Annotated in this window: 54 protein-coding genes, 5 tRNA genes and 1 pseudogene (1 of these 60 running past the window's edge); 22 read left to right on the top strand and 38 right to left on the bottom strand. The window is 67.1% G+C overall.

Annotated elements, in window-relative coordinates:
- Positions 1-215, top strand: the final stretch of a protein-coding gene (locus tag L0D17_RS06440) for a 2-phosphosulfolactate phosphatase (RefSeq protein WP_243094489.1). 502 nt of this gene lie to the left of the window's left edge; only the last 215 of its 717 coding nucleotides appear in the window; its start codon lies beyond the left edge, outside the window; the stop codon is at positions 213-215.
- On the opposite strand, the gene L0D17_RS06435 is transcribed toward L0D17_RS06440, so the two are convergent.
- Genes L0D17_RS06435 through L0D17_RS06425 form a run of 3 tightly spaced genes read right to left on the bottom strand, consistent with a single transcriptional unit; the run spans position 209 to position 3,035 of the window.
- A complete protein-coding gene (locus L0D17_RS06435; protein ID WP_039458837.1) occupies positions 209-1,528 on the bottom strand; it encodes a dipeptidase in 1,320 nt (439 codons plus the stop codon). The genes L0D17_RS06440 and L0D17_RS06435 overlap by 7 nt on opposite strands.
- A complete protein-coding gene (gene hspR, locus L0D17_RS06430; RefSeq protein ID WP_243094488.1) occupies positions 1,525-2,235 on the bottom strand; it encodes a heat shock protein transcriptional repressor HspR, fused homodimer type in 711 nt (236 codons plus the stop codon). The genes L0D17_RS06435 and hspR overlap by 4 nt, the downstream gene beginning before the upstream one ends.
- Positions 2,236-2,276: 41 nt before the next feature.
- Positions 2,277-3,035, bottom strand: coding sequence for an IclR family transcriptional regulator (locus tag L0D17_RS06425; protein ID WP_243094487.1), 759 nt, complete (start codon positions 3,033-3,035; stop codon positions 2,277-2,279).
- Positions 3,036-3,134: 99 nt separating this feature from the next.
- Here L0D17_RS06425 and aceB point away from each other — a divergent pair, with 99 nt between their 5' ends.
- The 7 genes from aceB (at position 3,135) to L0D17_RS06390 (ending at position 11,271) form a co-directional block, all read left to right on the top strand.
- The gene (aceB, locus tag L0D17_RS06420) at positions 3,135-4,697 is read left to right on the top strand and encodes a malate synthase A (protein WP_243094486.1); all 1,563 of its coding nucleotides are present in this window, start codon (positions 3,135-3,137) and stop codon (positions 4,695-4,697) included.
- A 78-nt stretch (positions 4,698-4,775) separates the two neighbouring features.
- Positions 4,776-6,155 carry an FAD-linked oxidase C-terminal domain-containing protein gene (locus L0D17_RS06415; protein WP_243094485.1) on the top strand — a complete coding sequence of 460 codons (1,380 nt, stop codon included), beginning with the start codon at positions 4,776-4,778 and terminating at the stop codon, positions 6,153-6,155.
- Entirely contained in the window at positions 6,145-7,197 is a 1,053-nt protein-coding gene (locus L0D17_RS06410) for an FAD-binding protein (protein WP_243094484.1), read from the top strand. Before L0D17_RS06415 ends, L0D17_RS06410 begins: the two co-directional genes overlap by 11 nt.
- A gap of 4 nt (positions 7,198-7,201) precedes the next feature.
- Entirely contained in the window at positions 7,202-8,485 is a 1,284-nt protein-coding gene (glcF, locus tag L0D17_RS06405; RefSeq protein ID WP_243094483.1) for a glycolate oxidase subunit GlcF, read from the top strand.
- A gap of 14 nt (positions 8,486-8,499) precedes the next feature.
- The gene (locus L0D17_RS06400) at positions 8,500-9,720 is read left to right on the top strand and encodes a glycerate kinase type-2 family protein (protein ID WP_243094482.1); all 1,221 of its coding nucleotides are present in this window, start codon (positions 8,500-8,502) and stop codon (positions 9,718-9,720) included.
- Between the two features lie 5 nt (positions 9,721-9,725).
- Complete coding sequence (hemW, locus tag L0D17_RS06395) at positions 9,726-10,844, top strand: radical SAM family heme chaperone HemW (protein WP_243094481.1); 1,119 nt, start codon at positions 9,726-9,728, stop codon at positions 10,842-10,844.
- 28 nt (positions 10,845-10,872) lie between these two features.
- Positions 10,873-11,271, top strand: coding sequence for a PaaI family thioesterase (locus L0D17_RS06390; protein ID WP_243094480.1), 399 nt, complete (start codon positions 10,873-10,875; stop codon positions 11,269-11,271).
- On the opposite strand, the gene L0D17_RS06385 is transcribed toward L0D17_RS06390, so the two are convergent.
- The 3 genes from L0D17_RS06385 to L0D17_RS06375 form a co-directional block, all read right to left on the bottom strand.
- Positions 11,268-11,657, bottom strand: a complete 390-nt coding sequence (locus L0D17_RS06385; RefSeq protein WP_243094479.1) for an NADH-quinone oxidoreductase subunit 15 — start codon at positions 11,655-11,657, stop codon at positions 11,268-11,270. The genes L0D17_RS06390 and L0D17_RS06385 overlap by 4 nt on opposite strands.
- 72 nt (positions 11,658-11,729) lie before the next feature.
- A tRNA-Val gene (locus L0D17_RS06380) sits at positions 11,730-11,806 on the bottom strand.
- 7 nt (positions 11,807-11,813) lie between these two features.
- Positions 11,814-11,888 (bottom strand) — tRNA-Cys (locus L0D17_RS06375).
- An 83-nt stretch (positions 11,889-11,971) separates the two neighbouring features.
- Between L0D17_RS06375 and L0D17_RS06370 the strand changes: the two genes are divergently transcribed.
- Positions 11,972-13,402: an ATP cone domain-containing protein gene (locus L0D17_RS06370; protein ID WP_243094478.1), complete on the top strand. Its 1,431-nt coding sequence runs from the start codon at positions 11,972-11,974 to the stop codon at positions 13,400-13,402.
- Positions 13,395-13,733, top strand: a complete 339-nt coding sequence (locus tag L0D17_RS06365) for a hypothetical protein (protein WP_039458810.1) — start codon at positions 13,395-13,397, stop codon at positions 13,731-13,733. Before L0D17_RS06370 ends, L0D17_RS06365 begins: the two co-directional genes overlap by 8 nt.
- Here the strand turns inward: L0D17_RS06365 and L0D17_RS06360 are convergent.
- From L0D17_RS06360 to L0D17_RS06345, 4 genes are read right to left on the bottom strand one after another with little or no spacing between them, the layout of a single operon-like run.
- Positions 13,706-14,002, bottom strand: coding sequence for a hypothetical protein (locus L0D17_RS06360; protein WP_039458809.1), 297 nt, complete (start codon positions 14,000-14,002; stop codon positions 13,706-13,708). The two genes, L0D17_RS06365 and L0D17_RS06360, sit on opposite strands and share 28 nt — an antisense overlap.
- Positions 13,999-14,313 (bottom strand): hypothetical protein, encoded by a 315-nt coding sequence (locus tag L0D17_RS06355; RefSeq protein ID WP_039458808.1) that lies wholly within the window; start codon positions 14,311-14,313, stop codon positions 13,999-14,001. Before L0D17_RS06355 ends, L0D17_RS06360 begins: the two co-directional genes overlap by 4 nt.
- 9 nt (positions 14,314-14,322) lie before the next feature.
- Positions 14,323-15,378 carry a threonine synthase gene (thrC, locus tag L0D17_RS06350; RefSeq protein WP_039458806.1) on the bottom strand — a complete coding sequence of 352 codons (1,056 nt, stop codon included), beginning with the start codon at positions 15,376-15,378 and terminating at the stop codon, positions 14,323-14,325.
- 24 nt (positions 15,379-15,402) lie between these two features.
- A complete protein-coding gene (locus L0D17_RS06345; protein WP_243094477.1) occupies positions 15,403-16,407 on the bottom strand; it encodes a homoserine dehydrogenase in 1,005 nt (334 codons plus the stop codon).
- Between the two features lie 23 nt (positions 16,408-16,430).
- Here L0D17_RS06345 and queG point away from each other — a divergent pair, with 23 nt between their 5' ends.
- A complete protein-coding gene (gene queG / locus L0D17_RS06340) occupies positions 16,431-17,663 on the top strand; it encodes a tRNA epoxyqueuosine(34) reductase QueG (RefSeq protein WP_341474678.1) in 1,233 nt (410 codons plus the stop codon).
- Positions 17,664-17,669: 6 nt separating this feature from the next.
- On the opposite strand, the pseudogene L0D17_RS06335 reads toward queG, so the two are convergent.
- Positions 17,670-18,188: pseudogene (locus L0D17_RS06335) on the bottom strand (metallophosphoesterase family protein); the annotation flags it as partial.
- 60 nt (positions 18,189-18,248) lie between these two features.
- Between L0D17_RS06335 and lnt the strand changes: the two are divergent.
- Together lnt and L0D17_RS06325 are read left to right on the top strand one after the other, a co-directional pair.
- Positions 18,249-19,577, top strand: coding sequence for an apolipoprotein N-acyltransferase (gene lnt / locus L0D17_RS06330; RefSeq protein ID WP_243094475.1), 1,329 nt, complete (start codon positions 18,249-18,251; stop codon positions 19,575-19,577).
- A tRNA-Leu gene (locus L0D17_RS06325) sits at positions 19,556-19,643 on the top strand. Before lnt ends, L0D17_RS06325 begins: the two co-directional genes overlap by 22 nt.
- Positions 19,644-19,663: 20 nt before the next feature.
- On the opposite strand, the gene L0D17_RS06320 is transcribed toward L0D17_RS06325, so the two are convergent.
- The 13 genes from L0D17_RS06320 to L0D17_RS06260 form a co-directional block, all read right to left on the bottom strand.
- The gene (locus L0D17_RS06320; protein ID WP_039458792.1) at positions 19,664-20,413 is read right to left on the bottom strand and encodes a YkoF family thiamine/hydroxymethylpyrimidine-binding protein; all 750 of its coding nucleotides are present in this window, start codon (positions 20,411-20,413) and stop codon (positions 19,664-19,666) included.
- Positions 20,404-21,045 (bottom strand): class I SAM-dependent methyltransferase, encoded by a 642-nt coding sequence (locus tag L0D17_RS13540; protein ID WP_341474677.1) that lies wholly within the window; start codon positions 21,043-21,045, stop codon positions 20,404-20,406. The genes L0D17_RS06320 and L0D17_RS13540 overlap by 10 nt, the downstream gene beginning before the upstream one ends.
- 4 nt (positions 21,046-21,049) lie before the next feature.
- Positions 21,050-22,636, bottom strand: coding sequence for an alpha-amylase family glycosyl hydrolase (locus L0D17_RS06310; protein WP_243094474.1), 1,587 nt, complete (start codon positions 22,634-22,636; stop codon positions 21,050-21,052).
- 49 nt (positions 22,637-22,685) lie between these two features.
- Positions 22,686-22,889, bottom strand: coding sequence for a DUF1653 domain-containing protein (locus tag L0D17_RS06305; protein ID WP_243094473.1), 204 nt, complete (start codon positions 22,887-22,889; stop codon positions 22,686-22,688).
- Positions 22,879-23,844, bottom strand: a complete 966-nt coding sequence (ttuA, locus tag L0D17_RS06300; RefSeq protein ID WP_243094472.1) for a tRNA-5-methyluridine(54) 2-sulfurtransferase — start codon at positions 23,842-23,844, stop codon at positions 22,879-22,881. The genes L0D17_RS06305 and ttuA overlap by 11 nt, the downstream gene beginning before the upstream one ends.
- Before the next feature lies 1 nt (position 23,845).
- Positions 23,846-24,043: a sulfur carrier protein TtuB gene (ttuB, locus tag L0D17_RS06295; protein ID WP_039458783.1), complete on the bottom strand. Its 198-nt coding sequence runs from the start codon at positions 24,041-24,043 to the stop codon at positions 23,846-23,848.
- 4 nt (positions 24,044-24,047) lie between these two features.
- Positions 24,048-25,175: an acetoin utilization protein AcuC gene (locus tag L0D17_RS06290; RefSeq protein ID WP_243094471.1), complete on the bottom strand. Its 1,128-nt coding sequence runs from the start codon at positions 25,173-25,175 to the stop codon at positions 24,048-24,050.
- Positions 25,169-25,795 carry a CBS and ACT domain-containing protein gene (locus L0D17_RS06285; RefSeq protein ID WP_243094470.1) on the bottom strand — a complete coding sequence of 209 codons (627 nt, stop codon included), beginning with the start codon at positions 25,793-25,795 and terminating at the stop codon, positions 25,169-25,171. Before L0D17_RS06285 ends, L0D17_RS06290 begins: the two co-directional genes overlap by 7 nt.
- A gap of 50 nt (positions 25,796-25,845) precedes the next feature.
- A complete protein-coding gene (locus L0D17_RS06280) occupies positions 25,846-26,829 on the bottom strand; it encodes an ABC transporter ATP-binding protein (protein ID WP_243094469.1) in 984 nt (327 codons plus the stop codon).
- Positions 26,826-27,845 (bottom strand): ABC transporter ATP-binding protein, encoded by a 1,020-nt coding sequence (locus L0D17_RS06275; RefSeq protein WP_243094468.1) that lies wholly within the window; start codon positions 27,843-27,845, stop codon positions 26,826-26,828. Before L0D17_RS06275 ends, L0D17_RS06280 begins: the two co-directional genes overlap by 4 nt.
- A 72-nt stretch (positions 27,846-27,917) precedes the next feature.
- Positions 27,918-29,273: an ABC transporter permease gene (locus tag L0D17_RS06270; protein WP_039458773.1), complete on the bottom strand. Its 1,356-nt coding sequence runs from the start codon at positions 29,271-29,273 to the stop codon at positions 27,918-27,920.
- Positions 29,274-29,282: 9 nt separating this feature from the next.
- On the bottom strand, positions 29,283-30,266 hold the full coding sequence (locus L0D17_RS06265) for an ABC transporter permease (RefSeq protein WP_243094467.1): 984 nt from the start codon (positions 30,264-30,266) through the stop codon (positions 29,283-29,285).
- A gap of 56 nt (positions 30,267-30,322) precedes the next feature.
- A complete protein-coding gene (locus L0D17_RS06260) occupies positions 30,323-32,074 on the bottom strand; it encodes an ABC transporter substrate-binding protein (RefSeq protein ID WP_243094466.1) in 1,752 nt (583 codons plus the stop codon).
- 116 nt (positions 32,075-32,190) lie between these two features.
- Between L0D17_RS06260 and L0D17_RS06255 the strand changes: the two genes are divergently transcribed.
- The 4 genes from L0D17_RS06255 to L0D17_RS06240 are packed head-to-tail and all read left to right on the top strand — an operon-like array spanning position 32,191 to position 35,913.
- Positions 32,191-33,222: a zinc-binding dehydrogenase gene (locus L0D17_RS06255; RefSeq protein ID WP_243094465.1), complete on the top strand. Its 1,032-nt coding sequence runs from the start codon at positions 32,191-32,193 to the stop codon at positions 33,220-33,222.
- 50 nt (positions 33,223-33,272) lie between these two features.
- Positions 33,273-34,280, top strand: a complete 1,008-nt coding sequence (locus tag L0D17_RS06250; protein ID WP_243094464.1) for an NAD(P)/FAD-dependent oxidoreductase — start codon at positions 33,273-33,275, stop codon at positions 34,278-34,280.
- Between the two features lie 57 nt (positions 34,281-34,337).
- The gene (locus tag L0D17_RS06245; protein ID WP_039458760.1) at positions 34,338-34,886 is read left to right on the top strand and encodes a LabA-like NYN domain-containing protein; all 549 of its coding nucleotides are present in this window, start codon (positions 34,338-34,340) and stop codon (positions 34,884-34,886) included.
- Between the two features lie 7 nt (positions 34,887-34,893).
- Positions 34,894-35,913 (top strand): hypothetical protein, encoded by a 1,020-nt coding sequence (locus L0D17_RS06240; RefSeq protein WP_243094463.1) that lies wholly within the window; start codon positions 34,894-34,896, stop codon positions 35,911-35,913.
- Here L0D17_RS06240 and L0D17_RS06235 read toward each other — a convergent pair.
- Positions 35,910-36,434, bottom strand: a complete 525-nt coding sequence (locus L0D17_RS06235; protein ID WP_243094462.1) for a ribonuclease FAU-1 family protein — start codon at positions 36,432-36,434, stop codon at positions 35,910-35,912. The genes L0D17_RS06240 and L0D17_RS06235 overlap by 4 nt on opposite strands.
- Positions 36,431-36,622: a YgaP family membrane protein gene (locus L0D17_RS06230; protein WP_243094495.1), complete on the bottom strand. Its 192-nt coding sequence runs from the start codon at positions 36,620-36,622 to the stop codon at positions 36,431-36,433. Before L0D17_RS06230 ends, L0D17_RS06235 begins: the two co-directional genes overlap by 4 nt.
- Positions 36,623-36,710: 88 nt before the next feature.
- On the opposite strand from L0D17_RS06230, the gene L0D17_RS06225 reads away from it, so the two are divergent.
- Positions 36,711-36,787: transfer RNA gene (locus L0D17_RS06225), tRNA-Ile, on the top strand.
- 67 nt (positions 36,788-36,854) lie between these two features.
- Positions 36,855-37,184, top strand: a complete 330-nt coding sequence (locus L0D17_RS06220; RefSeq protein WP_039458742.1) for a tRNA-binding protein — start codon at positions 36,855-36,857, stop codon at positions 37,182-37,184.
- On the opposite strand, the gene L0D17_RS06215 is transcribed toward L0D17_RS06220, so the two are convergent.
- The gene (locus L0D17_RS06215; protein WP_243094461.1) at positions 37,181-38,212 is read right to left on the bottom strand and encodes an SIS domain-containing protein; all 1,032 of its coding nucleotides are present in this window, start codon (positions 38,210-38,212) and stop codon (positions 37,181-37,183) included. The genes L0D17_RS06220 and L0D17_RS06215 overlap by 4 nt on opposite strands.
- 61 nt (positions 38,213-38,273) lie before the next feature.
- On the opposite strand from L0D17_RS06215, the gene uvrA reads away from it, so the two are divergent.
- Positions 38,274-41,132 (top strand): excinuclease ABC subunit UvrA, encoded by a 2,859-nt coding sequence (uvrA, locus tag L0D17_RS06210; protein WP_243094460.1) that lies wholly within the window; start codon positions 38,274-38,276, stop codon positions 41,130-41,132.
- On the opposite strand, the gene L0D17_RS06205 is transcribed toward uvrA, so the two are convergent.
- The 4 genes from L0D17_RS06205 to L0D17_RS06190 are packed head-to-tail and all read right to left on the bottom strand — an operon-like array spanning position 41,129 to position 44,868.
- A complete protein-coding gene (locus tag L0D17_RS06205; RefSeq protein ID WP_243094459.1) occupies positions 41,129-41,737 on the bottom strand; it encodes a TetR/AcrR family transcriptional regulator in 609 nt (202 codons plus the stop codon). The two genes, uvrA and L0D17_RS06205, sit on opposite strands and share 4 nt — an antisense overlap.
- A 25-nt stretch (positions 41,738-41,762) precedes the next feature.
- The gene (locus tag L0D17_RS06200; protein ID WP_039455946.1) at positions 41,763-42,257 is read right to left on the bottom strand and encodes a DJ-1/PfpI family protein; all 495 of its coding nucleotides are present in this window, start codon (positions 42,255-42,257) and stop codon (positions 41,763-41,765) included.
- Between the two features lie 9 nt (positions 42,258-42,266).
- On the bottom strand, positions 42,267-43,976 hold the full coding sequence (locus L0D17_RS06195; RefSeq protein WP_243094458.1) for an FAD-dependent oxidoreductase: 1,710 nt from the start codon (positions 43,974-43,976) through the stop codon (positions 42,267-42,269).
- Between the two features lie 37 nt (positions 43,977-44,013).
- A complete protein-coding gene (locus L0D17_RS06190; RefSeq protein WP_039455943.1) occupies positions 44,014-44,868 on the bottom strand; it encodes an NAD(P)H-dependent flavin oxidoreductase in 855 nt (284 codons plus the stop codon).
- A gap of 36 nt (positions 44,869-44,904) precedes the next feature.
- On the opposite strand from L0D17_RS06190, the gene L0D17_RS06185 reads away from it, so the two are divergent.
- Positions 44,905-46,071, top strand: coding sequence for an MFS transporter (locus L0D17_RS06185; protein ID WP_243094457.1), 1,167 nt, complete (start codon positions 44,905-44,907; stop codon positions 46,069-46,071).
- A gap of 81 nt (positions 46,072-46,152) precedes the next feature.
- On the opposite strand, the gene L0D17_RS06180 is transcribed toward L0D17_RS06185, so the two are convergent.
- From L0D17_RS06180 to L0D17_RS06160, 5 genes are read right to left on the bottom strand one after another with little or no spacing between them, the layout of a single operon-like run.
- Entirely contained in the window at positions 46,153-47,463 is a 1,311-nt protein-coding gene (locus L0D17_RS06180) for a glycosyltransferase family 2 protein (protein ID WP_243094456.1), read from the bottom strand.
- Positions 47,460-48,599: a HEAT repeat domain-containing protein gene (locus L0D17_RS13535; RefSeq protein WP_126165184.1), complete on the bottom strand. Its 1,140-nt coding sequence runs from the start codon at positions 48,597-48,599 to the stop codon at positions 47,460-47,462. The genes L0D17_RS06180 and L0D17_RS13535 overlap by 4 nt, the downstream gene beginning before the upstream one ends.
- Positions 48,583-48,942 carry a response regulator transcription factor gene (locus L0D17_RS06170; protein ID WP_126165183.1) on the bottom strand — a complete coding sequence of 120 codons (360 nt, stop codon included), beginning with the start codon at positions 48,940-48,942 and terminating at the stop codon, positions 48,583-48,585. Before L0D17_RS06170 ends, L0D17_RS13535 begins: the two co-directional genes overlap by 17 nt.
- Before the next feature lie 50 nt (positions 48,943-48,992).
- Positions 48,993-51,164: an ATP-binding protein gene (locus L0D17_RS06165; RefSeq protein ID WP_243094455.1), complete on the bottom strand. Its 2,172-nt coding sequence runs from the start codon at positions 51,162-51,164 to the stop codon at positions 48,993-48,995.
- A 43-nt stretch (positions 51,165-51,207) separates the two neighbouring features.
- The gene (locus tag L0D17_RS06160) at positions 51,208-51,525 is read right to left on the bottom strand and encodes a cupin domain-containing protein (RefSeq protein ID WP_126165181.1); all 318 of its coding nucleotides are present in this window, start codon (positions 51,523-51,525) and stop codon (positions 51,208-51,210) included.
- A gap of 56 nt (positions 51,526-51,581) precedes the next feature.
- On the opposite strand from L0D17_RS06160, the gene L0D17_RS06155 reads away from it, so the two are divergent.
- A tRNA-Pro gene (locus L0D17_RS06155) sits at positions 51,582-51,658 on the top strand.
- A gap of 41 nt (positions 51,659-51,699) precedes the next feature.
- Here the strand turns inward: L0D17_RS06155 and fba are convergent.
- Both fba and rpe read right to left on the bottom strand, forming a co-directional pair.
- A complete protein-coding gene (gene fba, locus L0D17_RS06150) occupies positions 51,700-52,623 on the bottom strand; it encodes a class II fructose-1,6-bisphosphate aldolase (RefSeq protein ID WP_243094454.1) in 924 nt (307 codons plus the stop codon).
- Positions 52,604-53,272: a ribulose-phosphate 3-epimerase gene (rpe, locus tag L0D17_RS06145; RefSeq protein WP_243094453.1), complete on the bottom strand. Its 669-nt coding sequence runs from the start codon at positions 53,270-53,272 to the stop codon at positions 52,604-52,606. The genes fba and rpe overlap by 20 nt, the downstream gene beginning before the upstream one ends.
- Between the last annotated feature and the right edge of the window lie 151 nt (positions 53,273-53,423).

Raw genomic sequence — 53,423 nt, 5'->3', positions numbered from 1 at the left:
TGGAGCCCGAGGACGGGGCCCGCATCGCCCTGGCCGTGAAGCGGGCCTACCAGGACCCCTTGGAGGCCCTAAGCCTCTCCGCCGCCGCCTTGGCCCTGAAGGGGGTGGGCCTGGAGGGGGACGTCCCCTTTTGCGCCCAGGTGGCCAAAAGCGCCGCCGTGCCCCTCCTTTCCGGGAGGGTGGGGGAAGCCCTCATCTTCAAGCGGGCCTACTGAAGGCCCTCCTCGGCCAAAAGTTCGTGGAAGCGCCTTATGGCGGCGATGCCCTTTTCCAGGTTGATGAGGTCAAACTTCTCGTTGGGGGCGTGCAGGTTGTCGTCGTTAAGCCCCAGGCCCAAGAGGACGATGGGGGCGCCCAGGGCCTCCTGAAGCTCCGCCACCACGGGGATCGTCCCCCCTTCCCGGGCGTAGACGGGGGGCCTGCCCCAGACCTCCGCCAAGGCCCGGGCCATGAGGCGCATGGGGGGGCTAAAGGGATCGGTGAGGACGGGCTTCCCCCCGTGGAGGCGGCGCACCTCCAGGCGGTACCCGGGGGGAAGGATCTCCTCGAGGTAGGCCTCGGTCCGATCCGCCACCTCCTCGGGGTCTTGGTCCGGCACCAGGCGCATGGAAAGCTTCATCCCCGCCTCCTTGGGGATCACCGTCTTGGAGCCTTCCCCTTGGTAGCCGCCCCACACGCCGTTGGGGTCCAGGGTGGGCCTGGCCCAAAGCCGCTCCAAAGGGGTGTAGCCCTCCTCCCCCGGGAGGACCTCCACCCCGAGCTCCCCCTTCAGGGCCTCCTCGTCCAAGGAGGGCCAAAGGCGCTTTTCCTCCTCGGACACGGGCCGCACCTTCTCGTAGAAGCCCGGGATCTGCACCTTCCCCGTCCCTTCGTCCTTGAGGCGGGCGAGGAGCCAACCCAGGGCCTGGATGGGGTTGGGCGCCACCCCGCCGAAGGCCCCGGAGTGCAGGTCCCGCCGGGCCCCCTTTAGGCGCACCTCCAGGTAGCAAAGCCCCCTCAGGCCATAGGTGAGGGTGGGGGTTTCGGGGGCGAACATGGCCCCGTCGGAAACCAGCACCACGTCCGCCCGGAGCTTTTCCCGGTTCTGCCGCACGAAGGGGAGGAGGTGGGGGCTTCCGATCTCCTCCTCCCCCTCCACCAGGAACTTGACGTTGGTCCGGGCGGTGAGGCCCTCCAGGGCGGCCACGTGGGCCCAAAGCTGCCCCTTGTCGTCGGATGCGCCCCGGGCGTAGATCCGGCCATCCCGCACCACCGGGGAAAAGGGCGGGGTTTCCCAAAGCTCCAGGGGGTCCTCCGGCTGGACATCGTAGTGGCCGTAGACCAAGACGGTGGGGGCCTCCTCGTCCACCACCCGCTCGGCGTAGAGGATGGGATGGAGGGGGGTTTCGTGGAGCTCGGCGGCAAAGCCTAGGGCCTGAAGGCGCTCCTTAAGCCAAAAGGCAGCCCGCCGCACCTCCTCCTTGCGGGCGGGGTCGGTGGATACCGAAGGGATGGAAAGGAACTCCAGTAGGGGGTCAAGGGTCTTCACGCCCCCATGCTACCCTCTTCCGCCAAGGCCTTGCCCTCCTCCAGGAGGAGAAGCCGAAGCCGCGCCACCTCGGCTTCAAAGCGGGCTTGGAGGGCCTCCAGCTCGGCCCTGAGCCGCATGATCTCCTCCACCCCCGCCAAATTCACCCCAAGCTCCTGCGTCAAGCGGCGGATCTCCCTTAGCTTCTCAATGTCCCGCTCCGAGTAAAGCCGCGTCTTACCCCCAGACCGCCTCGGCTTGATGAGCCCCTTCCGCTCATAAAGCCTCAGGGTCTGCGGGTGCATCTCCACCAACTCCGCCGCCACGCTGATCACGTACACGGGGCGGTCCTTGGGGGAGGGCTTCGCCGTTTCCCCGGGGGCGGGGAGGGCCTTGCGCTCCAGCTCCCGGAAGCGGTCCCCGATCTCCCCTTTGAGCCTTTCCACCTCGGCTTCAAAGCGGGCTTGGAGGGCCTCCAGCTCGGCCCTGAGCCGCATGATCTCCTCCACCCCCGCCAAATTCACCCCAAGCTCCTGCGTCAAGCGGCGGATCTCCCTTAGCTTCTCAATGTCCCGCTCCGAGTAAAGCCGCGTCTTACCCCCAGACCGCCTCGGCTTGATGAGCCCCTTCCGCTCATAAAGCCTCAGGGTCTGCGGGTGCATCTCCACCAACTCCGCCGCCACGCTGATCACGTACACCGGGCGGTCCTTGTCCGTGACCCTGTCCATGGCCTTAAGCTCCCCCCGCTAAACCACTCTAACCCTTTTCATTATACGCCCCCTGAAAACCCCAGGCGCAAGGAGGCGCCCTGGGCCGCCGCCCTCACCCGGGGGGCGAGGCGGCGGGCGGCCTCCAGGGAAAGCCGGCTGGCCGGGGCGGAAAGGGAAATGGCCGCCACCACCTCCCCCGTAGGGCCGAAGACGGGGGCGGCCACGCACCGCACCCCCAGTTCCTTTTCCTCGTTGTCCAGGGCATAGCCCTGGGCCCGCACCTCCTTGAGCTCCAAGAGGAGCTCCTCGAGGCGGGTTTTGGTGTGGGGGGTGAAGGGGGTGAGGCGTAGGCCCTCCGGCACCCCCCTGTAGGCCAAAAACACCTTCCCTACCCCGGTGGCGTGGAGGGGAGCCCGGCTCCCCGGGGCGGTGAAAAGGCGCACGAGCTGCCTTCCCTCCACCTGGTCCAGGTAGAGGGCCTCCCCATCCATGGGCACCGCCAGGTTGACGCTCTCCCCCGTTTCCGCCGCCAAGGCCTCCATCTCGGGGCGCGCCGCCGAGAGGAGGTCGGGCCTGGGGTAGGCCTGGCCCACGGCGAAGGCCTTGGGCCCCACCCGGTACACGCCCCCCTCCTCCACGGCGAAGCCTCGGCGCACCAGGGTCTGGAGAAGGCGGTAAAGGGTGCTTTTGGATAGCCCCGTGGCCTCGGCCAGGGCGGAAAGCCCCGCCTCCCTGGCCTCCGCCAAGGCCTCCAGTACAAGAAGCCCCTTCTCTAGGGTTTTGACCTCGCTCGCGCCCTTTTCCCTCGGTCTCGGCATGGCGCCTTAGGGTAGCACGGCCTCGCCAGTTTTTCAAGATACGAAAAAGCATTCCGTCTATTGACAAACCCGCCCCCGCCCCCGTAAGCTCAGGCCACCATGAAGGGCGTGGAGATCACCAAGGACCATCCCCTCCTGGGGGAAGTGCTCACGGAAGAGGCCTTGCGGTTCGTGGTGGCCCTGCACCGGGAGTTCAACCCGGTGCGCAAGGCGCTCCTTTCCCGCCGGCACGAGCTTTGGGAACGGTACAAGGCCGGGGAGAAGCCCGACTTCCTTCAGGAAACCGCCTTCGTCCGGGGCGGGGACTGGCGGGTGGCCGAGGCCCCCCCGGACCTTCTGGACCGCCGGGTGGAGATCACCGGCCCCGTGGACCGCAAGATGATCATCAACGCCCTGAACTCCGGGGCCAAGGTCTTCATGGCGGACTTTGAGGACGCCCTGTCCCCCACCTGGGACAACGTGATCCAAGGGCAGAAAAACCTTTACGACGCCGTGCGCCGCCAGATTGACTTCGTCTCCCCCGAGGGCAAGGAGTACCGGCTTAAGGAGAAGACCGCCACCTTGGTGGTGCGCCCCCGGGGCTGGCACCTGGTGGAAAAGCACGTGCGGGTGGACGGGGAGCCCATCTCGGCGAGCCTCTTTGACTTCGGGCTCTACTTCTTCCACAACGCCCACGAGCTCCTAAGGCGGGGAAGCGGGCCCTACTTCTACCTGCCCAAGATGGAAAGCCACCTCGAGGCCCGCCTCTGGAACGAGGTCTTCAACTTCGCCCAGGACTACCTGAAGATCCCCCGGGGCACCATCCGGGCCACGGTGCTCATAGAGACCATCCTGGCGGCCTTTGAGATGGAGGAGATCCTTTACGAGCTCAAGGAGCACGCCGCCGGGCTGAACGCCGGGCGCTGGGACTACATCTTCAGCTGCATCAAGAAGTTCGCCACCACCGCCCCCATCTTCCCCGACCGGGCCCAGGTGACCATGACCGTGCCCTTCATGAAGGCCTACACCGAGCTTTTGGTGAAGTCCTGCCACATCCACGAGGCCCACGCCATCGGCGGCATGGCCGCCTTCATCCCAAGCCGCAAGGACCCCGAGGTGAACGAGCGGGCCTTCCAGCAGGTGCGGGCGGACAAGGAGCGGGAGGCCTCCCAGGGCTTTGACGGCACCTGGGTGGCCCACCCCGACCTGGTGCCCGTGGCCCAAGAGGTCTTTGACCGCCACCTGGGGGACAAACCCCACCAGAAGCACGTGAAGCGCCTGGACGTCCAGGTGCGGGCGGAGGACCTCCTCAACTTTGAGGTCCCCGGGGGGAGGGTGACGGAGGCGGGGCTTAGGAACAACATCTCCGTGGCCCTGCAGTACCTGAACCAGTGGCTCCTCGGCAACGGGGCCGCCGCCATCTTCAACCTCATGGAGGACGCCGCCACCGCCGAGATTAGCCGGGCGCAGCTTTGGCAGTGGGTCCACCGGGAGGCCAAGCTGGAAGACGGCCGCGCCGTGACCCCCGAGCTCTACCAGAAGGTGAAGGAGGAGGAGCTCGCCAAGCTCGGGGGGCGGGAAAAGGAGCGCTACAAGGAGGCGGAAGAAATCCTGGACAAGCTGGTCCTCTCCGAGGAGTTCATAGAGTTCCTCACCCTGGTGGCCTACGAGTACCTTGACTAACGGCCAAAGGGCCAAGGGGAGGGCGGGCGGGACTTCCCCCCGCCTTCTGCCCTAAAGTGGGAGGAAAGGAGGGAAGCCGTGGGCTTTTTGGAAGAACTCAAGGCCCTTTTGCCCGGCAGGGTCCTCACCCATGAGGCGGCCCTCGCCCCCTACGAGTCCGACGCCCTCACCGCCTACCGCAAGCGCCCCTTGGCGGTGGTCCTGCCCGAGGGCAAGGAGGAGGTGGTGGCGGTGGTGCGGCTTTGCCACCGCCACGGCGTCCCCTTCGTGGCCCGGGGAAGCGGCACGAGCCTCAGCGGGGGCTCCTTGCCCGTGGAGGGGGGGATCGTCCTCGCCCTAAACCGCATGAACCGCATCCTGCGCCTGGACCCCAAGGCCCGGATCGCCGTGGTGGAGCCCGGGGTGGTGAACCTGGAGGTTTCCCGCCAGGCGGCCCCCTTCGGCCTCTACTACGCCCCAGACCCCAGCAGCCAACCCGTCTCCACCATCGGCGGCAACGTGGCCTTCAACTCCGGGGGGGCCCACTGCCTGAAGTACGGGATGACGGCGAACCACGTCCTGGGCCTCGAGGTGGTGACCCCGGAGGGGGAGGTGGTGCGCCTCGGGGGGGAAAGCCTAGAGGGGGTGGGACCCGACCTCCACGGCTTCTTCGTGGGCACGGAGGGGCTTTTGGGGGTGGCGGTGGAGATCACCTTAAGGCTCCTTCCCAAGCCCGAGGCCTACCACACCCTCCTCGCCGCTTACAGGAGCCTAGAGGAGGCGGGGAACGCCGTGAGCCTGGTGATCCGGCGGGGGCTTCTGCCCGGGGCCATGGAGATCATGGACCGCCTGGCCATAGAGGCGGCGGAAAAGGCGGTGAGGGCGGGCTACCCGGAGGCGGAGGCCCTCCTCATCGTGGAGCTGGAAGGCCCCAAGGAGGAGGTGGCGGAGGAGGCCCAGGTCTTGGAGGAGGTGATCCGGGAAAGCGGGGCCTACGCCGTGCGGGTGGCGGGGAGCGAGGCGGAGCGCCAGGCCATCTGGAAGGGGCGCAAGGCGGCCTTCAGCGCCGTGGGCCGGCTTTCCCCCGACTACCTGGTCCAGGACGGGGTGGTGCCGCGAAGCCGACTGGGGGAGGCCCTGAGGGAGATCCAAAGGCTCTCCCAGGCCCACGGGCTCAGGGTGGCCAACGTCTTCCACGCCGGGGACGGGAACCTACATCCCTTGGTCCTCTACGACGGCAAGAAGCCCGGGGAGCTGGAAAGGGCGGAGGCCCTGGCTGGGGAGATCCTCAGGCTCTGCGTGCGCCTTGGGGGCTCCCTCACGGGGGAGCACGGCATCGGGGTGGAGAAGAAGACCTACATGCCGGAGATGTTCGCCCCGGAGGACCTCCTGGCCATGGAACGGGTGAAGCGGGCCCTGGACCCCAAGGGCCTCGCCAACCGGGGCAAGGTCCTCCCGGAGGTGGTCCATGGAGGTTAGGACAAGCACCCTGAAGGAGGTGGTGGAGGCGGTGCGGGCCTACCCCCGCTTGAGGCCCAAAGGCGGGGGGACCAAGCCCGCCCTCTCCGCCCCCCGGGAGGGGGAGGTGAGCCTAAACCTCTCGGGGCTTTCCGGCATCCTGGAGTACACCCCGGAGGAGTTCGTCTTCACCGCCTGGGCCGGGACCCCCATCGCCGAGGTGGAGGAGGCCCTAAGGGCCCACGGGCAGTACCTTCCCTTCCACCCGCCCCTGAAGGGGAAGGGGGCCACCCTGGGGGGCACGGTGGCGGCGGGGCTTTCCGGGCCCTTGCGCCACCGCTATGGGGGCCTTAGGGACTTCCTCCTGGGGGTGCGCTTCGTGGACGGGGAGGGAAGGGTGGTGCGGGGTGGGGGCAAGGTGGTGAAAAACGCCGCCGGCTTCCCCTTCCACCGCCTCATGGTGGGCTCCTTGGGGGCTTTTGGCGTCATGGTGGAGCTCTCCTTCAAGGTCTTCCCCTACCCTAGGGCCACGAGGACCCTCCGGGCGAAGATGCCAAGCCTAAACGAGGCCCTTTCCGCCTTGGAAAGGCTACGCCTCCTCCCCCTGGACCTTCTGGCCCTGGACCTCGTCCCCCCCGCCACCCTGGAGCTCCGCCTGGGGGGGTTTCCCAAAAGCCTAAAGGCCCGTCTGGAAGGCCTAAAAGCCCTCCTGGCCCAGGAGGGGGCCCAAACGGAGGTCCTGGAGGAGGACGGGGTCCACTGGGAGGAGGTGCGGGACCTCCGCTTTTTGGAGGGAAGCCCCATCTGGGTGAAGGTGCCGGCCAAGCCCCAGGAGGTGGCGCGGCTGGAGGGGCTTCCCCTGGGGCCCCGGCGCTACCTGGACGGCGGGGAGGTCCTCTACGCCGGCACGGGCCCCGAAGGGCTAGAGGCCCTGAGGCGGGCGGGCTTTCCCCACCTGGTCCTCAAAGGGGCGGAAGACCCCCTTTATCCACCGCCCCCTGAAGCCTTCTTCGCCAAGCTGAAACGGGCCCTGGACCCACGGGGCCGCTTTCCCTTAGGGTGAGAGCATGCAGCACCGCATTCCCGTGGAAGCCTTGGGCCAGGAAGGGGAGGTGATGGCCCACGCCATTGAGGCCTGCGTCCACTGCGGCTTCTGCCTCCCCACCTGCCCCACCTACGTGGTCCTCCAGGAGGAGATGGACTCCCCCCGGGGGCGGATCTTCCTCATGAAGGAGGTCCTGGAAGGGGCCCTGCCCCTGGAGGAGGCCCTTCCCTACCTGGACCGGTGCCTGGCCTGCCAGGCCTGCGTCACCGCCTGCCCGAGCGGGGTGCCCTACGGCGAGCTCATCGCCACCTTCCGCCTCCACACGGAGGAGAAGCGCCACCGCTACCCCCTGGAAAGGGTCTACCGCCTGGCCCTCCTCCGCACCCTTCCCCACCCAGAGCGCTTCCGGCCCCTGGCGGAGCTCGCCACCCGGCTCAAGCCCCTCCTAAAGCCCCTTCCCCTCCCCAAGCCCCTCAAGGCGCCCTTGGACCTCCTCCCCGAGCGCCTTCCCACGGAAGCCCCCTACCTAGAGATCTACCCCGCCAAGGGGGAAAGGAAGGCCCGGGTGGGGCTCCTTTTGGGGTGCGCCCAAAGGGTGCTCAGGCCCTCCATCAACCAGGCCACCATAAAGGTTCTCCAGGAAAACGGGGTTGAGGTGGTGGTGGCCCGGGAGCAGGCCTGCTGTGGGGCCTTAAACCTCCACGCTGGGGACAAGGAGGGGGCAAGGGCCCTGGCTCGAAATAACCTAAAGGTCTTCCAAGATGTGGACTACGTGGTCAGCAACGCCGCCGGCTGCGGCTCGGGGATGAAGGAGTACCCCCTCCTCTTCCTGGGGGAGCCCGAGGAGGAGGCGGCCCGGGCCTTGGCGGCCAAGGTAAAGGACCTCACCGTCCTCCTGGACGAGCTCGGCTTCACCCCGCCCCCACCCCCCAGAACCCCCCTCAGGGTGGCCTACCACGACGCCTGCCACCTGGCCCACGCCCAAGGGGTGCGGGAGGCCCCCAGGAGGCTCTTAAGGGCGGCGGGCCTCGAGGTCGTGGAGCCCAAGGAGTGGGAGCTCTGTTGCGGGTCCGCCGGCACCTACAACCTCTTCCAGCCGGAGATCGCCGAGGCCCTGGGCCGGCGCAAGGCGGAAAACCTTAAGGCCACCGAGCCCCACCTGGTGGTCACGGGCAACATCGGCTGCCTCACCCAGATCAGCGCCTACCTCCAGGGCACCCCCGCGCTCCACACGGCGGAGCTCCTCGCCCTCCTCTACGAGGGGAAGGACCCCTTAAGCGGGGAGAAGCCGGGGACCAGGCTTTGACAAGCGGGCGTGGGATGGAAGCCCTCCTGAAGGAAGCCTTCCACCAGGCCCTGAAGGCCACGGACCCCTACCGCCTCACCCTAAGGGCCCTTCCCCCCTTCCGGCCCGACCTGGTCCTCGCCGTGGGCAAAGCGGCGGCCCCCATGCTCCGGGCGGCCCTGGACCGGTATGGGGAGGTCCCCTACCACCTCACCCTGCCCCAGGGGCAAGACCCCTTGGGCCTGAAGGCGGTCTTCGCCCGCCACCCCGTGCCCGATGGGGAAAGCGTCCGGGCGGCGGAAGAGGTCCTGAGCCTCCTGAAGGCCCTATCCCCCAAGGCCAAGGTCCTCGCCCTCCTCTCGGGGGGCGGGAGCGCCCTTTGGTGCGCCCCTTTAGGGATAAGCCTCCCGGAAAAGCAGGCCCTCACCCAGGCCCTCCTGCGAAGCGGGGCGAGCATCCAGGAGATCAACGCCGTGCGCAAGCACCTCTCCCGCATCAAGGGGGGCCGGGCCCTCCTCGCCACAAAGGCCAAGGTCCACGCCCTCCTCCTCTCCGACGTCCCGGGGGACGACCCCAGCGTCATCGCCTCCGGGCCCTTCCACCCCGATCCCACCACCTACGCCGAGGCCCTGGCCGTCCTGGACCGCTACGGTCTCGCCTTCCCCGAAGCCCGGGAAGTGCTGGAGGCGGGGGCCAAGGGAAGGCTTAAGGAAACCCTCAAGCCCCAAGACCCCGCGCTAAGGCGCCTCACCTGGCGCCTGGTGGGGGCGAACCTCCACCTCCTCCGAGCGGCCCAGGCCTTCCTGCGGCGGGAGGGGCACCGGGCTGTGGTCCTCTCCGACCGCTTCGGGGGGGAGGCCCGGGCCCTGGCCCGCTTCCACGCCGAGCTTGCGGAAACCATCCGGAGCCACGGGGTACCCTTTCGCAAACCCCTCTTCCTCCTTTCGGGGGGCGAGGCCCAGGTGCGGGTGACGGGAAAGGGCAAGGGGGGGCGGAACCTGGAGTTCCTCCTCGCCCTCTACGCCCACCTGGAGCGCCCCCTCTACGCCCTGGCCGCGGACTCGGACGGCCTGGACGGGAATAGCGGGGCGGCGGGGGCCCTCCTCACCCCTGAGGTCTGGGAAAAGGGCCTGGACCCCAGGCCCTTCCTGGAGGAGAACGATGGCCTGGGCTTTTTCCATCAAGTGGGCACCCTCTTGGTCACCGGCCCCACGGGCACGAACCTGAACGATTTCCGCCTTCTCCTGGTAGACTGAAGGGGTTGACGAGCCTCTACGTCCACGTCCCCTTCTGCCCCACCCTCTGCCCCTACTGCGACTTCCACGTGGTGCGCCGGGGGCCCGGGTGGGTGGAGGCCTACCTGAAGCGCCTAAGGGAGGAAGCCGCCCTCCTCCACGCCCGCTACCCCCATCCCCTTAAGACCCTCTACCTGGGCGGGGGCACCCCGAGCTACCTGCGGGACCGGGAGCTGGTGGCCCTCTTCCAGGCCCTCCCCTGGTCCCTGGCGGAAGGGGCGGAGGTGACCCTCGAGGCTAACCCCGGCACCTTGAACCCCGCCCGCCTTCGGCTCCTAAAGGAGCTTGGGGTGAACCGCCTCTCCTTAGGGGTGCAGAGCTTCCAGGAAGCGGTCCTCCGCTTCCTCGGCCGGGCCCACGGCCGCAAGGGTGCCCTGAGGGCGGTGGAGATGGCCCTGGAAGCGGGCTTTCGCGTCTCCCTAGACCTCATCCTGGGCCTGCCCATGCAGGAGGTGGGAAAAGACTTAAAGGAGACAGCCTCCTTAGGCGTGGGGCACGTGTCCGCCTACACCTTGCAGGTGGAGGAGGGAACCCCCTTCGCCCTTCTCGGCCTAAAGGAGGACCCCGAGCGGGAGGCCTGGGCCATGGAGCGGGCCGAGGCCATCCTTGGGGAAGCGGGCCTAGAGCGCTACGAGGTCTCCAACTTCGCCCGCAAGGGGGAAGAGGCCCAGCACAACCTGGTCTACTGGCGGGCCGGCTTTTGGCTCGCCCTGGGGCCTGCCGCCACGGGGCAGTACCCGGGGGAGGGCCCGGCTTACGCCCTGCGGCGCACCAACCCCCCCCTCCCCCGCTGGCTCGCCGGGGAAGCCCCCAAGGAGGAGGCCATCTCCCCCCTGGAGCACGCCAAGGAAAGCCTCATGCTGGGCCTAAGGCTGAAGGAGGGGGTGGACCTGGCCGAGGTGGAGGCGCGAAGCGGCCTTTCCCTCTTCCCCCTCCTCAGGGGAAAAGCCCAGGAGCTGGCCGAAGCGGGGCTCCTCCAGCTGGAGGGCACGCGGCTCCGCCCCACCCCAAAGACCTTTTCCCTCCTCCATCCGGTCATCCTCGCCCTCTGGGAAGCCCTTGAAGGCCACGCAGGGGCGGGCTAAACTTTGACCAAGTCTAAGGAGGTGGCCCATGGACCTAAAGGCCTTGGCGGAACAGGTGGCCCAAGCCCAGCCCTTCACCCAGCACCTGGGGGCGGAGGTGGTGCGGGTGGAGGTGGGGATGGTGGAGTTCGCCCTGAAGGTGCGGCCCGAGTTCTACCAGCACCTCGGGGTGGTCCACGGCGGGGTCATCAGCGCCCTCTTGGATAACGCCCTCACCTTCGCCGGCGGGCTTGCCCTGGGCCCCCAGGTCCTCACCGTGGAGTTCAAGGTGAACTTCCTCCGCCCCGCCAAGGGGGGAAGGCTTCGGGCCGTGGGCCGGGTGGTCCATGCCGGCAAGCGCCTCGCCGTGGTGCAAGGGGAGGCCTACAGCGAGGAGCCTGAGCCACGGCTCATCGCCCTGGCCCAGGGGACCATCAGCCAGGTTTAGGCCAGGGCCAGGGCTTCCCGGGCCCGGTCCGCCAGGGCGAAGAAGCGCTCCTTGGTGAGGGGGATCTTCCCCGTCACCAGGCCCTTGCCGGGCTCGTAATGGGCGTGGAGGTGGATGTGGGCCCGAGGCAGGCGGAGGCCGATGCGCTTGAGCTTGGCGTGGCGGGGGGAAACATCGGCCAGGAGAAAAGGCTCGCCTAAGGCGTCGGAGAGGGAAGCGGTCATGATGGTGGTGGGGAGGTCATAGGGCCTTTCCATGCGGTAGATGAAGTCGGGGAAGTCCGCCTCTTTCTCAAAACGCACGCCCTTTTCCTCGGCGTACGCCCGCATCCAGGAAAGGAGTTCCACCCAGGCCTGGTATAGCTCGCGTTCGTGAGCGGCGCTCATGGCCCGAGTATACCCCGAAGCCCCCCGCAAGCGCCCAAGGGAAAACCCCCGGGTTGCCCCAGGGGTTTGGCCTGGTGGGCGCGAGTGGACTTGAACCACCGACCCCTACCGTGTCAAGGTAGTGCTCTGGCCACCTGAGCTACGCGCCCGCGCTTTTGGAGGCGCCGGCCGGATTCGAACCGGCGAATGGAGGTTTTGCAGACCTCTGCCTTACCACTTGGCTACGGCGCCAAGCCGTAAGGTAGCTTAGCACGAGGCCAGGAGGAGTGTCAAGAAAGCCCATAACCAAGGGAAAGGTGTTATGATGCCAGGCAATGAGCGAGGTCTTCGTGCGCCTCAAGCGGGGGCGGTGGCCCTTCTCCAAGGGGCTATTGGTGGAGGCGCTCCTGCCCTTGGGAGTGCCCCTCGAGGCCGCCCAGGCCCTGGCCCACACGGTGGAGGAGCGGCTCAAGGCGGAAGGCTATAAAGAGGTGACCCCCCGCCGCCTCCGCCAGGTGTTTTTGGAGGAAGTGGCCAAGGTCCTGGGCCAGGAGGCGGCGGAGACCCTGGCCCACAAGACCCTCCCCTTTGAGGAGATCCTGGTCCTGGCGGGCCATCGGCGCCGCCCCTTCTCTAAGGGGCTTCTGGCGCGAAGCCTGGAGGAGGCGGGGCTTTCCCTCAAGGAAGCCCACGAGCTTGCCAAAAGGGTGGAAGAACGCCTGCGGGATGAGGGCATTAAGCAGATTTCCGCCCGCCGCCTGGAGGAGGTGGTGGCGCAGGAGGTGGGCCGGATCAAGGGCCAGGCGGCCAAACGGCGCTACCTGGAGCGGCGGGCCTTCGCCGGGGAGCTTTTTGTAGAGGAAGAAGGCGGTGAACCCCGCATGCCCTTTTCCAAGGGCATCCTGGCCCAGTCCCTCATGGGCATCGGCCTTTCCCCCGAGCAGGCCTACCGCCTGGCCCGGGAGATTGAAGGAACGCTTAGGCGGGCGGGCATCCAGGTCATCCGGCGCCCGGAGCTCCGGGAACGGGTCTACCAAGCCTTGCTCAAGGAAGCGGGGGAGGAGGTGGCCCGGCGTTACCTCCTCCTAAGGCACCTGCGCCGGAGCGCCCGCCCGGTGCACATCCTTATTGGGGGGGTGACGGGGGTGGGCAAAAGCGTCCTGGCCTCGGCCTTGGCCTACCGCCTGGGCATCACCCACATCGTCCCCTCGGACGCCGTGCGGGAGGTCTTCCGCGCCTCCTTGTCCAAAGACCTCCTCCCCACCCTGCACCTTTCCACCTTTGAGGCCTGGAAGGCCCTCATGCCCGAGCTTTCCCAGGAAAGCCACGAGGCCAGGGTCCTGAGGGGCTTCCTGGACCAGGTGGCCCGGGTGGCGGTGGGCCTTAGGGCCATCCAGGAAAGGAGCGCCTTGGAGGGCACCTCCATCGTCTTGGAAGGGGTGCACGTGGTGCCACGCTACCTGGAACATCCCTACCAGGACCGGGTCCTCACCGTGCCCATGCTGGTCTACTTGCAGGACGAGAAGCTCCACCAAGACCGCTTCCACCTGCGGGACAAGGAAACGGGCCACGCTCGGCCCAAGGGCAAGTACTTGGCCCACTTCGCCGAGATCCGCCTCATCCAAGACCACCTCCTCCGCTGGGCCCAGGAGGAGGGCGTCCCCACCATCCCCGGGGAGGACCTGGACGAGGCGGTGGAAAAGGCCTTTGAGGTGCTGGTGGCCTACCTCGAGGCCCGGGGCCAAGCGGAGGTGGGCCGTGCTTGAGGCTTTGGCCTTCGCCGTGCTCCTGGCCCTGGCCTTCCGCCTGGAAAGGCGCCTGCCCCTTTGGGTTTTGGGAATCTGGCTAAACCTGCTCTTCTTCGTCTACCAAAACGAGCTGGGCTCGGGCTGGCTTGCCTACCTCCGGGGCCTTGGGGCGGGGCTCTTCCTGGCGGCGGGCTACGGGAGGCCGGACCTGGCCTGGGCCCTCACCCCCTGGCCCCTCCTCCTCTACCTGCGGCTGGATGTGCGGGAGTTCCTCCTCTACCTCCCCACCTTGGGGGAGGGGATGCTCCTGGGAAGCCTCCTTTACCTAGCGGGCTTCCGCAAGCGGTAAAGGAGGTAAGGAAGCCCCACCCCCAAAAGCCCCCCCAGGAGGAAAGGCCAAGGGTGGCCAAAGAGGAGCTGGAGGAGGAAAAGCACCCCGTAAAGCCCCAGGAAGAAGGGCACGGGGAAGGGCTTTTCCCCGTACGCCACCCCCATGGTGCCCACGAAGAGGCCCACGGCCAGGGCCATCCCCTCCTGGTTCGGGCGCAGGAGGAGAAAGTAGACGTAAAGGGCCACGCCCAAAAGGGCCAAGGACTGGGAGAGGCGGGTGGGGTTCATTCCCGGACGAGGCGGCGGACCAAAAGCTGGGAGAGGGCCAGGGCCACCCCACCCCAGGCCACCTGCGGCTCCCGCCCCAAAAAGCCCATCACCGCCGAGAACACCCCCGCCGCCAGGAAGTAGGGCACGTACTTGGGGTTCACGGTGAGGCCCAGGATGAAGGCCACCAAAAACCCCGCCACCCCCGGGGGCAGGCTCGCCCCCAGGGCCAGGAAGAGGAGCATGAGGGCGATGGTGATGGCCCCCGCCAGGTAGTAGGCCCCGGGGAAGGGCTCCGGCACCTTTTTGCGCGCGCGCTTGGCCTCCGGCATACCCGAAGCCTACCAAAGGCCCGCGGCTTTCGCCACCGCCTCGAGGCGGGCGGGCACCGGGGGGTCAAGCCGGGCCACCCGCTCCGCGGTGGCGGGGTCCTTGAGGCCGTGGCCGGTGAGGGTGAGGACCACGGTGCTTCCCGGCTCTAGGCGGCCTTCCCGAAGGAGCTTCCACACCCCGGCCATGGCCGCGGCGCTGGCCGGCTCGCAGAATAGGCCCTCCTCCTCCGCCAGGTAGCGGTAGGCGGCCAGGATCTCCTCGTCCGTCACCGCCTCTATGACCCCTCCCGACTCCTCCTTGGCCCGCACCGCCCCCTGCCAGCTCGCCGGGTTGCCGATGCGGATGGCGGTGGCCAGGGTCTCGGGCTTCTCCACCGGCCGCCCCAGGACCAAGGGGGCCGCCCCCGCCGCCTGGAAGCCCAGCATCTTGGGAAGCTTTTTGGCCTTGCCCAGGGCGCGGTATTCCTTATACCCCTGCCAGTGGGCGGTGATGTTCCCAGCGTTGCCCACGGGAAGGGCGTGGTAGTGGGGGGCATCCCCAAGCTCGTCCACCACCTCAAAGGCCAGGGTCTTCTGGCCCTCCAGCCGGAAGGGGTTCACGGAGTTCACCAGGGCCACGGGGTAGCGCTCCGTGAGCTCCCGGGTGAGGCGGAGGGCCGCGTCAAAGTTGCCCTCCACCTGGACGATGCGGGCCCCGTGGACCAGGCTCTGGGCCACCTTGCCCAAGGCCACGTACCCCGCGGGCAGGACCACGATGGCCTTAATCCCCGCCCGGGCGGCGTAGGCGGCGGCCGAGGCGGCGGTGTTCCCGGTGCTGGCGCAGGCGATGGCCTCCGCCCCCGCCTCCACCGCCTTGGCCACCGCCAGGGTCATGCCCCGGTCCTTGAAGCTTCCCGTGGGGTTTAGGCCCTCGTACTTGGCGAAAAGCTGGATGCCCCGCTCCCGGGCCTCCTTGGGGCCCTTGAGGGGAACTAGGGGGGTGGAGCCCTCCAGGAGGCTGATCACCGGCGTCTTCTCCGAGACGGGCAGGTGGGCCCGGTAGCGCTCAATGAGGGGAAGGCGCATGGGGATATGCTCCCAGGGAGGAGGCTACCGGGTCAAGACCTCGGGAAAGGGGCTCCCCTCCGCCAAGGGCGGCTTGGCCCGGGGGGCGGGCAGGTGCCCCGGGGCCCCGGAAAGGAGGCGGAGGAGGTCGGCGAAGAGCCCGCTGGCCGTGGCCCCGCCCCCCGCCCCGGGGCCGGTGATGAAGACCTCCCCCAGGGGCCGGGTCTTCACCCAAAGGGCGTTCCCCCGGGCTTGGGCTAAGGGGTGGTCCAGGGGAAGGAGGCTTGGGGCCACCCTTGCCCGCCACCTTCCCCCTTCCCCGTAGAGGCTTGCCAGGAGGCGCACCCGCTTGCCCTGGGCCGCCGCCTCCTGGAGGAGCCCAGGGGTGAGGCGGGCGATGCCCCGGGCCTCCACCGCCCCAAAGGGGAAGGCGGGGTCCACCAGGAGGCGGGCCAGGAGGGTGAGCTTGTGGGCGGCGTCTATTCCCTCCACGTCCAAGGTGGGGTCGGCCTCGGCGTAGCCCAGGCGCTGGGCCTCGGCCAGGGCCTCGGCGTAGGTGCGCCCCTTTTCCATCTCCTGGAGGATGTAAAGGGTGGTGCCGTTCAGGATGCCGTGGAGCTCCAGGACCTCGCTTCCCCTAAGGGTTTCCACAAAGGAGAGGGCGGGGGTGCCCGCCATGACGCTGGCCTCGTGGTAGATGAGGCCCTCCTCGGCGAAGGGGCGGAGGGCCTCCCAGGCCTCCGCCAGGAGGGCCTTGTTGGCGGTGATGAGGGGAACGCCCGCCTCCAGGGCGGGGAGGAGGAGCTTTAGGGGCGCCTCCACCCCCCCGAGGGCCTCCACCACCACGTCGGCTTCCAAAAGGTCAAAGGGCTCCACCCGGAGGAGTTCTTCCGGGATGGCCCTCGGCTTCTTGGGGTGCCGCACCAAGACCCCCAGGAAGCGGGGAGCGAAGCCCAAGGCGGCCAGCTCCTCCCGCCGCTCCTGGACCAAGGCGTAAAAGGCGCTTCCCACGGTGCCGCCCCCAAGGAGGGCGAGGTTGAGCCGTTCCATGGAAGGGATTATAGGCTAAGGGGGTGGAGGCCAAGGCCCTTCTGGAGGAGGCGGCCCGGGCGCGGGGCCTGGGGGTGGCCTGGGCTCCCCTTTCGCCTTCGGAAGCGGCCAAGGCCCGCTTCCAGGCCTGGCTGGAAGGGGGCCGGCACGGGGGGATGGCCTACTTGGAACGGCGGGTGGAGGAGCGCTTTGACCCCCGGCGCCGCTTTCCCGAGGCCCGAAGCGCCCTCCTCCTCTTCGCCCCCTACGCCTACCCTGACCCCGGGAAGCCCCCAGGGGGCCTCCGGGTGGGCCGGGTGGCCCGCTATGCCTGGACGCGGGACTACCACCTCGCTTTGGGGGAGGAGCTTGGGCGCCTCGAGGCGGTGGCGGAGGACCTTGGGGTGTGGGCCAAGGGGTACGTGGACCACGGGCCCCTTTCCGAGCGCACCTTAGCCGCCTGCTCGGGGGCGGGCTGGATCGGCAGAAGCGGCTACTTCCTCTCCCAGGCCTTTGGGGTCCACGCCTTCTTGGCCGTCCTCCTCACCTCCTTGGAGGTGGAGCCCCCGCCCCTCCACCCCAACCGCTGCGGCCGCTGCGCCCGCTGCCTTCCCGCCTGCCCCACGGGGGCCCTCCTAGGGGACGGCACCCTGGACGCCCGGCTTTGCGTGAGCTACCTGACCATTGAGCACAAGGGCTTCATTCCCCCCTCCCTCTGGCCCGGGATCGGGGACTGGCTCTTCGGCTGCGACCTCTGCGGGGAGGCCTGCCCCTGGGAGCGGTTCGGAAGGGCGTGGCCCGGCTTCCGCCCGGAGCCCGAGCTGGCCCACCCGGACCTTTGGGACTTCTTCCGCCTCTCCCACCGGGCCTTCCAAAGGAAGTACGCCGGAACCGCCTTCCTGCGGGCGGGAAGGCCCCGCCTGGCCCGCAACGCCCTCATCGTCCTCTCCAACCTGGGCCTGGGGGAAGACCTCATGGCGGAGGCGGCGCTGGACCCAAGCCCCCTGGTGCGCCGCACCGCCCTCCACGCCCTCTTCCGGGCGGGAAGGCCCATAGAGGGCTTCTTCAAGGACCCCGACCCCGAGGTGCGGCGGGAGGCCCAAGCCCTACTGGAAGCGCCCGGTGCGGTAGACCTTTTCCAGGGCGGGGGGCAGGCCCCAGGCCCGGAGGTCAAAGAGGACGGGGCCCAGGTCGTAGGGGACCTTGAGGAAGCGGGCCTCGAGGGTGTCCGTGTCCAGGAGGAGGGCGTCGGCCCCGGATTCCCCAGAGAGGCTTAGCCCCACGCTCCCGGGGTCCGCCACGAGCCCCGCCCCCACCCGCCGGGCGAGGGGCAGGTGGCACCCGCCCAAAAGGAGGACCTTGGCGCTAAAGCGCTCCAGGAGGGCTAAGAACTCCCGGGCCGGGCCCAGGAGGTCCAGGTGCTCCTCCGGGCAGCCCGGCTTGCCGTGGAAGGCCACGAGGCGGGTCGCCCCATAGGTCCTCCGGTGGGAAAGCCGCAGGGAGCGGAGGTAGGCGAGCTCCCTTTCCCCCAGCTGGCTTCGCGTCCAGGCCAAGGTAGCTTTTCCCAGGCCCTCGGGAACGGCGCCATCCACGGGATAAGCCACCCTTAGGTCCCAGGCCCCGGCGATGGCGGGAAACCCCTCCTGCATAAGGCGGCGCACCACCTGCCTTGGATGGGGCCCGTAGCCCACCATGTCCCCCAGGACCAAAACCTCGTCCACCCCCTCGGCCCTTAGGGCCTCCAGGGCGGCCTCGAGGGCGGGCAGGTTGGCGTGGATATCGGAAAGAACCCCGAGGCGCATGGGACCATTCTGCCATAGCCCCGCCTGGTCAATCTCACAAACGAACCTTATGGTGGAAGGGTGCGCCCCTTCCTCCTGGGCCTTGCCCTCGCCCTTACCCTCCCCCCCTTCCCCTTGGGCTTTCTGGCCCCCTTGCCCTTAGCCTTCCTGCTCCGGGGGGGCTTCCGGGAAGGCTTCCTGGCCGGGGTGGGGTTCTGGGGTCTCCACCTCCTCTGGCTTCCCCAAAGCTTCGCCAGCCTCTTCGGCCCCCTGGGGGCGCTTCCCTTTTTGCCCCTGGTCCTGGTGAAGGCCCTTTCCTTCGGCCTCCTCTTCGCCCTCACCCCCTCGCCCCTCATGCGGGTGGGGGGGTGGGTGGTGCTGGAGTGGCTCACGGAGCAAGGGGAGCTGGCCTTCCCCTGGGGGTTTTTGGGCTACGCCCTGGTGGAAGCCCCGGGCCGGGTCCTGGCGAGCCTGGGCGGGGTCTATTTCCTCTCCCTCCTGGTCCTCCTCGCCGCCTACGGGCTTGCCCGGAGGCACCTATGGGCCCTCCTCCCCTGGGCCCTCCTTTGGTTTTTGCCCTTGCCCAAGGTGGCGGGGACGCAAAAAGCCCTCCTGGTCCAGGGCAACCTCAACCCCTTGGCCAAGGTGCAAGGGGAGTTGGACGAAAGCGTTTACCTCCGCCTCACGGGAGAAGGCCTCGCCCAAAAGGGGGCGGACCTCATCGTCTGGCCGGAAACCGCGGTGTGGCGCATCCCTCCTTCCGTGGACGCCCTCCTCCAAGGCCGCCCCCTCCTCACCGGGCTCAACCTCTTCGGCCCCAACCGGGCGGTGCTCTACCAAGGGGGAGGGATCCTGGCCCACTACGACAAGACCCGGCTGGTCCCCTTCGGGGAGCGGTTCCCCTTCCGGGAAGTTCTGGGTGGGGCCTACGGCTTCTTCTTCCGCGCCTTCGGCCTGGGGGAGCTGGCCGACCGCACCCCCGGGAAGCGGGTGGCCCCCTTGGGGCCTTATGGGGTCTTCATCTGCTACGAGTCCGCCTTCCCCTCCGTGGCCCTGGCCCTCGCCCGGGAGGGGGCTAAGGTCCTCGTTCTCCTCACCAACGACGCCTGGTACGGCCCCTCCTTCGGCGGCAGGCAGCACTTCGCCATGGGAAGGCTTAGGGCGGTGGAAACGGGCCTTTGGCTCCTAAGGGCGGGGAACGACGGCGTCACCGCCAGCGTGGACCCCTTCGGCCGGGTGGTGGCGGCCATCCCCCCGCACCAGGAGGGCTTCCTCCTCGCCCCTTACGCCCTTAAGGAGGGCAAAACCCCTTACGTACGCCTTGGGGATTGGGCGGTGGCCCTGGCGTTGACCATTTTCCTCCTTGGCCTTATCCTTAGGGTGCGTCTGCCGGGGTGGCGGAACAGGTAGACGCGGCAGACTCAAAATCTGTTGCCCGATGAGGGCGTGCGGGTTCGAGTCCCGCCCCCGGCACCAAAGGCCCCCCCAAGGGGCCTTTAGTCCTTTTCCCACAAGGCCAACACCCAATCCGCCTCCAGGTGGAGGCGGGGCGGGCTTCCCAAAGCCCGGCGGAAGAGGTCCTCCAGGGCCTCCGGGGAGAGGCGCCGGGCCAAGGGGGGGCCCACCGCCTCCTCCCGGTGGGGCCACTCCAGCACCGCCACCCGCCGGGCCACCCTCGCCGCCTCCCTTAGGGCGGGAAGGGGGTCTAGGTGGTGGAGGGAGAGGCCGAAGAAGGCCAGGTCAAAGCTCCCCTCGGGAAAGGGAAGGCTTTCCGCCCTTCCCTCCACGAACCGCGCCCCCTTCACCTTGGCCCGGGCCACCTCCAGGCGGTCCGCCCGCGGGTCCAGGCCCACGGCGAAAAGCCCAAGCCGGGCGAAGGCCTCGGCGAAGACCCCGGTGCCGGTGCCGATGTCCAGGGCGCTTTTGGCCTCCATGCCCTCCAGGGCCTTTTGGGCGATGGCCAAAGGGGGAAAGCGGCGAAGCCGCTCCTCCTGGCGGAAGGGGTCCCGGGCCTCGCAGGCGTTGGTGAGGAGGGCCCACAAGACCACGGCTCCCTCCTCCGCCGCCCTCCGGAAGGCCTCCCGCAGGGCCGCGAAAACCTTGTCCTCCTCCCCGGAAAGCTCCGTATGGGTGGGGAAGACCCGGTGGTCCACCCCGCTTCCCTCTAAGGCCTGCAGGGCCTTCTCCACCGCGCGGTAGTCCCCCTGGAGAAGGGGGTAGAGGGCAAAGAGGGCCTTCACCGCCACCTCCCCAAGTATAGGGCAGGGCGGTTCCCTGCCCGCCGCCCTGCCCGGTCCGCCTCCGCGTAAGGGGGTTCGGCCTCCGGGGCCAGGTGGACCACCCCCCCTTCCGCCTCGGGGGGGCCCAGGAGGGCCAACAGGTCCTCCCGGGCGAGGAAGCGGGCGTGGGTCCAGGGGCGGACCCCCCTTTCCCCCAGGCGGCGGTAGAAGGCAGCCCAAGGGGAGAGGGCCTCGAGGATCCCCACCACCAGGGCCCCGCCCCGCCTCAGGACCCGCCTGGCCTCGGCCAGGGCCCGCTCTACGTCCACCACGAACTCCAGGGTGGTGAAGAGGAGGACCACGTCAAAGGCCCCGTCGGGAAAGGGCAAGGCCTCCCCATGGGCGGCCACCCACTCCACCCCGGCGGTCCGCCGCATCCCCACCCGGCGCATGGCCGCCGAGGGCTCCACCCCCACCTTCCTGGGGTAGGGAAGGCGCCTGAGCCAGTAGCCCGTCCCCGCCCCCACCTCCAGGAGACTTTCCCCAGGGGGAAGAAGGGCCCACAGCGCCCGCTCCTCCTCGGCAATGGCGTAGGCCCCCAAAGGGGTCTCGTACCAAGCCTCGTAGGCCTCCGCCAAGCCCTGGAAGGGATCCTCCACGCCCTCAGTCTAACCGGAGGACCACGCCCTCGTCCGGGCACAGGAGAAGGCGCTCCCCCACCCCTTCCTCCCGGTCCAGGTGGGTGGAGAGGACCACCCGCCCCCCTCGAGGCAGGACCAGGGCCCGCTCCTTGTCCGTGAAGTTCAGGGCCACGATCCAACCCTCCCCCCTCAGGTAGGCGTAAACGCCCCCTTGGGCGACGTAGGTGCGGTAGGCCCCATAGAGGAGCTCCGGGTCCTTCCTTAAGGCGATGAGGCGGCGCACCAGGTGGAGCATGGAGCGGGGGTCCTTTTCCTGGGCGGCCACGTTTCGGGTCTTCCAGTCGGGGTTCAGGGGAAGCCAGGGCTCCGTGGTGGAAAAACCGGCGTAGGGGGAGTCGTCCCAGGGCATGGGGGTGCGCTCGGGGTCGCGGCCCGGGGGAAGGCCATGCTCCCCCTTGCGCCCCTTTTGCCTTAAAGCGGCCGGGTCCTGCACCTTCTCGGGGGGGATCTCCCCGTTGGGGAGGGCGAGCTCGTCCCCGTAGTACCAGGTGGGGGTGCCCCGCAGGGTGAAGAGGAGCATGGCCGCCACCCTGGCCTGGGCCTCCCCCAGGCGGGAGGCGAGGCGGGGCTGGTCGTGGTTGCCGAGGACCCAGTTGGGCCAGTCCGCGGGCCTGAGGAGGCTCTCGTACTCCTCCACGATGCGGGCGATGTTCTCAGGGCGCCAGTCGGGAAGGCCCCGGAAGATCAGGTGGAAGTTGAAGGGCAGGTGGCAACCCGCCTGGTAGTAGCGCACCAGCTGGGGATAGGGCAGGTAGATCTCCCCCACCATGATCCGCTCCCGCCCCGGGGTGGAAAACTCGTCCAGCACGTAGCGCATCTCCCGCACGTAGGCGTAGGTCTCCGGCTGGTCCTCGGTGTAGAGGTGGAGGTGCCGCCCCCGGTCCCACATGCCCGGGCGCCAGTCGGGATTGCCGGGCTCGTCCCGCAGGAGGAGGTCCTCGGCCAAAAGCCAAAGGGTGTCCACCCGGAACCCATCCACTCCCCGCCGGAGCCAAAAGCGCATCACCTCGTAGATGGCCTCCCGCACCTCGGGGTTGCGCCAGTTGAGGTCGGGCTGCTCCGGGAGGAACTGGTGGAGGTAATACTGGCCCGTGGCCTCGTCCAGGGTCCAGGCGGGGCCACCGAAAAAGCTCTGCCAGTTGTTGGGGGGGCCCCCATCCGGGGCGGGGTCAGCCCAGACGTACCAGTCCCGCTTGGGGCTATTCCGGGAGGCGCGGGACTCCAAGAACCACGGGTGCTCGTTGGAGGTGTGGTTGGGCACCAGGTCAACGAGGACCCTAATCCCCAGGGCGTGGGCCTCCTGCAGGAGGCGGTCAAAGTCCTGAAGGCTCCCGAAGATGGGATCCACCTGGCAGTGGTCGGCCACATCGTAGCCGAAGTCCCGCATGGGGCTTTTGTAGAAGGGAGAAAGCCAGATGGCCTCCACCCCCAGGGACTTGAGGTAGGGAAGCCGCCGCCTCACGCCCTCCAGATCCCCGATGCCGTCGCCGTCCGTGTCCTGAAAGCTCCGGGGGTAAACCTGGTAGATCACCGCCTCTTTCCACCACATGCCCCCAGTCTATTCCCCCCGGCCCGGGGGTGGAAGAGCTTCCAGCCCCTCACCCCTCGCAGGGCGGGAAGCGGGGCACCCACCGCCCCTCCACCGGGGCGAGCCAGCTGGCCAGGGGCCGGGCCCAGCAGCCGCCTTCCCCATAGAGGGCTTGGTAGGCCACCAGCTCCTCCGTTTCCGAGCGGCGGGGCAGGAAAAGGACCCGGTAAAGCCCTCCCTTGTGGCGGCGGTGAAGCCCTGGCTCAACCGGCACGGGTGGGCTCCGCGTGGGGGTGGAAGACCGCCTCCTCGGGCAGGAGCCTCCGCTTCTTGGCCTTGCGGTACACCGCCTCCCACATGCGGCAGAAGGAGCAGACCGCCCCCGTGGTGGGGTAGCCGCAGCGCTCGCACTCCCTCAGGGCCACCTCCCCTTCCCCCTGAAGGCGAGGTTGGACCTTTTCCAGAAAGCCCTCGAGGAAGCGGAGCTTAGCCCCCGGCATCTCCTTCTCCACCAGGTTCAGGGCCTCCTTGTAGAGGAGGCTTTTGGCCCCCTTGGCGTTGGGGCACTCCTCGTGCAGGTAGCGGATGCCCCGGAGGAGGGTGTAGGAGAGGACCTCCCGCTCGCTAAAGCGGTAGAAGGGCTTGACCCGGGCGGCGAGGCCGGGCTTCTCCGGGAGGACCGGCCCTTGGCGGGCCAGGGCGTCCTCCTGGGGGTTTAGGAGGTTGCCGAAGAGGACCGCCGCCTCGTCGTCCAGGTTGTGGCCCGTGGCCACGGCGCGGAAGCCCCCCTCCACCGCCACCTGGTTCAGGATGTAGCGCTTGGAAAGGCCGCAGGCGGAGCAGGCCACCCGCCCGGAGAGCTGGGCAAGCTCCGGCACCCCGAAGCCGTAGGCCTCCTTCAGGTCCACCACCAGAAGCGGGAGGCCCCTTTCCCGGGCGAAGGCTTCCGTGACCTCGAGGCTCCGCCGGGAATACTCCCCGATGCCGAGCTCAATGTGGAGCCCCACCGCCTGGTAGCCCAGGCGGCTCAGCACATCCCACAGGGCCAAGGAGTCCTTCCCCCCGGAAACCGCCACCAAGACCCGCTCCCCCGGCGAAAGCATCTTGTGGCGGCGGATGGCCTTTTCCGTTTCCTTCACGAACCAGTCCAGGTAGTGCGCCTTGCAAAGGGCAAACCCCCGGGAGCGCACCTCCACCTGGGCCTTTTCCCCGCAAACCTTGCAGACCACCCTAGCCTCCCGAGATGGCGGAGAGCACCTCTATTCGCTCCTCGTCCCCCACCACCTGGTCCAGGGTGAGGAGCTCCTCTTCGCGGATGGCCACCACCGTCTCCGGGTTGAGGCCAAGCTCCAAAAGAACTTCCTTCAGGGGCCGGTTTCCCCGGACCTCCACCTCCTTGCGCTCGGGCAGGCGCAAAACCACCTTCACCCCGCTAGTCTAGCAGGTAGGGGGAGACAAGCTCTGTGAGCCGCTCCAGGGTCAGGCGGTTGCGCTTCACAATCTCCGGCCTGCGGGGGATTTCCGGGTAAGGCGCCTCCGGGTCGTGGAGGGTAGGGGTAAGGGGCCGCCCAAGCCGCTCCTCCCAAGCCTTTAGCCACCCCTCGGGCAGGCGCTCCGGCAAGGGCAGGCCGTGGAAGACGTGGTAAAGAAGGGTCCAGACCCGCACCGCCCCGTCCAGGCTATACCCACCCCCCAGGGTGATGAGGACCCGCCCCCCCGTGTAGGCCTCGGCGTACTCCAGGATCAGGCGGAAAAGCCTCTCGTAGGCCCGGGTGGTGAGGAGTAGGTCCGCCAAGGGGTCAAGGTAGTGGGCGTCCGCCCCCGCCTGCACCACCAGGACGTCGGGCCGGAAGGCCCGCAAGGCCCAGGGCACCAGGGCTTCAAAGACCTCGAGGTAGCTTTCGTCCTCCGTGAAGGGCTCCAGGGGAAGGTTGAGCTTCCTCCCCACCCCTTCCCCCCGGCCCACCTCGTGCACGTGCCCGGTGCCGGGGAAGAGGTAGCGGCCGGACTCGTGGAGGCTTAGGGTGAGGACCTCCTTCTCCTCGTAGTGGATCCACTGCACCCCGTCCCCGTGGTGGACGTCAATGTCCAGGTAAGCCACCCTCAGCCCAGCCCGGGTCAGGTGGCGGATGGCCACGGAAAGGTCGTTGTACACGCAAAACCCCGAGGCCCGGTCGTACTGGGCGTGGTGCAGGCCGCCCCCCAGTTGCAAAACCCGCTTTTCCCCGGCGAGGATGCGCCGCGCCCCCTCGAGGGTCCCCCCCACCAAGACCCTTGCCGCCCGTTCCATGCCGGGGAAGACGGGGGTGTCCCCCGTGCCCAGGCCGTAGTGCTCCAGATCCGGCACCCTTTCCCCTCGGCTTGCCGCCTCCACCCGCCTCACCAGGCGCTCCGAGTGGACGGTAAGCACCTCCTCCCGGGTGGCCTCGGGAGGAAAAAGGGGCGCCCGCCACACCCCCAGGGCCTGGAGGAGGGAGGTGAGCATCTCCAGCCGCACCGGGGAGAAGGGGTGATCCGGGCCGAAGTTGTAAAGGCGGTACTCGTCCCGGTAGATCACCATGGCTTCTTGGGCGGCCAAAGCACGTCAAACCCTTCCCGCCTCAGGCCCTCCGCCAGGAGGTGGGTTTCCAAGGTGTTCACCCGCACCACCGCCCGCACGAAGTCCCCGTCCTCCGGGTAAGAGAGGAGGGAGTGGATGTTCACCCCCCGCCCCGCCAAGTACCCCGTGAGCCGGGCGAGCTCCCCCACTCGATCGGGCAGCCGCACCTCCAGCCGACCCGAGGGCTCCGTGACCCCGGTGAGCTTCAAGAGGGCATCCAGCAGGTCTATGCCGGTGACGATCCCCACGAGTGCGCCGTCCTCCAAAACGGGCAAGGAGCCGATCTTCCGCTCCCGCATCACCCGGGCCGCCTCCTCCACGGGGTCCAAGGGGTGGGCGGTGACCACCTCCTTGGTCATGACCTCCTCCACCCTGGCGCAGGTGGGACATGGCCCCTTAGGGTTCAGGTGGCTCGTGGCCAGGCGAATGTCCCGGTCGGTGATGATGCCAAGAAGCCGCCCTCCCGCCACCACGGGCAGGTGGCGGATGCCCCGTTCTAAAAGCAGGCGGTACGCCTCCTCCAGCGTGGCCTCCGGCCCCACCGTGACCACGGGGGAGCGCATCACGTCCTTGACCAGCATGAAAAGAGTATACCCCCCCACGAAGGGGGGTATCCTACCCGCCACGCCCTTTAAAGAATGTCGTCCCGGATGCAGGCCTTGTAGTGCCCGGGGGAAACCTCCTTGAGTTCGGGCACGGTGTGGGCGCACTCGGGGAGGGCGTAGCGGCAACGGGTGCGGAAGACGCACCCCGAAGGGGGGTTGATGGGGGAAGGGATGTCCCCCTGGAGCACAATGCGCTCCCGCTTCACCGTGGGGTCAGGAATGGGCACCGCCGAGAGCAGGGCCTCGGTGTAGGGGTGCTTGGGATTGCGGTAAAGCTCCTTCGAGGAGGCAACCTCCATCACCTTGCCCAGGTACATCACCGCCACCCGGTCGGAGATGTACTCCACCACCGCCAGGTCGTGGGCGATGAAGAGGAGGGTCAGGCCCAGCTCCTCCTTAAGGTCCTGGAGAAGGTTCACCACCTGGGCCTGGATGGATACATCCAAAGCGGAAACCGGCTCGTCGGCCACGATGAAGTCCGGGGCCACCGCAAGGGCGCGGGCGATGCCGATCCTTTGCCTCTGGCCGCCCGAGAACTCATGGGGGTAGCGGCGCATGTGGTCCGGGGAAAGCCCCACCAGCTTAAGAAGCTCCGCCACCCTTTCCGTGCGTTCCTGGGGCGTCTTGCCGATCCCGTGGATGATGAGGGGCTCGGCGATGATGTCCCCCACGGTCATGCGGGGGTTCAAGGAGCTGAAGGGATCCTGGAAGATGATCTGCATCCGGCGGCGGTAGGGGCGGAGTTTGTCCTTGGGCAGGTCCGTGATGTCCTGCCCATCGAAGAGGATGCGCCCCCCCGTGGGCTCGATGAGGCGGAGCAGGGTCCGGCCCACCGTGGTCTTGCCGCTTCCCGACTCCCCCACCAGGCCCAGGACCTCCCCCTTCTTGATGGCAAAGGAAACCCCGTCCACCGCCTTGACGCTTCCCACCACCCGGGAGAGGATCCCGCCGCGGATGGGAAAGTGCTTTTTCAGGTCTTGGATCTCCAGGAGGACCTGGTTCTCCCTCATGCCCGCACCTCCCGGATCTCCCGCCAGCGCACGCACCGCACCTGGCGGCCGTCACCCGTGTCCTCCAGGGGTGGCACCTCCCGGTCGCAAAGGCCCTCCACGTAGTGCTTGCACCGGGGGTGGAAGGCACACCCTGGGGGCAGGTACAGGGGGTTCGGCACGTTTCCGGGGATGGCCTCGAGGCGCTCCCTCCGCTCCGCCGCCAGGTCCAGCCGGGGCACGGAGTGCAGAAGCCCCCGGGTGTAGGGGTGCAGGGGCTCTTTGAAAAGGGGCACCACGTCCGCCTCCTCCACCGCCCGCCCCGCATACATCACCACCACCCGGTCCGCCATCTCCGCCACCACCCCAAGGTTGTGGGTGATGAAGAGGATGCTCATGCCGATCTCCTCCTGGAGCTTCTTCATGAGCTCGAGAATCTGGGCCTGGATGGTCACGTCCAAAGCCGTGGTGGGCTCGTCGGCGATGAGGAGGGAGGGATTGCAGGAAAGGGCCATGGCGATCATCACCCTTTGCCGCATTCCCCCGGACATCTGATGGGGGTAGTTGGCAAGCCGCTTCTTGGGCTCGGGAATCCCCACCAGGTCCAGCATGTGGGCCGCAAGCTCCATGGCCTCCTTCCGGCTTTTCCCCTGGTGGAGCATGATGGCCTCGGCGATCTGGTCCCCCACCGTGTACACCGGGTTCAAGGACGTCATGGGTTCCTGGAAGATCATGGCGATGTCGTTACCCCGGATGCGCCGCATCTCCGCCTCGGAGAGCTTGGTGAGGTCCCGCACCTGGCCGTCCTTCCCCCGGAAGAGGATCTCCCCGCCCACAATCCGCCCCGGGGGCGTGGGAATGAGCCGCATGATGGCCAAGGAAGTCACGCTCTTCCCCGAGCCCGACTCCCCCACCACCGCCAGGGTCTCCCCTTTGTCCACGTGGAAGGACACCCCGTCCACCGCCTTCACCACGCCATCGTCCGTGAAGAAGTGGACCTTAAGGTCTCTCACCTCCAGCAGCCGCTTGTCGTCCATGCGCACTCCTTCGGGCACTGCCCTTAAAACACCTCACCCGTTATACGCCATGCCCGGTCAAAAGAGAAGAGCCTACCGCCTCCTCCTTGGGTCCAAGGCGTCCCGGAGCCCATCCCCCAGGAAGTTCCACGAAAGCACAGCCAGGAAGATGAAAAACCCAGGCCAAAGCACCCAAGGGCGGTCGGTAAAGGAAGCGAAGCCGCCCTGTTGCGCCGCCTGGAGCAGGAGCCCCCAACTGGTGTACGGCTCCGTAACCCCAAGGCCTAAGAAGGAAAGCCCGCTTTCTCCCAGGATAAAGCCGGGGATGGTGAGGGATAGGCTCACGATCACGTAGCTCGCCGTGGCGGGAAGAACATGCCGGGCGATGATGCGACCATCCGAAGCCCCCAAGGCCCGGGCCGCTTGCACGTAGTCCATCTCCCGCACGGAAAGCACGATGCCCCGCACCACCCGGGCCAACCCCCCCCAGCCGATGAAGCCCAAAAGCCCCACCACCAGGTAGAAGGTGAACAAGGGATCGATTTTCGTGGGAAACACCGCCCGCAAGGAGATCAGGAGGAAAAGGCTTGGGATGGCGGCGATGATCTCCACCGTGCGCATGATGAGGTCATCGGGATCAATCCGCAAAGGCTCCCGGAAGACCCGGCGCAGGATGAGGACAACCGCACCCACCCCAAGGAGGAGCACCACCCCGTCCACCAGGAAGGACAACGCATCCCGCCCCGGGCTCAAGCGGGCGAAGGACCAGGCTAAAAACACGGCACCCCCCGCCACCCCAAGCCACAAGGCGAGGCTCAAAGGCCCCAAGAACCACCCCACCCCCCGCCAGGCCTTGGGGGGCAGGGAAAGGGCAAAGGGCCTTCCGGAAAAATAGCCGGCGATGCCCCCGAGCAAAAGCCCCAGGGCGAAGGAGACCAAGGCGGAAAGGATGCCGATGGTCAAGGAGACCTGGCCGCCGTAGACCACCCGGCTAAAGAGGTCGCGGCCAAAGTTGTCCGTGCCCATCAGGAAAATCTTTCCCGGGGCATCCACCCCAAAAAGCCGCAGATCGGAACGGAAGACCTTGAAGAGGGTGTAGGGCTGATCCGGGGTGCGGACAAAAAAGCGGATGTAAAACTTCCCCTGGGAAGGGTCCTCCTCGTAACGGGGTTGGAGGGTGACGGGGTCTATGGTCCGGCGGGTGGCGTAGACAAAGGGACGGGTAAGCCGCCCCGTCTCGGGGTCCACGAAGTGGATGCGGGTGGGAGGGTGGTTACCCTTCGGGGGGTAAAGCTCGTAGTAGTTGGGATCGTAGGGGCTAAAGAAACCGGCGAAAGCGGCCATCAGGTAGAGCACCAGGAGGATCCGCCCGCCCCAGACCGCCAAGCGATGGCGGCGGAACTGGCGAAGAGCCAAGGCTAAGCCAGTGGAAGGCGCCGCGCGTTCCACAAGACCCCCCTATTCATAGCGGATCCTTGGATCTACCCAGGCCAAAAGCAGGTCGGAAATCAGGTTGCCGATCATAAGGAGCACCAGGCTCACGGTGAGGAAACCGGCGATGACGTAAAGGTCCTGATTGGCGATGGCGTCTAAGAAGAACGGCGTAATGCCCGGCCAGGCCATGACCACCTCCACAAACCCCGCCCCGGAGATGAGGCTTGGCAGGAGCCCACCCAGGGTGGCCACAAAAGGGATAACGGCGTTGCGGAAGGCGTGCTTGTACAGGACCACCCGCTCGGAAAGCCCCTTGGCCCGAGCGGTGCGGATAAAGTCCTGGGACAGCACCTCCAGCATCTGCCCCCGCATGAGCCGGGAAAGCCCAGCGATGTCGTTGGCCACAGCCACCAGGATGGGCACCACCGCATGCCAAGCGATGTCCAGAAGTTGGCGCAAAGGGGGCATCTGCTCAAAGCCGCTGGAGGTCATCCCAGAAACGGGGAACACCTGCACCCCTGTGCGAAACTTGATCTGCAAAAGCACATAGATGGCGATGAGGGCCAGGAAGAAGCTGGGCACGGAAAGCCCCACATAAGCCAAGAAGGACAAAAGCCGATCCCCAAAGGAATACTGCCGCACAGCCCCGTAGACCCCAATGGGGATGGCCACCAGGTAAAGGAGAAGTGTGGAGGGAATAACGATCACCATGGAGTTCACCACCCGGGGCCAGATCACCTCCAGCACCGGGGCTTGGTAGGCGAAGGAATAGCCCAGGTTGAGGTGCAGGAGGTTATTCATCCAAAGGAGGTACTGCTCGTAAACGGGGCGGTCCAGGCCGAACTGGGCGCGAAGCCTGGCGATGGTCTCGGGGGTGACCTTGGGGTCTAGCTCCAGCTGGGTCAGGTAGTCCCCTGGGGCCATTTGGATGATGAGGAAGGCGAGAAAGGTGGCCCCGAAAAAGGTGGGGATCAGGTAGAGGATGCGGCGAAGGATGTAGCTCGTCATGGCTTTCCAAGACATCCCCGGGGCGACCCGGCCCCGGGGATGGGCGTCAAGTTAGCTCACTTCTTGATGAAGGTCAGCTCCAGCTCCCGCTGGCCCCAGATGGCGCTGATGATGGCATCCGGGTGCTCCCCGCCCAGGCGGTTGTTCCAAGCGGGGTGGTAGTTGGGCCCAGCGATGTAGATGACGGGAAGGAGCTGGGCCTCAATCTCCTGCATGCGGTAGCCGATCTCCTGCCGCTTTTTAAAGTCCAACTCGGTGCGGCCGCGGGAGTAAAGGGCCTCTAGCTGGGTTTCCCGGGGATCCAGGCACTGGCCCGACTTGTTCCACATGTGCAGGTTACCCTTGCAGGGCACCACGTTGGGGCCAAAGGGCCAGTCGAGGCCGCCGCCGGTGAGGCCGATGATGATGGCGTCAAAGGGCCGGTCGGGGCCCGAGGAGAGGAGCTGGCCCACCAGGGTGTTGAAGTCTATGGCCTGGAAGTTGACCTTGACCCCCACCTTCTTGGCCTCGTCCACGATCAGCTTGGCGATCTGCTCCCGCTGGGTGTTGCCGGCGTTGGTGGCGAGGTTAAACTCAATCCGCCGCCCCCGGGAGTCCACCAGGTACCCCTCCCGGTCCTTCTTGATGAAGCCGAGCTCGGCAAGGAGCTTGGCCGCCTGCCGGAGGTCATACTCGTACTTGGGCACCTTGGGGTTGATCCACTGGGTAAGCACGGGGTAAACGCTCGTGTACATGGGGGTGCCCAGACCGCCGTAGACGATGTCCACCACCGCCTGACGGTTCACGATGTGGCTCATGGCCCGGCGGAACTTATCCGAGCGGAAAAGGCTTTGCTTGAAGGGATCCGAGGCCTTGTTCCAGTTGAAGACCATGAACTGGCTGCTGGCCACCGGGGAGGCGTTCACCTTGAGGGTGGCGTCCAAGCGGCCTTGCTGGATGGCCTGGCGCACCTGGGAGATGTGGTCCACGGTGGAGGGGGCAAAGACGTCGATGTTCCCCGCCAGGAACTCGGCCAGCTGGGCGTTGGTGTCCTTGACGATCTTGATCTCGTAGCGGTCCAGGTAGGGCAGGGGGTTGCCCGCCTCGTCCTTGTTCCACTCCCCGAAGGCGGGGTTGCGCTTCAGCACCAGGCGCTCCCCCGGGCGGTAGCTCTCGATGAGCCAGGGACCCCCGGACACGATGTTCTCGGGCTTTTCGTTCAGGGTCCACATCTTCTTGATGCCCTCCGCCCCATCCTTCTGGTAAACGGGCCCGAAGATGTGGGCCGGCCAGGGCGCAAAGCTGGCCACCCTAAAGGCATCCGCATCCGTCCTGGGGTAGATGAAGCGGATGGTGTAGTCGTCAATCTTGCGCAGGGTGATGGGCTTGCCGTCAATAAAGAAGTCATCGTACCTGTTGGACCCCACCGCCTTATCCGTGTGGATGCGCCAGGTCATGATCCAGTCGTCGGCGGTGATGGGGCGGCCGTCGGACCACTTCATGCCCCGGCGGATCTTAAAGGTGATTTCCAGCTTGTTGGGGCTGATGCTGAAGGACTCCGCCATGTAGGGGATCCAGTCCCCAGTGGTGGGGTCGCGGATGACCAGGCCCCTGGCCCCCGAGATGGTGGCCGGCACGTTATCCGCCTCGGCGGTGATGAAGGGGTTGAAGGTGCGGTAGTCGGAGATCGTCGCTTGCCTCAGGGTACCTCCCCGCTTCACCTCAGAGGGCTTGGCCACGGTCCACTTCTGGGGCCAGACAAAGGTCTGGGCGCTGGCCGCGCCGGCCAGAGCGATAAGGCCTACCATCCACACCAGGGCTCTTCTCATGTTCTCGCCTCCTCTTGCCTTACGGCGCTAAGGCTACAGGTTCCGTTTAGCCCCTGTCAAGCACGCTTGACCAGCGGGGGGGTTCGTGAAAAAATCCCCTGCATAAGGAGGCGGCCATGAAAGCGGTGGTCATGGAGGCGAGAGGCGGCCCGGAGGTGCTGAAGGTGGCGGAGGTGCCTACACCCGAGCCAGGGCCCAAGGAGGTGCGCTTACGGGTGAAGGCTGCGGCCCTCAACCACCTGGACGTCTGGGTGCGCAAGGGGGTGGCGAGCCCCAAGCTTCCCCTCCCCCACGTGCTGGGCGCGGACGCCAGCGGGGTAGTGGACGCGGTGGGCCCTGGGGTCACGGGGTTCGCTCCGGGAGACGAGGTGGTGGTGAACCCCGGCCTCTCCTGCGGGCACTGCGAGCGCTGCCTGGCGGGGGAGGATAACCTCTGTTCCCGGTACGAGATCCTGGGGGAGCATCGCTGGGGAGCCTACGCGGAGTACCTGGTGGTGCCCGAGGTCAATCTCGTGAGGAAACCGCAAAACCTCTCCTTCGTGGAGGCGGCCGCCATTCCCCTCACCTTCCTCACCGCCTGGCAGATGGTGGTGGACAAGCTCCAGGTGCGTCCTGGGGAAGAGGTATTGGTGATGGCTGCGGGCAGCGGGGTGAGCGTGGCCGCCATCCAGATCGCCAAGCTCTTCGGGGCGCGGGTCATCGCCACTGCGGGTTCGGAAGAGAAGCTCCGGAAAGCCAGGGAGCTCGGCGCTGACGAAACCGTAAACTACACCCACCCCGACTGGCACAAGGAGGTACGCCGCCTCACCGGGGGCAAGGGGGCGGACAAGGTGGTGGACCATACCGGCGCCCTTTACTTTGAAGGGGTGATCAAGGCCACGGCCAACGGCGGACGCATCGCCATCGCCGGGGCCTCCTCGGGGTACGAGGGCACGCTGCCGTTTGCCCACGTGTTCTTCCGGCAGCTTTCCATCCTGGGCTCCACCATGGGCTCCAAAAGCCGCCTCTTCCCCATCCTGCGCTTCGTGGAGCAAGGCAAGCTCAAGCCGGTGGTGGGGCAGGTACTCCCCCTGGAAGAGGCGGCCGAGGGGCACCGCCTCCTGGAAGAGAGGCGGGTCTTCGGCAAGGTGGTCCTGCAGGTGGACTGAGGACACGTTTCCCTAGCGGAGCGCGTAAAATGCCGGGGAGAGGTGAGGTCATGGAGCACACGGACGTGATCATCATCGGCGCCGGGCCAGCGGGGCTTTTCGCGGGCTTTTACGTGGGCATGCGGGGGCTTTCCTTCCGCTTTTTGGACCCCCTTCCGGAACCTGGGGGACAGCTCACCGCCCTGTACCCAGAAAAATACATTTACGACGTGGCGGGCTTTCCCAAGGTTTACGCCAAGGACCTGGTGCGGGGCCTGGTGGAACAGGTGGCCCCCTTTAATCCCACCTACAACCTAGGGGAACGGGCGGAAACCTTGGAGAAGGAAGGGGACGTCTTCAAAGTCACCACTTCTTCGGGCCAGGCCTACACCGCCAAGGCCGTCATCATCGCCGCGGGGGTGGGGGCGTTTGAGCCCAGGCGCCTCGGCGCCCCGGGGGAGAAGGAGTTTGAGGGCAAAGGGGTGTATTATGCGGTGAAAACCAAGGCGGAGTTCCAAGGGAAGCGGGTCCTCATCGTGGGCGGGGGGGATAGCGCCGTGGACTGGGCCCTTAACCTCCTGGACACCGCCAAGGAGATCACCCTCATCCACCGCAGGCCCCAGTTCCGGGCCCACGAGGCCAGCGTGAAGGAGCTTTTCCAAGCAGCGGAGGAAGGAAGGCTCACCGTGCTCACCCCTTACGAGGTGCGGCGGATAGAAGGGGAGGTTTGGGTAAAGAAGGCGGTGATCTTCCACAACCAAACCCAGGAGGAAGAGGAGTTGGAGGTGGACGCCGTACTCATCCTAGCGGGTTACCTCACCAAGCTGGGGCCCTTGGCCAACTGGGGCCTGGCGTTGGAGAAAAACAAGATCAAGGTGGACACCACCATGGCCACCAGCATTCCCGGGGTTTACGCCTGCGGGGACATCGTCACCTACCCGGGGAAGCTTCCCCTCATTGTCCTGGGGTTTGGTGAGGCCGCCATCGCCGCCAACCACGCCGCCGCCTACGCCAACCCGGCCCTCAAGGTGAACCCGGGGCACTCTTCGGAAAAGGCGGAGGAGAAATCCCCCGCCTGAAGCCTCCTCCCCCCAGGGCCACCCCTGGGGGGTGCTTTTGCCCTATCATGGGGGCATATGCGGGTTGCCCTCTTCATTGATGGTTCCTACATGTACCTGGCGGCCAAGCGCCTCGGGTGGAACGTGGATCACCGGCGGGTGCTCACCCAGTTCGCCACGCCGGAGCAACTTTACAACGCCTTTTATTACGTGCCCATCACCGACCCGGAGGACGAGCGTCAGCAGCGCTTCATTGACGCCCTGGTCTTTATGGGCTACACGGTGCGAAGCCGCTTGACCCGGGGGGAAGCCCGGTTTGAGGCCATGATCGCCACGGATCTTCTCACCACCGCCCCCCGCTGGGACCGGGCCATCGTGGCCAGCGGCTCGGGGGACTTGGCCCACACCTTCGCCGCCCTCCGCGCCATGGGCAAGGAGGTCCACCTCCTGGGCCTCCACGAGCTCGCCGACCTGGAGCTCCGCAACCAGGCGGACCGCTTCCTTAACCTGCCCGAGTGGCGGGAAGTGCTGGAAAGAACCCTGGGGGGCCGGCGCACCTACGTGGGCTATCCCGTGGAGGCCACGGTGGAGGTACCCCCCGCCACGGTGGAGGAAGGCAAGCCCTAAAAGGGCCATGCCCTTCGGTCCTTGGCTCGTCTTGGCCTTGGCAGGCCTACTTTTTTTCGCCCTACCCAACTTCCCCGAACCCACCCCTTCCCCCAACCTTCGGGCCCTTCTCCCCTACCCTAAGGCGGTTCGGGAAAGGCTCGTGGCCCTGCATCTGCAAAACAAAGCGAGCCTGCACCTCGTTCTGGGGGAAAAGGCGGCCCGGGCCTACGACCGCCTGTTGCGCCTGGAACTGAGCAACCAACGGGCGGGAAAGCGATCCGCCTTCGGCAGTCCGGAGGAAGCCCTTTTTGCCGCTCAGCGGTGGGTAGAAGCCATCGGCCAGGCCCAACGCCAGCGGAGGGTAGACCTCGGTGGCCTCCCCACCGCTCCCCACCACGTCCTGCCCCACGCCCAGGAGATCCGGGCGGCGGCGGGGGCTTTGCGCATCCCTGCGGGCGTGCTGGCGGCCATCGTGGACAACGAGCAGTACGGGGGGGACAAGGCCCTGGGGCTTTCCCGGGGGGTGCGGGAGGCGGCGGACGCCCTCGCACAGGACTTAGCGTCGCTGCAGGGGCAGGCCCCTTTTAGCCGCACCTTGGGCCTGGCCCAGATGAGCTGGGAAGACGCCCTCAAGCAGGAGGAAAGGCTTAGGCGCTTTGGGGCTTGGGACCCCTCGAGGCCCTTCCCCCGCACGGAGGCGGAGGCACGGGCCGCTTTGGAGGAACCCTACCTCAACCTCCTCTTCACCGCCAGCCGACTGAGGGGCTATTTCAACGCCATTTTGGGCCTTTCCCCCGAGGACACGCGGGTCCTCGAGGACCCCTGGCTTTACTACCTAGGCCCCGCCTGGCACAACTACCCCCTGCGGGCGCAGAACCTGGAAACCTGGGAAGATAGCTTCCACGGCTTCTTTAAAGGGCTCCTCTACCAAGTGGTCCTCGAGGGATACTGGCGCCTGGAAGGCCAGACCCTCGTTCCCCTAAAGGTCTTTGGCCCAGGGACCGAGGCCCCCCCAAGCGCTAACCCGCCCCGCTTTTTCCCCTAGATCCGCTCCATCCAAGGAAGGGGCTCCCCCGGGGGCAGGACCGGCCAACGCCCCTCGCCCATGTGCCGCAAGATGGCCTCCACTGCCCTTTCCGCCTCCTCCACCCAAGCGCGCGGGTAAAGGTGCCGCTTGGCCAAAAACTCCTCCCGGTCAAACACCTGGCAGGCGTGATCCGCCCGGCACTTCACGTCCAGCTCCAAGTCGTACTGGCGGAAGGCCTTCCCCGTCCACTCCGCCGGGGTCTGCACGTTCCAGTAGTATTCCAAGACCTTGCCTTGGCGAACGTCGGGGCCCCCGGAGTACCAGGCCCCGGGAAAGAAGGCCACGTAGGCATCGTGGTCCAGGACAAGGGACCTTCCCTTGGCCACGTGGTGGAAGACCCCACCCTGGGGCAAGAGGGTGAGCACGCCCTCCGGCCGCACCTCCACCACCCGGGCCTCCCAATGGTAGTGAAGGCACTCTTCCGGGTACTTCCAAAACTCCACCCGGACCCACTCCCCTGGGGCGAGGGGCCAGCTCACCGCCTGGTGCTGATGCCCAAGACCTTGTACAGGGCGCAGAAGCCGGTGATGGCCGTGAAGAGGAGGACCACGGCCACGATCCCCAAGATCCAGTTCCAAGGAGAAGCGGACTGGAAGGCGAAGTAGAAGAGAACCAGGGCCAAAACGAAGCGGATGACCCGGTCGGCGGTGCTCTCGTTCACCGTCATGCCTTTCACCTCCGCTTTAAAGTTTACACCCTGCGGGGAAGGACATCTGGCCATAAGGGCACCCTGTGCTAAAATAAGGCCTTGGCGCGGGCCGTTAGCTCAATCGGTCAGAGCGGCCGGCTCATAACCGGTTGGTTGCAGGTTCAAGTCCTGCACGGCCCACCAGAAACACCCCTGCCCCCCGGCAGGGGATTTCGCTTCCTGCGCTCTTCCTTTAGGGCAAAATCAGGGCATGGAGGCGCTGGAAGCTTTCCAAACCCTGGACCTGCGGGTGGGGAGGGTGGTCAAAGCCGAACCCCACGAGAAGGCGCGCAAGCCCAGCTACCGGCTCTGGATTGACCTGGGACCCTTAGGGATAAAGCGGAGCTCGGCCCAGATCACCGAGCTCTACACACCCGAGGCCCTGGTGGGCCGCCTGGTGGTCTGCGCCGTGAACCTGGGCACCCGGGTCATCGGGGGCTTCCCCTCGGAGGTCCTGGTCCTTGGCGTGAAGGACGAAGCGGGCCGGGTGGTCCTTCTCACCCCCGAGCGGGAGGTTCCCCTGGGGGAAAAGGTCTTCTAGCGGGTCCGGGTCACCTTGCGAAGGTGCCGGGGCCGGTCGGGGTCCTGCCCCCGGGCCCGGGCCAAGGCCTCGGCCAAGGGGTAAAAGGCCTGGATGAGGAGCAAGGGGGTGAGCTCGGGCCCCAGGGCCACGGGAAGGGCCAAGGGGGTTTGGGCCAGGGCCAAGGCGTCGGGCTCGGGGGAGAGGACGAGGAGGTGGGCGCCTTTGGCCCTTAGGCCTTCCAAGGTCCTAAGGGTTTCCTCCAGGGCCTCGTCCTTCTGCGCCAAGGCCAAGACGGGAAAACCCTCTTCCAAAAGGGCCTGGGGCCCGTGGAGGAACTCCGCCAGGGAAAGGCCCTCGGCGTGGAGGGCCGCCACCTCCTTGAGCTTTAAGGCCGCCTCCAGGACCACGGGGAAGGTGAAGCCCCGGCCCAAGACGAAGAGGCTTTCCGCTTCCTCCAAGTACCCCAGGTCCCCCTGAGGAGCCAAGGCCCGGCTCAGGGCCTCGGGCAAGGCGGGCAGGGCTTGCCGAAGCTTAGGGTCTTCCAGGGTGTGGGCGAGGAGGTGGACCGTGGCAGCCAGCATGGCGAGAAAACTCTTGGTGGCGGCCACCGCCCTCTCCTCCCCCGCGTGGAGGGGCAAGACCACCTCCGCCGCCTGGGCCAGGGGGCTTTCCTCCCGGTTCACCAAGGCCACGGTGAGGACCCCCTTCTCCCGGTAGGCCCGCACCGCTTCCAAGAGGTCCGGGCTTTCCCCGCTTTGGCTGTAGGCGAGGAGCAAGGCGGGGTAAGGGGGCCTGGGCCGCGCCCGGTAGAGGGTGAGGACGGAAGGGGCCAGGGAAAGCACGGGCCATTCCAGGCGGGCCTCGAGGAGGTACTTGGCGAAGAGGGCGGCGTGGTCCGAACTCCCCCGGGCCACCGTGAGGACCAAGGCCGGGGGCCTCCGCCGGAGGAAGGCGGCGAGGCCCTTCACCTCGGGCTCGTTCTCCCGTAGAAGCCGCTCCACCACCTGAGGGGCTTCCTCCGCCTCGTGGCGCATGAAGGACGCCATGTGCCCCATTGTAGCCCGCCCACCCTACCTCCTTCCCCCTGGGGGTGGTATACTTCCACGGATGGACCGCATCGTCATCCGGGGCGCCAGGGAGCACAACCTGAAGAACATCAGCCTCGAGCTCCCCCGGGGCAAGTTCATCGTCATCACCGGGGTGTCGGGCTCGGGCAAGAGCACCTTAGCCTTTGACACCATCTACGCCGAGGGGCAACGGCGCTATGTGGAAAGCCTCTCCAGCTACGCCCGCCAGTTCCTCGGGGTCATGGACAAGCCGGAGGTGGAGAGCATCGAGGGCCTCTCCCCCGCCATCTCCATTGACCAGAAGACCACAAGCCACAACCCCCGCTCCACCGTGGGCACCGTCACCGAAATCCACGATTACCTCCGCCTCCTCTTCGCCCGGGTGGGCCAGGCCTACTGCCCCACCTGCGGCCGCCCCATTGAGAAGCAGTCCGCCAGCGAGATCACCGACCGCCTCCTGCAACGGCCTCCTGGCACCCGGGCGGTCCTCATGGCCCCCTTGGTGCGGGGGAGGAAGGGAGAATACCGCAAGCTTTTCCAGCAACTCATGAAGGAGGGCTACGCCCGGGTGCGGGTGGACGGGGTGATCTACCTCTTGGAAGAGGCGCAAAACCTCAACTTGGAAAAGTACGAGAAGCACGATATTGACCTGGTGATTGACCGGGTGGTCCTCAAGGAGGAGGAGCGCCCCCGCATCGCCGAGGCGGTGGAGCTCGCCCTCCTCCGGGGCGAAGGCCTCATGCGCGTCCTCTACCCCGACTTGGGGGAGGAGGAGCTCTATTCGGAAAAGTTCGCCTGTCCCGAGCACGGAAGTGTTCTAGAGGAGCTGGAACCCCGCATCTTCTCCTTCAACGCCCCCTACGGGGCCTGCCCCGCCTGCTCCGGCCTCGGCTACAAGCAGGAGTTTGACCCCGAGCTGGTGGTGAACCCCGAGCTCTCCTTGGCGGAAGGGGCCATCCTGCCCTGGGCCCGGGGGCGGGACACGGGGCGGAGCTACCTCTGGGACCGCCTCAGGGCCCTCTCCGAGCACCTGGGCTTTGACCTAAGGACCCCCTTCAAGGACCTGCCGGAAGCGGCCAAGAAGGCGGTGCTCTACGGCCTGCCCGAGCCCTTTGAAGTGGTCTTTCGCCGGGGGGGGAAGGAAACCTTCCGGGTGGAGGTCCACTACGAAGGGGTCATCCCCTGGTTGGAGAAGCGCTACCAGGAGGCGGAATCCGAAGGGGTGCGGGAGGTCTTGGAGAGCTTCATGTCCCTGAAGCCCTGCCCCGTCTGCGGGGGCACCCGCTACAAGAAGGAGGTGCTTTCGGTGAAGGTGGCGGGGAGGAACATCGCCGAGGTCTCCGCCTTACCCGTGCGGGAGGCTTTGGCCTTCTTCCAGGGGCTAGAAGGGCACCTTTCCCCCTTCCAGGCCCAGATCGCCCGGCCCATCCTGCGGGAGATCGTGGAAAGGCTCGGTTTCCTGGTGGGGGTGGGCCTGGACTACCTCACCCTGGACCGGGCGGCCAACACCCTCTCCGGCGGGGAAGCGCAACGCATCCGCCTGGCCACCCAGGTGGGGAGCGGCCTCACCGGGGTACTCTACGTCCTGGACGAGCCCTCCATCGGCCTCCACCCCCGGGACAACCAGCGCCTCATCGCCACCCTGAAGCGCCTGCAATCCCTGGGCAACACCCTCATCGTGGTGGAGCACGACGAGGAAACCATGCGGGCCGCCGACTGGATCGTGGACATGGGCCCAGGGGCGGGCATCCACGGGGGGGAGGTGGTGGCCCAAGGGCCCTTGGAGGAAATCCTGAAAAGCCCCAATAGCCTCACCGGGGCCTACCTCAGGGGCGAGAAGAAGATCCCCGTGCCCAAGGAGCGCCGCAAGGGGAACGGCAAGTGGCTGGTGCTACGGGGCGCCAGGGAGCACAACCTAAAAAACGTCACCCTCAGAATCCCCCTGGGCCGCTTTGTGGCGGTGACGGGGCCTTCGGGAAGCGGCAAGAGCACCCTGATCCACGACGTCCTCTACGCCGCCTTAGCCCAAAGGCTCATGCGGGCCAAGGCCACCCCGGGAGCCTACGAGGCCCTGGAAGGGGTGGAGCACCTGGATAAGGTCATTGAGATTGACCAGTCCCCCATCGGCCGCACCCCCCGTTCCAACCCCGCCACCTACACGGGGATCTTTGACGAGATCCGCGACCTCTTCGCCAAGACGCCGGAGGCCAGGAAGCGGGGCTACGGGCCCGGGCGCTTTTCCTTCAACGTCAAGGGGGGGCGGTGCGAGGCCTGCGGCGGCGACGGCACGGTGAAGATTGAGATGCTCTTCCTGCCCGACCTCTACGTGCCCTGCGAGGTGTGCAAGGGCAAGCGTTACAACAAGGAAACCCTGGAGGTGAAGCTTAGGGGAAAGAGCATCGCCGACGTCCTGGACATGACCGCAGAGGAGGCCCTGGAGTTTTTCCAAAACGTTCCCACCATCGCCCGCAAGCTCCAGCTCATGGTGGACGTGGGGCTGGGCTACATGCGCTTGGGCCAACCCTCCCCCACCCTCTCCGGCGGCGAGGCCCAGCGGATCAAGCTGGCCACGGAACTGGGGCGCAAGGCCACGGGCCGCACCCTTTACATCCTGGACGAGCCCACCACGGGCCTCCACTTTGAGGACGTGGCCAAACTCTTGGACGTCCTCCACCGCTTGGTGGACGCCGGGAACACCGTGGTGGTCATTGAACACAACCTGGACGTGGTGAAGACGGCGGACTGGGTCATTGACCTGGGCCCCGAGGGCGGGGACCGGGGCGGGGAGATCGTGGCCGAGGGCACCCCGGAGGAGGTGGCCCTTTCGGGAAGCCCCACCGGGGCCTTCCTGGCCCGCATCCCCGAGATCGCCGAGAGGATCCAGGTGGCGGCGGATTAGGCCTTGGTCGTTTCCCGGGTCAGGACGCCCTCCAGGGCCAGGGCCAAGAACTTGTCCAGCTCCTCCTCCAGGTCTCGCTTGGGGGTGTAGGCCGCCCAGCGCAAGGCCGCCAAAAAGTAAAGGTCCGCCAGGGTGCGCCCCATGCGCTCCAAGGAAAGATCCTGGCGCACGATCCCTTTTTCCTGTAAGGGCTTCAGGACTTCCGCGATCAGGTCCCCCAAGGGCAGGGCTTGGAACGCCGCCCGGGCCCGGATGGGGTCGGGGTTTAAAAGCTCGTAAAGGAGCGGAAGGAGAAGGTCCTTTTCCCCCTTAGTGAAGGTGGCGAGCTCCTGGAAAAGGTAGCGCAACACCGCCAAGGGGTCTTGACCCTGGGCCAGCTTGCGCCGCACCTCTTCCCGGAGGCGGTTTAGGAGGAGGCTCCCGTAATCTAGGAGCACCGCCTCCTTGTACGGGAAGTAGTTGAAAAAGGTGCCCCGGGAAACGTGGGCCGCTTTAGCGATATCCGTGGCGGTGGTTTCCTGAAAGCCCCGCTCGCGGAAAAGCTTCATAGCCGCCTGAAAGATCCGGTCCCGGCGGCGCCTTTTCTGGTACTCCCGGACGGACATGGGTTTAGTGTACCTTAGTCCAAACTCAAAGCACAACCGCTTTCTGGGCCCAGTCTTCTAGGGCCCGAAGAAGGGCCAGGCCCCCATGGGAGGTGTAGACCCTATCCACCTTCCAGAACCCTTCCTCTCTCACCCGGTAGCCCATCTGCACCAGATCCTGGGCCACCTCTTCCCCCGCCGCCACCTCCTCGGGAAGCCTTCCCGCCTCCGCCAAAAAGAGGTGGGCGTTATAGCCCACGAACACCGCCTCCAGGCCCTCCCACACCTCCTCCAAGAAGGCCAGCCAGGCCGGGTCCTGGGCCAAGCGCTTGGGCCTTTTGGCCCCCGGGATGAGGAGGGCCGTGGGCTTGGGAGCGGCCGGGAAGGCGTAGGTGGGGGTCCAGACGGAGCCGGCAAGCCCCGGCGTGCCCTTCCTGCCCTTGGCCGCGGTGTAGGCGGGAAGCCCCAAGCGGCGGGCCGCCTCGAGGCCAAGGGCGGCCTCCAGCTCGGAAAACTCGGGAAGGAGCAGAACCGCCAGCACCCTAGGCTATTATGGCAGAAGGCGGGAAAGGAGCTTTGCCGCCTCGCCCCGGCTCACCCCCCCCTCCCCCGGAAGGGGGGACTCTCCCAACGCTTGCAGGATCTGGCTAAGGAGGGGGCGCCGCAAGGGCTTATGCAGTTCCTCCCGGTAGAGCTCTCGGGCCTTTAGGACCACCCTTAGCCGCTCCTCGGGGCCCTTGGCCCGGTAATAGTGCTCCAGGTTAGCCAGGAAGTCCCCGAGCAAAATGGGCTCCGAAAGCCCCAAGGTGCCCTTGAGGTAGTAGGGCCCAGCGAACAGCCCCCGCCTCAGTAGGCTCACCGCTTCCCGGTAGCCGGGCCTGTCCGTCTCGGCCCGGCCCTTCTCCCGAGAGGAAAGCCGCCCACCCCGCTCCAGGAGGCGCTTGCGCAGGGCCTCGAGGGCGTTGGGGCTTGCGGCCAACTCCTGGAAAGTGCCCATGGGCACCCGCTCCAGCCCCGCCTGGGGTGCAAGGCGCAACAGGGCCGCCGCCACCCCCGCCGCCTCCCCCAAGGCCATCTGCAGGGGCACCACCCGGGCGGAAAAGGCGGCCACGCTGTCAAACCCCGCCGCCTGGGAAACCACCAGCAGGTTGGCCACCTCCCGGGGCACCAGGGTGCGGAAGGGGACCCCATAGGGCGCCGGGGTCCCGAGGAGGTAAGGGGTTTCCCCAGGGAAGTAGGCCTGGCCGTCCAAGGGATAGCCGCCCAGGGCCACGGCGTCGGGAAAGTCCTTGCCCAGGAGAACCTCTTCGGCTCGCAGGCGGTAAAGGGCCTTGAGGTGGCGGCTTTCCCGGATGTAAAGGAGAGGGGCCACCTGGGCCAGGCGGGCGGTGCCGAAGAGCAAGGGGTCCTTCTCCCGCAGGAAGGCCACCACCCGCTCCGCCTCTAGGGCCGCTTCCTGCCGCCTCCGTTCCAGCTCCAAGAGGTCTAAGCTCTCGAGGCCGAAAAGGAGGAGGGCGTTGACCAAGAGGCTCCCGTCGTCCTGGCGGGAGAGGTTGAGGCCCCTCAGGGCGTAGCGGGTGGGGTCCGAGGGGGTATACCCCCGCACCAGCTCGCCGAAGCCCCAACCGCTCCGGCCCCAGGCCCCCGCCCCCGTGCGCCGCACCTGCCCCTCGTAGTTGAGAGCCAAGAAAACCGCCCCCCAAGGCACCCCCTCCAGGCGAAAAACCAAGGTGGCGGCCATAAGGCGGCGGTCCAGCCCCGTGTCCTCCCGCCCCAGGGTGAAGGAAGCCCCCGCGCGAAAGGCCAGCTCGGCGGTGTCGCTGGCATCCAGAAAGTAGGGGGCCTGGTAGGTGGCCTTTGGGGTCTTTAGGGCCAGGAGGCGGGGTGCCTCCACCTCCACGCCGTCTAAAGGCTCCTCCAAGCGCACCTCCACCCCCGACTGGCGCAACATGTCCCAAAAGACCTCTTCCGCTCGCTCCACATCAAAGGAGGGCTCCCCCCCCACCCGGCGGTAAAACTCCCGGAAAAGCCCCCCCTGGAGCAACCCTTCCCCGTCTTTGGCCACGTCTAAGGTGGCCAGCCACCCTTGGGTGAGGACACCCCCCACCCCCCGGCCCGGCTCCACCAGGGCCACCTTAAGCCCCTCCTGGGCCGCGGCCACCGCCGCCGCCACCCCTTGCGGGGTGGCCCCGTACACCACCAGGTCGTACTGGGCCCAAGCGAGGCCCAAGAGGACCAAAAGGGCAATCCACCTTGGCATGGTCCGCAAAGAAGCCCGGGAAGCCATGGGCAAAAACTTACGGAAGCGCGCGCTTGGCCTCCTGGTACTCCGCCACCAGGCGGGCCACCACCTCCTTGGCCGAGGGGATGTCGCGGATGAAGGCCACCCCGTGCCCGGCGGAATAGACCTCCTTCCAAGCCTTCCCCCCACCCTGGCGGAAGCGCTCCAAGGACTCCTTGAGGAAGTTGGCGGGCACCCCCGTCACCTCCGGGGTGTACTCTATGTCCTCTGGAGCGGCGCGCAGGAGGGCCTCCTTGTACTCCAAGGGCGCCTCCGACTCCAAGGTGGCGATGAAGCGGGTGCCGATGTAGGCCCCATCCCCCAGGGCCAAGGCGGCCAGAACCTGCCTTCCCGTGGCGATGCCACCGGCGATGAGCACGGGCACCCCAAGCTCCTCCCTGAGCCAAGGCCCCAGGACAAAGGGGCTCACCCCTCCGGCGTGCCCCCCCGCCCCCGCCGCCACGGCCACCAGGGCGTCAGCCCCCGCCTCCACCGCCTTCCGGCCGTGCCGCAGGCCCACCACGTCGCACCAGACCACGCCCCCATAGGCCTTGACCTTCTCCACCACCCGGGTGGGGTCCCCCAAAGAGGTAACCACCAAGGGGACCTTGCGCTCGGCCACGGCTTCCAGGTCCTCCTCGAGGCGGGGATTATTCTTAAGAATTAAGTTCACGCCGAAGGGGACTCCTTGCGGGAAAGTTTCCAAAAACTCCCGGAAAGCGGCGTGGGTGCGGAAGTTGAGGCTGGGGATGACCCCAATGGCCCCCGCCTCGGCCACGGCCAAAAGGAGCCTGGCCCCGGAAACCAGGAACATAGGCGCGGCCACGATGGGATAGCGGATGCCCAGCATCCTCGTGATGGCGGTCTCCATGGGGGAGATTTTACCCGGTTCAAGGATAATGGGCGGGTGGAACCGGAGCGCTCCTTGCGGCTATCCATCTGGGAAGGAACCCTGGCCGTCTTGTTCCTCTACTGGACCACGGGGGTCCTGGTCACGGGCTACGCCCTGGCGCTGGGAGCACCCCCCTTGGCCTTGGCCCTTCTGGGATCGCTGCCCTTTTTGGCCCAGCTCACGGCTCCTTTAGCCCTATTTATGCGGGGAAGCCGCAGGGCGTTGACGGTGCGCCTCAACCTGGCCTCCCGCCTCCTCTTTTTGCCCGCCCTCCTGGCCCCCTTCCTGCCCGAGGGGCTTAGGATCCCGGCCCTCCTCCTCTTCGCCGGGGCCTCCCAGCTTTTGGCCGCCCCCGTGGGGGTGCTCTGGCTTTCCTGGATGGCGGACCTGGTGCCGCAAGAAAGGCGGGGCCGCTACTTTGGCCTAAGGAACGCCCTTTTGGGCCTGGTGGGCACCTTGGGGAACCTCCTTGGGGGCCTGGTGGCCGACACCCTTCCCCCTCCCACGGGGTACCAGGCGGTGCTCCTCCTCGGGGTGGGGGCGGGGCTTTTGTCGGTCCTGGTCCTGCGGCTGCAACACGAGCCCCCGCCGGCCCCCGCGCCCCCACCCCAAGCCGCCTTGCGGGCCGCCTTGGGCGACCGGGCCTACCGAAACTACCTGGGCTTGGTCTTCCTTTGGTACGGGGCGGTGATGGTGGGCGGGCCCTTCGTGGTACCCTACTTCGTCAAGGTGGGCGGGTTTTCCATGACCCAGGTGGGGCTATGGACCCTGATCTCCGCCACCTCGGGGCTCCTCTTTGGGCCCCTTTGGGGCCGCCTGGCGGACAGGGCGGGGCACGGGGTGGTGGTCTTCCGGGCGGGGATGGTGGGGGCCGCCATGCCCCTCCTTTGGCTTTTGGGCACGGCGGCCTTTCCCTGGCCCATCTGGCTTTCCGCCGTGGCCGACGCCTTGGCCTGGAGCGGTCTCGGCACCGCCTTGGTGAACGCTGCCTTGGCTCGGGCTCCTGAGGAGGCACGAAACGGCTACCTGGCCCTTTTCTGGTTGGCCATGGGACTTGGAGGGCTCACGGGAAGCCTCCTGGGTGGAGGCCTCGCCAGCCTGGGCCCGAGCTCCTACCACCTGCCCATCCTCGCCTCCATGGGCTTACGGCTTCTCGTGGCCTTGCGCTTCCGGGGACTCTAAGCCCTTCCTTCGCATCTCGCCCCACTCCCCCCGCTTGCGCCACACCTGGAAGGTGGCGAGAAAGCGCTCCAGGGCCAGGAGCTAGCGGTAGCCCAGGGCCTCGAGGACGGCAAGTCCCAATAGCGCAAGTCGGTCCCCTAGCCTGGGGTAGCGCTGCAAAAGCAGGGTTTCCATCCCCACCGCCAGCTGGGAAAGCAAAACGCCATACCCCAAGGCCAAGAGCAGGAAAAGAAGGGCAAACTCGGGGTGCAAAAGCCCAAGGGCCCAGAAAACGGGCAAGAGGAGGTAGCCCAGCACCTCCACCACCGGGGCCAGCGCCTCAAAGACAAAGAAGTAGGGCATGGCCACCAGGCCCAGACGGCCATACCGGGGGTTGAAGAGCATGGCCCGATGGGCCCAAAGCACCTCCCAAAGCCCTCGGTGCCAGCGGTTGCGTTGCTTGCGCAAGGTGGCCAGGTCCGCGGGCACCTCGGTGTAGCAGATGGGGTCTGGGGTGTAGAGGATGCGGTAGTCCCGGCCCTCTTCCCGGGCCCGGCGGTGGAGGCGCACCACCAGCTCCATGTCCTCCCCCACGGTGTCCGTGCGGTAGCCCCCCACCCTTAGCGCCGCCTCCCGGCGGAAGAGGCCAAAGGCCCCCGAGATGATGAGAAGCGCCCCCATGGCGCTCCACCCCGCCCGCCCCAGGAAGAAGGCCCGGGCGTACTCAATCACCTGCATTTTTTCCAGGAAGCCCCGGGGTAACCGCAGGGCCTCCACCACCCCTTCCCGCACCACGGCGCCGTTTAGGGGGCGGATGGTTCCCCCCACCGCCAAGACTCGGTCATCCTCCAAGAAGAGGCGGCTCGCCCGGAGGAGGGCCTGGGCGTCCAGGAGGCTATCCGCGTCCACGGCGCAGAAAAGGGGATAGCGGGCCAGGTTGAGCCCAGCGTTTAAGGCGTCCGCCTTGCCCCCGTTTTCCTTGTCCACCACTAAGAGGTTGGGGTGCGAAAGCGAGCGGTAAATGGCCCGCACCGGCTTGCTGGGAAGAACTCGGCGGTAAACCCAGTCCACCTCCACCAGGCGGAAGGTTTCCTTCAGGACCTCTAGGGTCCTATCCTTGGGCCCGTCCGCCACCACGATCACCTCAAACTCCGGGTAGTGGAGGGCGAGGAAGGAGCGCACCGAGGCGGCGATGGTTTTCTCCTCGTTGTAGGTGGGCACCAAGATGGAAACGGGAAGGTACGCTTCCCGCTCCAGGAGGTCCTTTAGGGCGAGCTCAGAAAGCTCCCGGGCGTAGCGGGCCACCATGCGCAGGCCAAAGAGGGCGAAGAGCGCGTAGAGGAAGTTGAGGAAGGCAAAGTACCAGAGGACGGACACCTGGTAGGCGAAAAGGAACCAGGCTAAGACCCTCACGCCGCCTCCTGCAAAAGCTGCTGGGCCATGGCCCGCCCGTAAGGGTCGGGGTGCTTATGGGCCGCCTGGGCCAGAAGCGCCGGGTCCAGGCGCATGAGCCCTTCGGCTGCAGCCCGGCGCACGTAGAAGGAAGGGTCAGAAAGGGCGTGCCATAGCGCCCGCCGCGCCAGATCGTTTTGCAAAAGGGCCAGGAGCCGAGCGGCGTGCACCCGCAAGAACTCCCGCTCGTCCTTGAGGGCGGCCAGGAGAACCTCCTCGTGCCCTTTAGGCGCATGGCCCAGCCGGAGGAGGGCCCGCATGGCAGCCGCCTTCAGCTCCGGGTCTGGATCTTCCAAAAAGGCCAGCGCCGACGACGCCAAGTTCCTGAGCTTCAGCCTGCCCAAGGCCTCCAAAGCCGCCCAGCGTTCCTCCCTTCCCCCCTCCTCCAGGAGCAAGGCCAGCACGGGCTCCGCCCGGTCTTCCAGAAGGAGAAGGGCCTCCAAAAGCGCCCCCCGGGGGAGGTGGGCCCGCAAGTAAGCCCGCCCCAAGGCCAAAAGCCCCTCTCCCTGGGCCACCCGGGCCCCAGCCCGCGCCGCCGCCAACCGGAGCACCGGGTCGGGATGGTCCAGATAGGGGAGGATGAGGTCCAGGGTTTCCGGAAGCCGCGCCTGGGCCAGGGCGTCCAGGGCATCGAGCCGGGCGGGACGGGAAGCGAAGCGGCTTCGGAGCATCCGCCCCCAGGAAGGCCTTGCCTGGCGCAGCCAAGCCTCCACCCGCTCGGCCAGATCCCCTTGGAGCATCTCCCTCAGGTGCAAAAGGGCCTCCAGGGCCACCCTCGGCCACGGCGGTGGGGGCAACGCCCCCTCGCCGAAAAGGGCTTGGGTAAAGCGGGAAAGCCAGTCCTCGTAGGCCTTCCGGTCCCGAAGCTCCTTGGCCTCGGTGTAGGCGTGATAGAGTAAAATGTACGCGGAAAGGAAAAACAAGCTGACCCCGGTGAGGAGGAACGCCTGAAAAAGGGCCCGGCGGGCAGTCCCATACCCCCAAAGCCCCCACAAGCGGCCAGAAAGGGCCACCCCAAGCCCCCCCAGGGCCACGGCCTCCAGGACCACCACCAGGAACACCAAAAGGGCGTAGAGCCGCTCACCACGCCGCCACATGCTCTTCCAGCCTCCGCAACAGCTCCCCGGGGCTAAAGGGCTTGGTGAGATAAGCCTGGGCTCCCAAGGCCAGCACCTCGGTGGCGGTCTTTTCCTGCTTAAGCCCGGAAAGGACCACCACCGGCGTATTCTTTTTCAGCTCCTGCCGCAGATACCGCAAAAGATCCAGGCCCGAACCCCCCGGCAGATTGAGGTCCAAGATCACGGCGTCCCAGTCCCGGGTAAGCAATCCCCTAGCGCTAGGGTAGTCCGAAGCCACGGTGGGCTCGTGGCCTCCCCGCTTCAGGGCCAGGGTCAAAATCTTGGCCACCGCAGGGTCGTCCTCCACTAGCAGAATGCGCATGCTTCTCCCCCCATCCACCCTACCTGGGCCCTGTGAAAGCTCTGCGAAAGTCAAGGTCCCTCAAGCCGCCGGAGAAAGGCCGCCACCTCCGGGTCGGGGTGGTGGCGGAGTTCTTCCCGCAGAAGGGAAAGCGCTTCCTCCCTTCTCCCCTGCTCCACCAAGGCCTTGGCCAGGGTGAAGCGGGCCAAGGGGTAGTCGGGCTTTAGGGAAAGCACCTGCCGGGCGAGGAGCTCCGCCTCCTTGGCCCGCCCCAGGGCCAGCACCACCTCGGCGAGGCCCCAGCGGGCGTCCAGGTTGCCGGGGTCTTGGGCCAGCACCTGGCGGTAGCTCTCCTCCGCCTCGGCGTAGCGGCCCATGTGGTAAAGGAGGCGGCCGTAGCGCACCCGGATGTCGGGGCTATCCAGAAGGGCCAAGGCCCGCTCGTAAAGGGGCTTGGCCTCGGCGTGACGGCCTTGGAGGTAGAGGGCGAAGGCGAGCTCCCCCAAGGCCTCCGCGTCGTCGGGGAAGGCCTCCACCGCCCGCCTCAAGAAGGCCTCCGCCCCCACGGGGTCCTGGGGCAAGCGCCTTTTGCCTTGGAAAAAGCTATGCCGTTCCCGGAAAGGCACGGGGTCCGAGGGGTAGCCCAAAAGCCCCACCTCGTCCAGGGCGAAGGCCCGCACCTGGCTCACCCGGTCTGCCTGGGGAAGGTAGCGGAATAGCCCCCCTTCCGCCCGGGCCGAGAGGACCACCCTTTCCCCGCTTCGCACCTCCACCCAAAACCCCCTGGCCCCCTCGGGGCCCAGGAAGCGGAAGACCACCTCGCCCCCTTCCCCCGGCACCGGCCGCACCAGGGGCGCGGGAAGGAGCTTCCTCCGCACCCCCGTGCCCAAAAGGGCACCCTCCCCAGCGGGCAGGCTCTCCTGCCCCAGGGCAAGCCGGCCCCGATAGAGGGAGACCCGGGCCCGCTCCTCGCGGGATAAGCGCAGGTGGGTGCCCGTGGGCCTAAGCTCCCCCTCAGGGGTGGCGAAGGCGAGGCTTGCGTTTCCCTCCCGCACCGCCTCCACCGCGCCCTTTTCCAAGGCCACGCGGAGCCTTTCCCCCCCGCCCCAAAGGCTCCGCCAGCGTCGGGCCTCCCCTTGGGCATCGGGGCTGAAGGCGAGCTCAAGCCCCTTCAGGCGCACCACCTCTCCCCCCGGCACCTCTCCAAAGGCCCGGGAGCCCAAGGGGGCGGGGTAGATGGGAAGCCGGGCCAGGGCGATCACCGCCACCAGGAGCAATAAAAGCCGCCCCACCGGGGCCCGCTGCCCGGGGCGGGGCCGGGGAAGGAGGAGGAGAAAGGTGCTTCCCCGCCCCAGGCGGCTTTTTAGGCGCACTTCCCCCCCGTGGGCCTCGAGGACCCGCTTCACCAGGGCAAGCCCAAGCCCCGTCCCCTCCACCTCCCCCCTGGTGGAGGCCCGGAAAAAGGGCTCAAAAACCTTGTCCTGCTCTCCCTCGGGAATGCCGGGCCCGGTGTCGGCCACGGCGATGCCGTACCGGTCCTTTCCCCGCAGGAGCCGCACGCTCACCCTCCCCCCTTCCGGGGTGTACTTGACGGCGTTATTAAGGACGTTGAGAAGGGCCTGGTACAGCCAGTCCCTATCCCCATAGACCCAAGCCTCCCCCTTGGGCAGGGCCAGGCGCAAGGCCAGGCGCTTCCTGCGGGCCAGGGGCCGCACCTCCTCCGCCGCCTGGAGGAGCAGGGCCTTTAGGTCCACCCGCTCCGCCTTAAGCCGCACCCCTTGGCCCAGGCTCAGGTACTCCTGGGCCCTTTGCAGGAGGTCCTGGATGCGCCGGGCAGAGCGCTCGGCGATCTCCAAAAGCTCCTTGGCCTCCTCAGGAAGCTCCTCGGTTTCCCGGGCGAGCTCCAAGGCGCCCAAGATGCTCATCAAGGGGTTCTTGATCTCGTGAAGGAGGAGGCGAAGAAGCCGCTCGCTTTCCCCTTGGGCCCGGAGTAGGGCCAGCTCCCGCTCGCGAAGGGCAAGTACCTGACGAAAGGCCTTAAGGAGAAGGCGCAGGGCCTCCTGGAGCTCCCGGGAAGGAGGCCTCCCCTCCCAGTAAAGGGCGAGCTCCCCCTCCTCCCAGAGCTTTTCCCCCTTCAAGGGCGGCTCGGGCAACACCTCCCCCCGGAAGACCACCCGCACCGGGTAGCGGCGAAGGAGCTCCGCCAAGAAGCCCAGGTCGGCGGGAGGGCGCTCCTGGAGCATGGCCTTGAGCTTACCCCTAAGGCTTGAAAGGGGTGTGAAAGCCTTAGGGCCTCGGGGCCATGACCACCAGGAGGAGGGCGGGGCTCGCCGACTCGTTCCGCACCCCGTGGGGCTTACCCGCCTCGGCCAAGGCCGCCATCCCCGGCGCCAAAAGGGCCTCCTCCTCCCCCACCTGCACCACCACCTCCCCCTCCAAGACGCAGTAGACCTTGTCCGCCCCCTCGTGGGCGTGCACCTTCTGGGCCTGGCCGGGAAGGAGGGCGTACAGGTCGTAGAACATGTAGGGCGAGTCAAACACCGGGATCTTGGCCATTTTCTCCTGGCTAAAGCGGGCCAGGCGCTTAAGGTCGCGGATCTCCATGGGGCCCAGTCTACTTGACGAGGCACCTTTGGGGGACTACACTAACCCTTGCGCGCCGGGGAGTAGCGCAGCCTGGTAGCGCACACGCTTGGGGTGCGTGTGGTCGTCGGTTCAAATCCGGCCTCCCCGACCAAAAGGGCCCCGCCTTTAGGCGGGGCCCCCAGCTTTTCCCTCCTAAGCCCGCCCCACAGTCCTCATTAGTTGGAACTTTTCCCGTATAACCTGCTTCAGGTAGTCCCGGCCCTTGCCGATAATCTTCCGCGGGTCAAACTCTCTGGGGCTCCCCACCACCACCTCGCGGATGCCCAGGGTCATGGCCAGGCGCAGGTCGGTGTCAATGTTGATCTTGGCGATGCCGTTGGGGATGGCCTTCTGGATGTCCTCGTCGTGGATGCCCGTGGCCTCTTTCACCTCGGCCCCGGTGGCCAACAGCTTTTCCTTGAGCCAGGCGGGAACCCCACTGGCCCCGTGAAGGACCAAGGGCAAGGAAACCCGCCTGGCGATTTCCTGCAAGCGCCGGTGGTCAATGTAGGGACGGCCCTTGCCCTTGTAGGCCCCGTGGCTCGTGCCGATGGCGATGGCAAGGTAGTCTATTCCCGTTTCCGCCACGAAGCGCTCCGCCTCCTCCGGATCGGTGAGAAAGGCCTCCGCCTCGGAAACCTGCACGTTGTCCTCAATGCCCTGGAGCCGGCCCAGCTCCGCCTCCACGCTCACCCCCACCGCATGGGCCGCCTCCACCACCTTCCTGGTTTCCCGGACGTTTTCTTCAAGAGGGTGGTGGCTGGCGTCAATCATGACGCTGGTGAACCCAGCCCGCAGGGCCTGCATGACCATGGCGAAATCGGCCCCGTGGTCCAGGTGGAGGACCACGGGCACCCGCACCCGGCTCGCCATGTCCTTGACCAGGTTGGCCAGGTTTTCCATGCCCGCGTACTTGCGGGCGCCATCGGAAACCTGGATGAAGACCGGGGCCTTGAGCTCTTCCGCCACCTCCAAAATTGCCTGGGTGATCTCCAGGTTGTTGGTGTTGAAGCTGGGCACGGCGTACCCCTCGCGCCGTGCCTTGTCCAAAACTTCCTTACCCACCACCAAGGGCATACAAAACCTCCTTAAGCGCTTTTAGGTTTTCCACCACGGGCCGCCCGTTGAAAAGGGCACTCCCGGCCACCGCCACGTCGGCGCCCGCTTGGTAGACTTCCCTCACCGTATCCCGGTTCACCCCCCCATCCACCACCAGGAGGCAGGCTGGGTTTAGCTGGTCCCGCATGGCACGAAGCCGCTGAAGCCGCCCCGTGGCGGTGGGGATGTACTTCTGCCCGCCAAACCCCGGGTTCACGCTCATGAGGAGGGCCAGGTCCAGTTCGGGAAGAAGGGGTTCAAAGGCCTCGAGGGGAGTCCCGGGATTGATGGCGAGCCCCGCCTTCTTCCCCAGCTCCTTCACCCGTTGCACCGCCCGGTGGGGATGATAGGTGGCCTCAAAGTGAACGGTGATGTGGTCCGCCCCCGCCCGGGCGAAGTCCTCGAGGTAGCGCTCGGGGTTCACGATCATGAGGTGGACGTCCAAAGGTAAAGAGGTGACCCGGCGCACCGCCTCCACCAGGATGGGGCCAAAGGTGAGGTTCGGGACGAAGACCCCATCCATTACATCCAGGTGGATCCAGTCCACTCCCGCCGCTTCAGCTTCCTGGACCACCTCCTTCAGCCTCGCCAGGTCCGCCGTGAGGATGGAGGGCGCAAACTTCAGCATCGCTTCCCCTAGGCCACACGCAGGTGTCCCCGCTCAATGGCCAGCTCCCGCATCTTAACCAGATAGTAAGCGATGATGAGCTGGGTCAACGCCAGGGGGGCTTGCCTAGTAAATTGCCTTGTACCCCGGAGGGGGCGGGAGAAGGGAGAGA

The sequence above is a fragment of the Thermus thalpophilus genome (genome assembly GCF_022760915.1).
Classification (GTDB): Bacteria; Deinococcota; Deinococci; order Deinococcales; family Thermaceae; genus Thermus; species Thermus thalpophilus.
The sequence above is the reverse complement of the archived record's forward strand: the minus strand, read 5'-3'. Positions and strand labels throughout refer to the sequence as shown.

Excerpts from the sequence above, each read along its gene's own strand:
- L0D17_RS06275 (WP_243094468.1), bottom strand. The coding sequence starts at position 27,845 with ATGGACGACAAGCGGCTGCTGGAGGTGAGAGACCTTAAGGTCCACTTC.
- L0D17_RS06230 (WP_243094495.1), bottom strand. The coding sequence starts at position 36,622 with ATGACGGTGAACGAGAGCACCGCCGACCGGGTCATCCGCTTCGTTTTG.
- L0D17_RS06425 (WP_243094487.1), bottom strand. The coding sequence starts at position 3,035 with ATGCCGAGACCGAGGGAAAAGGGCGCGAGCGAGGTCAAAACCCTAGAG.
- L0D17_RS06400 (WP_243094482.1), top strand. The coding sequence starts at position 8,500 with ATGGAAGCCCTCCTGAAGGAAGCCTTCCACCAGGCCCTGAAGGCCACG.
- L0D17_RS06165 (WP_243094455.1), bottom strand. The coding sequence starts at position 51,164 with ATGCTCCAGGAGCGCCCTCCCGCCGACCTGGGCTTCTTGGCGGAGCTC.
- L0D17_RS06360 (WP_039458809.1), bottom strand. The coding sequence starts at position 14,002 with ATGAACCCCACCCGCCTCTCCCAGTCCTTGGCCCTTTTGGGCGTGGCC.
- L0D17_RS06280 (WP_243094469.1), bottom strand. The coding sequence starts at position 26,829 with ATGAGGGAGAACCAGGTCCTCCTGGAGATCCAAGACCTGAAAAAGCAC.
- thrC (WP_039458806.1), bottom strand. The coding sequence starts at position 15,378 with ATGCGCCTTCCCCTCATTGAGCGCTACCGGGCCCACCTGCCCGTCTCG.
- L0D17_RS06390 (WP_243094480.1), top strand. The coding sequence starts at position 10,873 with ATGGACCTAAAGGCCTTGGCGGAACAGGTGGCCCAAGCCCAGCCCTTC.
- fba (WP_243094454.1), bottom strand. The coding sequence starts at position 52,623 with ATGCCCTTGGTGGTGGGTAAGGAAGTTTTGGACAAGGCACGGCGCGAG.
- rpe (WP_243094453.1), bottom strand. The coding sequence starts at position 53,272 with ATGCTGAAGTTTGCGCCCTCCATCCTCACGGCGGACCTGGCGAGGCTG.
- L0D17_RS13535 (WP_126165184.1), bottom strand. The coding sequence starts at position 48,599 with ATGTGGCGGCGTGGTGAGCGGCTCTACGCCCTTTTGGTGTTCCTGGTG.
- L0D17_RS06385 (WP_243094479.1), bottom strand. The coding sequence starts at position 11,657 with ATGAGCGCCGCTCACGAACGCGAGCTATACCAGGCCTGGGTGGAACTC.
- L0D17_RS06160 (WP_126165181.1), bottom strand. The coding sequence starts at position 51,525 with ATGGAGATCCGCGACCTTAAGCGCCTGGCCCGCTTTAGCCAGGAGAAA.
- L0D17_RS06170 (WP_126165183.1), bottom strand. The coding sequence starts at position 48,942 with ATGCGCATTCTGCTAGTGGAGGACGACCCTGCGGTGGCCAAGATTTTG.
- L0D17_RS06255 (WP_243094465.1), top strand. The coding sequence starts at position 32,191 with ATGAAAGCGGTGGTCATGGAGGCGAGAGGCGGCCCGGAGGTGCTGAAG.
- L0D17_RS06220 (WP_039458742.1), top strand. The coding sequence starts at position 36,855 with ATGGAGGCGCTGGAAGCTTTCCAAACCCTGGACCTGCGGGTGGGGAGG.
- uvrA (WP_243094460.1), top strand. The coding sequence starts at position 38,274 with ATGGACCGCATCGTCATCCGGGGCGCCAGGGAGCACAACCTGAAGAAC.
- L0D17_RS06410 (WP_243094484.1), top strand. The coding sequence starts at position 6,145 with ATGGAGGTTAGGACAAGCACCCTGAAGGAGGTGGTGGAGGCGGTGCGG.
- hspR (WP_243094488.1), bottom strand. The coding sequence starts at position 2,235 with ATGGACAGGGTCACGGACAAGGACCGCCCGGTGTACGTGATCAGCGTG.
- L0D17_RS06215 (WP_243094461.1), bottom strand. The coding sequence starts at position 38,212 with ATGGCGTCCTTCATGCGCCACGAGGCGGAGGAAGCCCCTCAGGTGGTG.
- L0D17_RS06285 (WP_243094470.1), bottom strand. The coding sequence starts at position 25,795 with ATGCTGGTCAAGGACGTGATGCGCTCCCCCGTGGTCACGGTGGGGCCG.
- L0D17_RS06250 (WP_243094464.1), top strand. The coding sequence starts at position 33,273 with ATGGAGCACACGGACGTGATCATCATCGGCGCCGGGCCAGCGGGGCTT.
- glcF (WP_243094483.1), top strand. The coding sequence starts at position 7,202 with ATGCAGCACCGCATTCCCGTGGAAGCCTTGGGCCAGGAAGGGGAGGTG.
- L0D17_RS06245 (WP_039458760.1), top strand. The coding sequence starts at position 34,338 with ATGCGGGTTGCCCTCTTCATTGATGGTTCCTACATGTACCTGGCGGCC.
- L0D17_RS06370 (WP_243094478.1), top strand. The coding sequence starts at position 11,972 with ATGAGCGAGGTCTTCGTGCGCCTCAAGCGGGGGCGGTGGCCCTTCTCC.
- L0D17_RS06190 (WP_039455943.1), bottom strand. The coding sequence starts at position 44,868 with ATGGAGACCGCCATCACGAGGATGCTGGGCATCCGCTATCCCATCGTG.
- L0D17_RS06260 (WP_243094466.1), bottom strand. The coding sequence starts at position 32,074 with ATGAGAAGAGCCCTGGTGTGGATGGTAGGCCTTATCGCTCTGGCCGGC.
- L0D17_RS06310 (WP_243094474.1), bottom strand. The coding sequence starts at position 22,636 with ATGTGGTGGAAAGAGGCGGTGATCTACCAGGTTTACCCCCGGAGCTTT.
- L0D17_RS06240 (WP_243094463.1), top strand. The coding sequence starts at position 34,894 with ATGCCCTTCGGTCCTTGGCTCGTCTTGGCCTTGGCAGGCCTACTTTTT.
- L0D17_RS06195 (WP_243094458.1), bottom strand. The coding sequence starts at position 43,976 with ATGCCAAGGTGGATTGCCCTTTTGGTCCTCTTGGGCCTCGCTTGGGCC.
- L0D17_RS06265 (WP_243094467.1), bottom strand. The coding sequence starts at position 30,266 with ATGACGAGCTACATCCTTCGCCGCATCCTCTACCTGATCCCCACCTTT.
- L0D17_RS06345 (WP_243094477.1), bottom strand. The coding sequence starts at position 16,407 with ATGGAACGGCTCAACCTCGCCCTCCTTGGGGGCGGCACCGTGGGAAGC.
- aceB (WP_243094486.1), top strand. The coding sequence starts at position 3,135 with ATGAAGGGCGTGGAGATCACCAAGGACCATCCCCTCCTGGGGGAAGTG.
- L0D17_RS06355 (WP_039458808.1), bottom strand. The coding sequence starts at position 14,313 with ATGCCGGAGGCCAAGCGCGCGCGCAAAAAGGTGCCGGAGCCCTTCCCC.
- L0D17_RS06290 (WP_243094471.1), bottom strand. The coding sequence starts at position 25,175 with ATGGTGATCTACCGGGACGAGTACCGCCTTTACAACTTCGGCCCGGAT.
- L0D17_RS06205 (WP_243094459.1), bottom strand. The coding sequence starts at position 41,737 with ATGTCCGTCCGGGAGTACCAGAAAAGGCGCCGCCGGGACCGGATCTTT.